We start from the raw sequence: 53,727 nt of genomic DNA, 5'->3' as shown, positions 1-53,727 counted from the left end.
GCCCAACATCGGTGAGGAATTCGATGACCTTGCGCCAGTCGGCCTGCGTAGGCCGCAACTCGCGGATGATCGCATGAAGATGCGCGACCGCCACCGCCAAGACTTGTGGCAGGATGTCGTCGTTCGATTGCAGAAGTCGCTGTGCGAAAATCTCAGACGAGGTAGTCTCGCTGAAATTCAGCGCCATCGGACCCGGCGTCATGCGTCTCCTCCCAAGGCATGGGTAATGGAGAAGAAGTTAGCGCAACATCGCGACGATGAGATGATTTTATTCTTGTTTAATATATCATATCGTTATGAAGATAGACGAACGCCACCTTATCCAACTCGCCGCGGTGGTTAAAACCGGCGGCGTCACCGAGGCAGCGGCGCTGCTAGGCCTCTCGCAGCCGGCCGTCTCGCGTACACTTTCCATGCTGGAAGCCAGGATCGGCGAGCCCCTCTTCATCAAGGGACGCCGTCCACTGCAGCCGACGCCGCTCGGACGGGCGCTCGCCGATCATGGACAGACGATGCTTTCGGCGTCACGCAAGGCATCGGATGTCATTGCGAGCTTTCGCGTCGGCAACAGTGGCGTCGTGCGGGTCGGCGGTACGCCCTTCTTCATGGATGCGCTGATCGCCGGCATGATCGCGGAGTTTCAAAATCTTCATCCGGACGTGCGCATCGACCAGTCCTATGGTTACTTCCCCGATCTGCGCGCAGCACTCAAGGCTGACCAAATCGACATCGCCATTTGCCCGATCGATATTCTGGACGAGGGATCGGGGCTGGAGTTCCAGCAGATCCTGCCCGGACGCAATGTCGTCGCCTGTCGCGTGACGCACCCATTGCTCCTGAAACGCCGGCTGCAGCCGGCGCATTTGCTCGAGTATCCTTGGGTAGCGCCACCACCAGGTAGTCCGCTTCTCGCGGACTTGCGCAGCATGCTGCTTTCTTTCGGCGCAACTGAAATCAAGATTCGTTATTCCGGCGGCTCACTCATGAGCGTCGTCAACTACATGAAGGCAGCGGATGCCCTGACCGTCCTGCCGCACAGCGTCGTCTTTGCACAGCGCAACGACAGATCCATCACCGCATTGCCTGTCTCCATCCCGCATCCCGAACGCGCACTCGGCCTATTGAAGCGCTCCGATGCTCCGCGGACACCCGCTCTCGATAACTTCGCACGCCATATTCGCATGGGCTTCGACAATCTGAAGCACCTTATCAAGCGGCATGAGCAGTCAGTCGTCTGGGGCGGTTAGCGTGTCAATGACGAGCCGACGCGGTTGAATGCGGGGAGATCGCTGCTCAATCGGTTGACTTCGAAAGCCTCGCTCTGCGTCGCTTCCATCATCGCCTAGACAGCGCCGAGGTCCTGATAGCTCGAATGAAGCGCCCAGTCGCCTTCGCTGAATCTGTCCTTGGCGAAGTTATGCTGGTGCCAATACGGATAAACATAGGCCGGCCTGCTGACCACGTTGAGCCTTTCGAGTTCCTCCGCAGAAAGCTTCAGATCGACCGCGGCGATATTGTCCTTGAACTGCTGTTCGGACAGCCCGCCCACCACGAGGGAAGAGACGCCTGGGCGCGTCAGCGTCCACGCAAGCGAAACCTGCGCAACGCTGACACCACGTGCCTTGGCGATATCGCCCAGCACATCGACGATTTGCCAGAGGCGCTCCTGGTCACGGATTGGCGGTTCCGTCCAGCCGGCCGCCTGGCGCGACTGTTCCGGAGCCCGGTCACGGTCGAAAGCCCCCGATAGCAGGCCTGCGGCGAGCGGGCTCCAGACCATGACACCCAATCCCTGATCGACCGATATCGGCAGCAGTTCGTATTCGGCTTCCCGCGCTTCCAAAGTGTAATGGATCTGCTGCGTCACGAAACGCGGAAGGTTCCTGGCATCCGCGACGGCCAGTGTTTTCATGATGTGCCAGCCGGAATAATTCGAGCATCCGATGTAACGGATCTTGCCTTGTCTCATCAGGATGTCGAGCGCCGAGAGCATTTCCTCCAGCGGCGTCAAACCGTCCCATTCGTGCATGAAGTAGATGTCGATATGATCCGTGCGGAGCCTCCTGAGGCTTCGCTCACATTCACGGATCAGATGATAGCGTGACACGCCTTCGTCATTTGGCCCGTCTCCGATACGCATGCGCGCCTTTGAAGAGATCAAGACCTGATCGTGCTTGCCTTCCAGCGCCTCTCCGAGAATCTCCTCCGAGCGCCCGAGCGAATACATATTGGCCGTGTCGAAGACATTGACGCCGCCGTCGATGCAGCAATCGATCAGCCGCCGCGCATCCTTGGCATCCTGGTTCGCAACCATCGCGAAAGGGCCGACGCCTCCGAAAGAAAATGTACCCATCGTAATGGCGGAAATCTTCAGGCCGGAACGGCCAAGGGTCCTGTATTCCATTGCGTAACTCCTGGATGAAAATGCTGAGTGAAATTTCCGGATCTGGTCTCAAAGCGCGGCGAGCAGGCCGGCGACATGGGCCATGCCCAGTTGCGGACTTGTCAAAACGGGAACATCCGGCGCCTCGTTGGCGGATGAAAGCGCCTGTGCCATCGAAGCCTGCGCCAGGACGACGAGTTCGACGGATACGGCAAGATCGCGATAGCCGTCGATGACAAGGCGATCGTGCCCTGCCCGATCACCCATCGCGAGCCGCTCAAATGCGCCTTCACACAGGCGGGACCTGATTTCGCAGTCTTTTCCTGCGGTCGCGGCCGTCTCTTCCAGGAGCGCCCTTGTCGGCTCCAGCGTCGTTGGCAACGTCGCAAGGACGCCGATCCGTTTTGCCTGACGGACAGCCTCGATCGCCATGCCTCGATCGATACGAAAGAGCGGAACTGACGATAGCGGTCGGATCAGGTCGACTGCACCGCCGAGCGAGGAACAGGTGACAACGATGGCATCCGCGCCGCCCTCCGTTGCCAGGAATATATACTGGCTGAGCCTTCGCATGGTCTTTACCGAAAGCGCGCCGTCCCGGATCGTGTTTTTCAGAAGGCTTTCATCGGCGATGTTGAAACTCGACCAGTCGGGCAGGACGGCTGCAGCAAGCGGGCGAAAAGTGGCTGCGAGATCGGGTACGGTATGGATGAAGGCAAGGGATGGCATTTAAAGCTCCTCCATTCGGATGCCAGCCAAAGACTTTGCGCCGGCTAGTTCGCCGACTGTTTTTTGCGCGTGCCCGACCTCTGGCTCCCCTGCCGGCGCTCCGCCTGCGGTTCAGAGCGGGAATCACTTGACCGGACAACGAGTTCGGCGCCGACAAGGACCTTGACCGGCGGCTGTGGATCGGCCGCATTGATCAGATCGTCAAGCACAGTTACTGCGAGATACCCGATCTTGCGCTTGGAGACCTCGATGGTGGTCAGCGGCGGCTCGATCGTCGCACTTTGAGGCAGGTTGTCGAAACCGATGATCGAAACCTCGTCGGGAACGCGAATACCGAACTCTTTCAATGCCTTGATAAAGCCGTAAGCAATGATGTCGTTCGTGCAAAAATAGCATTCAGCCAGGTCGATCCCGGTTTCCAGCAGCGCGCGCGTGTCGGTGTAGGCGCCCTCATGAGTCGACTCGATCGAGATGACGTCGCTTTCCCTGACCTTAAGTCCAAGCCGCGCCATGTTCTTGAAGAAGGCATCCCGGCGAAGCCGGAAATTGGTCGTGTCGACATGGCTGGCGACGAAGCCGATCCGGTTGAACCCGTTTGCCTGAAAACGCGACAAGACCTTGTAGACCGCGTCTTCGTTGTTCATGTCGACGAAATTGGCATCCACGATGTCGTAGAACGTATCGATGAAGACGGTGGGAAACCCCAGGCCCTGTATGAGGCGGATGTCGGCTTCGGAAAGTTCCGTCCCGAGTGCGATCACGCCGTTGATCGGCGCCCCGGCCAGGGATTCGGCCACGGTGCTGATAGGCTGCCCCTCGAAGCTGACGACCTCCAGCGTGTAGTTCCGCCGGGTCGCTTCCGCCGACATCCCGTCTATGTAATCCGAGATGAAGACGCTGTGATCGCGGTTTACCGTGTGACCGTGCTTGGAGATTTTCAAAAATCGAAGCGTGTCGGTCGGCTCGCTTCCGCCTTTGGCACTGCGCGGCACATAGTTGAGGCTGGCCACGGCTTCCAAGACGCGCGCGCGCGTAACTCCTGAGATATCGCCCTTGCCATTCAGCACCAGAGATACCGTGGCGGGAGAAACGCCCGCTACGGTCGCGATGTCGCGGATCGTCAGGGTCTTTTTCACGTTCATGCTGCTCTTAAAAAATACGAAAAATGCAATATCGGGCGGCTCTTGTTTAGTAAACAGATGTCGCTGCTTGCGCCCAGCGTTACGGTAAAATCGCGTGCCTTGCAATCCAAATCCGCCAAAACCCCCTTGCTAAGCGGTTTTTCCTTTGCTAACTCTTTTAGTAAAGCATAGCTAAGTTTACTAAACATGGGAGGAGACCATGCGCAGAACTGGCGGACAGCTGGTCATGCTCGTTGCCATCAATTGCCTGTTGCTCGTTCTGGGCGCGGCAATATCCGATGGGTCGTTCCTTTCGCTTTTTAATCTGCAGTCGATGGCAAGCCAGGTGCCTGAAATCGGACTGCTTGCCATTGGTGTGATGTTGGCGATGTGCGCCGGCAATGGCGGCATCGATCTCTCGGGTATCGCGCTTGCCAATATGTCGGGCGTGCTGTCGGCCGTCATCGTCGGGTCATTCCTGTCAAGCAGCGAAAGCCAGCTGATGTTCAGCCTCGCCTTCATGCTCGTCGCACTCGCAGCCGGTTTTGCCGGCGGAGTGATCAATGGCCTGCTGATTTCGCGTTTGAACATCACGCCGATCCTGTGCACGCTCGGCACCCAGATGGCTTTCACCGGGCTCGCGGTCGTCATCTCCGGCGGAAAGGCCGTGACCGTCGGAAGTCCCGACCTTTTGTCGCGCATCGGCAACGACATGTTTGCCGGCGTGCCGATCAGCTTTCTCATCTTTGCAGGCGTTGCCGCCCTGATCGCCGCAGCCCTGAAATTCACGCCCTACGGCCTGTGGCTGATGCTGATGGGCACCAATCCCAAAGCCGCCGTTTATGCCGGCTTCCCCCGCAACGCGGTGCTTGTCGCGACCTATGCCATGAGCGGCACGCTATCCGGGCTGGCGGGCATCATCATTGCTGCGCGCAATGTCAACGTGAAGTTCGACTACGGCAGCTCATATCTGCTGATCGCGATCCTGATTGCGGTCATGGCGGGCGTGAAGCCGGAGGGCGGCTATGGCCGTGTGATCTGCGTCGTGCTCAGCGCCATTGCCCTGCAGCTGATGTCCAGCCTCCTGAACTTCGGCGGACTTTCCAACTTCGTGCGCGATTTCGCCTGGGGCCTGCTGCTTCTGGCATTTCTTGCCATCGGTCGCCATGACCTGGTCGGCTTCCTGTTCCGCGGCAATCGCCAGCGGGTTGGTTCGGGTGCCAATCCCTCGAGCACCAGAACGTAAAATCTGAGGGAGTTCTAGCGTGGAGGAAATCATGAACATGAAATCGAAGCGGCGCTTGGCCGGATCCGTGTTCGCAGCGGCTCTTCTGGCCGGATCTGCGGGCACTCTGGTGGCGCAGGAAAAGCCGGTTATCGCAACCGTCGTCAAGATCAGCGGCATTCCGTGGTTCGACCGCATGAACACCGGCGTCGACGCGTTCGCCAAAGCCAACCCGGATGTCGTCGCGAGCCAAAGCGGCCCGGCAACCGCCGATTCCGCCCAGCAGTTGCAGATCATCCAGGACCTGATCGCCAAAGGCGTGAACGCGCTTGCCGTCGTGCCGATGGACCCGGCCGTTCTGGAGGGAACCCTCAAGCGCGCGATGGATCGCGGTGTCGTGGTCGTCACCCATGAGGCCGACAACCAGATGAACACCAACGCTGACGTCGAGGCCTTCGACAATGCCGATTATGGCAAGGCGCTTAACGCGCGTCTCGCCGAGTGCATGGGCAAGAAGGGCAAATGGACCACCTTCGTCGGTTCGCTCGGCAGCCGCACCCATATGCAATGGGTCGGCGCGGGTGAGGAAAACGCCAAGCAATATCCGGACATGGAGCTTGTCGATCCGAACAATGAGTCCTTCGACGATGCGAACGGCACTTACGAGAAGGCCAAGGAGATCCTGCGCAAGCACCCCGACATCAAGGGCTTCCAGACTTCCGCCGGCAACGACGTTCTCGGCGTCGGCCGGGCAATCGACGAGGCCGGCCTGACGGGCAAGGTGTGCCTTGTCGGCACGGGCCTGCCCAATCCCTCCGCCGATCTCCTCGAATCCGGCGCGATCACGGCGATCGGCTTCTGGGACCCGCAGAAGGCCGGCATGGCGATGAATGCCGTCGCCAAGCTGCTGCTGGCCAAGAAGGAAGTGACGGACGGCATGGACCTCGGCGTCGAGGGCTACAGCAAGGTGACGGTGAAGAAGGGGCCTGGGGCAGGCCTGCTCGTCATCGGCAATGGCATGGTTCTGGCCGATAAGGCCACCTATAAAGACCACCTCTTCTAATGGCACTCCCAAGCCAGCCGGGGATCTCGTTCACGAGGTCCCCGGTCGTCATGCATTGCCGCATCAATTGCGGCAGGAATTTCTGACAGAGGATTTCCACGTGTCGGCAAACCCGAACAGCGAACCGCGCTCGAGCCGCTTCCTGGAGCTGCGCAACATCCAGAAATGGTTCGGCGGCGTGCATGCCCTCCGCGGCATCAACCTCACGCTGGAACTCGGCCAGGCCTATCATCTTCTCGGTGAGAACGGCTGCGGCAAGAGCACGGTCATCAAGATCATGTCCGGCGCAATCGAGCCCAGCAGTGGCGAGATCGTGCTCGACGGCCAGACCTTCTCCTCGCTGACGCCGATTCAGTCGTTGAGTGCGGGCATCGAGACCGTCTATCAGGACCTGTCCCTGCTCCCCAACTTGACAGTGGCGGAGAATGTAGCCCTCAACGAGCAGCTCGTCCGAGCAAACGGCAGGCTTGCCAGGCTCTTCGACCGGACACGCTTGCGGCAGACGGCAGAGAAGGCGCTTGCAACTGTCGGGCTGCCGACCGATCGCGCATTTCTGAATACCATCGTCGCCGAGCTGCCGTTGGCAGCGCGCCAGCTGGTTGCCATCTCACGCGCAATAGCGACCCAGGCCAAACTGGTCATTATGGATGAACCGACGACCTCCCTGACAAGGCGAGAGGTCGACAATCTGATCCGCGTGGTCGACCGGCTGCGCTCCGAGAACGTGGCGGTGCTTTTCGTCACGCACAAGCTCGACGAATGCTACCGTATCGGCGGCCATGCCGTCGTCTTTCGCGATGGGCAATGCGTCGCTCAAGGTCCGATCGAGACCTATACCAAGACCCAGCTTTCCGAACTGATGACCGGGCGGCTCATCGACGCCGAGCGCTACCGCGCCGGTAAGCCTGGTGCTTCCGAGCTCTTCAAGACAAACGCGCTCCGCTCCACAGGCTTTGAAGACATCGATTTTACCCTCCGCAAGGGCGAGATCCTGGGCATTACCGGACTTGCCGATTCCGGCCGAAATGAGCTGGCTCTGGCGATCACCGGTGTCGCACCGGCGACGTCCGGTTCGCTGACGCTCGAGGGCAAAAGGGTTTCCATTCGTCGCCCAAGTGACGCCATTGCCCACGGCATCGGCTACGTTCCGGAAGATCGGCTGGCGGAAGGACTGTTTCTCGACAAGTCAATTTTCGAGAACGAAATCGCTCTGATCGTCACCAAGCTCAGCAACGGGTTGGGTGTCGTCGACAAGAGCGAGGGCCGCTCCATCGCAGCGCGGCTTTCGGAGGAAATGCGGCTCAATACCGAGGATCTCGATCTGCCGGTCGGAGCGCTTTCCGGTGGCAACCAGCAGCGCGTTCTGATCGGCAGGTGGCTCACCATCGCCCCGAAGCTGCTCGTGCTGCATGGACCGACCGTTGGTGTCGACGTCGGATCGAAGGACACGATTTATCGTGCCATCCAGTCTCTGGCGGAGGCCGGCATGGGTCTTATCATCGTCAGCGACGACCTGCCCGAACTCCTGCAGAACTGCGACCGTATCCTGGTGATGAACAGCGGACGCATCGTGGCGGAGTTCGGCGGCGAAGAGGCAAAAGAAGATCAGCTCTACAAAGCCATGCTGACTTCCAAGACGGAGGATGCCCAATGACAGCGTCACAGGTCGAGGAGCTTAAGGAAGGTTCCGCCACCAGCCGTTCCTTCAGCCTTGGAGAGCTCATCCGTAAGCGTCCGGAATCGATTACCTTCTTTCTGCTGGTGGCAATCTGCCTCATCGTTGCCGTGATCAACCCCGACTTCCTGCAGCCATCGACCTTGGTCGATATCGGTCGTGCCAGCGTGGTCATGGGGCTGTTTGCGCTCGGTGTATTCATCATTCTGGCCGCCGGTGGCATCGATGTTTCGTTTACCGCCATCGCCGCTTCCACCATGTATTCCATGACCGTGCTGGTCCTGAACCATTTCCCGGGCATGCCGATCGTTGCGATCCTGTTGATCGCGACGGCGGGCGGAGCAGTGCTCGGCATCGTCAACGGCCTGCTCGTCCATCATCTCAACGTGCCGTCTTTGATCGTCACCATCGGCACGCAATATCTGTTCCGAGGCTTTCTCCTGTCCTTCATCGGCACGGTCTGGATCATGTCGCTGCCACCGCAGATGGGCGCCTTCGGCCGCATGCCGCTCTTTCAGTTAGAGGCGGCCAACGGGGCGCTGATCACGCTGCCGGTCTACTTTCTGATCCTGCCTGTGGCGGCCGTCATTACCTGGTGGATCTTGAACCGAACCCTGATGGGCCGCGCAATCTTTGCGATGGGCGGCAATGCCAATATCGCAAGCCGTCTGGGCTACAACCTCAAAACCGTTCACATCTTCCTGTTCGGTTATGCCGGCGCGCTAGCCGGGCTCGCAGGCATCATCCATGTCTGCGCCAACCGCCAGGCAAATCCTTTCGATCTGGTCGGCACCGAAATCAACGTCATCGCCGCCGTCGTGCTTGGCGGGGCGCGCATTACCGGTGGCACCGGCACAGTGCTAGGCACCGTCCTTGGCGTTCTACTGGTCGTGGTCATCAACAGTGTACTCGTCATGGTCGGCATCCCAAGTACCTGGCAGCGGCTGGTGGTCGGAAGCTTCATCCTTCTGGCCGCGGCGTTCTTCGTGACCCGCCAGCGCAAACGATAAAATCCCAATCAAAGAGGAATCCATGAAGAAGTTTCTGAACGATCCGGTCAATTTCGTCGATGAAATGCTCGAGGGTATCTACAAGGCTCATCCCGACGTCACCTACGTCGCGGATGACAAGCGCTGCCTCGTGACCGCCAAGCCGAAGGCCGGCAAGGTCGGCATCGCCACGGGCGGCGGCTCCGGCCATCTGCCGCTGTTCCTCGGTTATGTCGGCGACGGCATGCTGGACGGAGCAGCCGTTGGTGGCGTCTTTCAGTCGCCGAGTGCCGAGCAGATGCTGCAGGTTACCAAGTCCATCGACCAAGGCGCCGGCGTTCTATACATCTACGGCAACTACACCGGCGACATCATAAACTTCGACATGGCCGCCGAACTCGCCGATCTCGACGGCATCCAGGTCAAACAGGTGGTGGGCAACGATGACGTCGCCTCCTCCGTGGTCGGCGAGGAGCACAAGCGCCGCGGCGTCGCCGGCATTTTCTTCGTCTACAAGGCCGCCGGCGCCGCTGCCGCAAAAGGCCTTTCGCTGGAGGAAGTAACCCGCATCGCCGATAAGGTGAGACTGCGCACCCGCACGATGGGGGTCGCCCTTTCCAGCTGCGTCGTGCCGGAGATCGGACATGCGACGTTTTCGATCGGCGATGACGAGATGGAAATCGGAATGGGCATTCACGGCGAGCCCGGCATCAGCCGCAAGAAGCTCGCTACCGCCGACGACGTGATCGATGAGATGATGGAACGCATTTTCGCCGAGCAGGACTACCAGCGCGGCGACGAGGTCGCGGTTCTGGTGAATGGCCTCGGCGGCACGCCGATGGAAGAGCTCTACATTCTGTACCGGCGCGTCTCCCAGCTTCTTGAGGAGCGCGGCGTGAAGGCCAAGCATGTCTGGGTCGGCGAGTTCGCAACCTCGATGGAAATGGCCGGCGCATCGATCTCCGTCCTGCATCTCGACGCCGAGCTGGATCCATTGATCGGCGCACCGGCCAACACTCCGTTCTTTAAGCACCATTCAGCCTGAGGACATGATAATGGACGCGATCAAAGCATCCGATCTGATCACGCTTTTCGAAGCGTGGAAGACGCTCTTTGCCGAACAGCGCGACTTTCTGATTTCCCTGGACGGCAAGGTCGGCGACAGCGATCTCGGCATCACGATGAGCAAGTCCTTTGCCGCAGCGGCCGAGACCGTCGCAGCCGAAGGCGAAGCAGCGGGCATCGCCAAGCTTCTTCGCAGCGCCGGAGCCATCATGGCAAGGACTGCACCATCGACCATGGGCACGCTCACCGCCACGGGTTTTCTGCGCGCCGGCAAAGCGTTGGAAGGGGCAGAGAGCCTTGGCACGGTTGAGATCGCGGCGTTCTGGCGCGCCTTTCGCGATGGCGTAGCCGAACGCGGCAAGGCCAAGGTCGGCGATAAGACGCTTCTTGACGTCCTCGATCCGATCGCATCGACTCTGGAAGCGGCCGCGGCCGCGGGCAAGCCGCTCAAGGAGAGTCTTGCTTCCGCGACCGCTGCGGCCGAAGCGGCTCTTGAGGGCACCAAGGCGATGGTAGCGCAGCACGGCAAGGCTGCGGCATTCCAGGAAAAGACCGTCGGCCTTCAGGATGCTGGCGCGACGGTCGGTTATCTCATCATCGAACGCATGTCCCGCTTCGTGGCGTGAGATCGCATGTGACAGATCGCCGGGCTGCTCGGGATCGCCGAGCGGCCCGGCCCACTTGCTTAATCGTATCTTAGCGGTTCGCGGCCACCGCGGTGAGCAGACCTGTCAGAGGCGACGGCTCCCGGGAAGATAGGTCATAGACGCAGGGCGCCGCAAAAACCGCCGCGACCAAAGCACAGATCATCATCCGTTTCATCTTACCCCCTCCTGGATCGGCAAACATCAGACAAACGCGAACTCGACGTGAATATTGCCGCGCGTCGCCTTCGAATAGGGGCAGGTCTGGTGCGCTTCGTCGACGATCGCACGGGCAACCTCGGGTTCGATGCCCGGCAGGCTGATGTTCAGCCGCGCCTGAAGGAAGTAGGCATCGTCGGTCGTTCCAAGATCGACTTCCGCGTCCACGGCCGTATCCGGCGGCAGTCTGAATTGGCGTCGGCCAGCGGCTTTTGTCATCGCACCGATGAAGCAGGCCGACCAGCCGGCGGCGAAGAGCTGCTCCGGATTGGTGCCGGGCTTTCCACTGCCGGGAGGCGAGAGCTTGACGTCGAGCTGCGCATCGTCGCTGCGCGCGAACCCGTCGCGTCCGCCGGTCGTCCGGGTCTTGCCAGTATAGAGAACTTTCTCGATCCTCGTCATGAAACACTCCTTTGTTTCGCCGCCACCTGGCGGCATCTGCTGACGGGAGTGATTTGCCGGACCGGCGTATCCGGCATGTTTCCGGAAGTGCCGAAAATGTATCAAAACGTAGCGCCTGCCGAGACGGATAGTTTTTGCCTGCAACGCGCAGACCACCGGACCGGCGCACTCGCGATTGCAGGCGCAGAAGTTCATGCCTACGCGGTCCAGGTCGCAAAGGCTCGCCGCCAGGCGAGCCTTTGCCGCTCTTACTCTGCGTCCTCGCAACACGGCCTTTCCCCGCCAATCGCGGACTTAAGCGGGGATCTTGGCCTAGGCGAACACTTCTCAGCTGGATTTGGCTATTTCGAAGGATCGCCGCGGGGTGTATAGCTGACCATGGGAACCCCTTCCGGTTTAGGGAATTGGGCGCCCGAAAAAGGGAGGCTTCGAATGACCCCCTCGAGACCCCTGAGAGTCACGCGTACTCACGCCAGCCGCGCCTACATCCTGGGCCTCATTGGCCTTGGACTTTCTTCCTGTTCGCCCGCCGTCTTGAATTCAGTCGGTCCCGTGGGCGCGGGTAATGCAACGATTCTGATAGATGCTACGGTGATCATGCTGGCCATCGTCGTTCCGACGATCCTCCTCGCCTTCTGGATGGCCTGGCGCTATCGGGCCTCGAACCCGGATGCCGAATACCTCCCGTACTGGTCCTACTCCGGCCGCATCGAGGCCGTTGTCTGGTCCATCCCGATCCTCACAATCATGTTCATCAGCGGCCTGATATGGATCGGTTCCTACAAGCTCGACCCGTTCAGGCCCTTGCCGTCGGAGGCCCCCCCGCTGGAGGTGCAGGTCGTGTCGCTCGACTGGAAATGGCTGTTCATCTACCCGCAACATGGGATCGCCACGGTCAACCAGTTGGTGGTGCCGACGGGCACGCCGGTCCGTTTCTCGATCACGTCCGCCAGTGTCTTCAACGTCTTCTTCGTACCGCGCCTGGGATCGATGATCTACGCCATGCCCGGCATGGTCTCGCAGTTGAACCTGCAGGCAGACAGCTCGGAGACGCTCCTGGGAATTTCGGCGCAGTTCTCCGGCGACGGCTTTTCTGACATGCAGTTCGAAGTGCGAAGCCTGCCGGCTGCCGAGTTCATGCCTTGGGTCGACGGCGTCAGGAACACGGGCCCGGTGCTGGACCAGGCCGCCTATGGCGAGTTGCTGCAGCAGAGCCAGCGCGTGCCGCCGTCCACCTACCGCGCTACGGATCCGCACCTGTTCGACGCCGTGGCGAGCCAGAAGATCCCGCCAGGCCCGGGACCACAGCCTGAGGCTCCGGAGCATGCCGGACGCGAAGTCTCCACCGGTGGAAAGGATTGATCATGTTCGGAAAGCTCAGCCTTTCAGCAATCCCATTTTCGCAACCGATCCCGTTGATCACGTCCGCCGTCATAATTCTCATCGGGCTTGGTGTGTTGGTCCTAATCACCATAAGAGGCTGGTGGCCGTACCTGTGGCGCGAGTGGATCACGAGCGTCGACCACAAGCGGATCGGCGTTATGTATTGCCTGCTTGGTGTCGTGATGTTGATCCGCGGCTTCGCCGACGCCATCATGATGCGAACGCAGCAGGCCGTGGCGATCGACGCTCCAGGCTATCTGCCCCCTGAGCACTACAACCAGATCTTCACCGCGCATGGCACGATCATGGTCCTGTTCGCGGCGATGCCGCTTGTACTCGGTTTCATGAACTTCCTGGTTCCGCTGCAACTTGGCGTCCGCGACGTGGCCTTCCCGACCTTTAACTCGGTCGGCTTCTGGTTGACCGCTAGCGGCGCCCTGCTCGTCAACGTCTCGCTTTTGGTCGGCGAGTTCGCCCGCACGGGCTGGCTGCCCTACCCGCCCCTCAGTGAGACCACGTATTCGCCGGGCGTTGGCGTCGATTACTATCTCTGGGCGGTCCAAATTTCAGGGATCGGCACCCTGATCACCGGGATCAACATCGTCACCACCGTGCTGAAGATGCGCTGCCGCGGCATGAGCTACCTGCGGATGCCAGTCTTCTGCTGGACGGCGCTCGCGTCGTGTCTGCTGATCGTCGCCACCTTCCCGATCCTGACCGCTACGCTTGCCATGCTCACTCTCGATCGCTACGTCGGCTGGCACTACTTCACGAACACCGCTGGCGGAAACCCAATGATGTTCGTGAACCTGATCTGGGCGTGGGGCCATCCGGAAGTATACATCCTCGTTCTACCGGCCTTCGGCATTTTCTCCGAGGTCTTCTCGACATTCTCGGGCAAGCCGTTGTTCGGCTACCGGTCCATGGTCGCGGCCACCTTGTTCATCTGCATCGTCTCCATGATGGTGTGGCTGCATCATTTCTTCACCATGGGCGCGGGCGCGGCGGTCAACACGTTCTTTGGCATCTCCTCGAGCATCATTGCCGTTGGGACCGGCGTAAAGATCTACAACTGGATCTTCACGATGTATGGCGGTCGAGTGCGCTTCGAGACCTCAATGCTGTGGTCCATGGGCTTCATCTTCACCTTTATCATTGGTGGTTTGACCGGTGTGCTGCTTGCCATCCCACCTGCCGATTTCATGACCCACAACTCGATGTTCCTGGTGGCGCACTTTCACAACGTCATCATAGGCGGTGTCGTGTTCGGCATCTTTGCAGGCGTGGAATTCTGGTTTCCCAAAGCCTTCGGGTTTCGATTGCACGCAGGCTGGGGCAAGGCCGGCTTCTGGCTCGCGTTCATCGGCTTCTGGGTGACGTTCACGCCCCTCTACGTGCTGGGCCTCGACGGCATGACGCGGCGCCTGCAACACATCAACATCGCCGAGTGGGGGCCATGGCTTTACGTCTCCGTGCTCGGTATCGCAATCCTCATCCTCGGCGTGATCTCGCAGATCGTGCAACTCGTCGTCAGCATCCGTGACCGTGACAAGCTGCGCGACGTGACCGGCGATCCTTGGGATGGACGCTCCCTCGAATGGGCCACCCCGTCGCCACCGCCCTTCTTTAACTTCGCCGTGATGCCGAATGTCGAAGGAGAGGAGGCCTATTGGGGAATAAAATTGCGCGCCGTGGAAACACAGCAACTGTCCCCGGAGCCGAACTATGTGCCGATCGAAATGCCGGTGAACAGCCCAGTAGGAATCTATACGGCATTCTTCTCCACAGTCTTCGGCTTTGCAATGATCTGGTACATCTGGTGGCTCGCCATCGTCGCTCTGGTGGCGGCCTTCGTGGGCTTCGTCGTCTTTTCCTGGCGTGACGTCCACGAGTTCGAGGTGCCGGCCGACGAGGTGGCGCGGGTGGACCGTGCCCGACGTGCGGCGCGCGAAGCTCTTCTCCATCGCCTGTCCCAGCAAGGGGCTCTGCCATGACCGACACCGGACTGCCCGCCAGCGTCGAGGCCATTCGCCGCGTTCGTGAAGATCCGCACAGGCTGGGCCATCGCGCCCACGGCCCAGCAGAATCCCTGGAAGGCACTGGACGGGGATCGACAGGCCCGGCCGGGAAAAGGATCCTCGTGGGCTACGGCTTCTGGATATACCTGCTGAGCGACATCGTCATCTTCTCCTGTTTCTTCGCGGCGTTTGCAGTTCAACGAGGAGCCACGGCGGGCGGCCCCACGATCGCGGAAATCGTCGACGTCCGCCGGGTGGCCTTCCAGACCGCGGCGCTGCTGCTCTCCAGCTATGCCTGCATGCTGTCCTTCGCGGCGACCAACGCGAGAAGCCGCCTCTGGACGCAGGTATTCCTCCTGATCACCGGCCTGCTGGGACTCGTATTCGTCCTGCTCGAACTGCAGGAGTTCATCGAACTGGCCAACCGGGGCATCACGCCGCAACGCAGCGGCATGCTGACGTCCTTTTTCGGCCTCGTCGGTCTGCACGGGCTGCATGTCACTGCCGGCGGGGTGTGGCTTGCGACCATGATGGCGCAGGTTCAGATTAAGGGCTTCCGGCGCGAGATCATCCACCGTCTGATCTGCTTCAATCTTTTCTGGCATGCGCTTGATATCGTCTGGATCGGCATCTTCACGATCGTCTACCTTATGGGGAGCGGCACATGAGCAATCTCGAATCCGACCCGCCTCTTCGCGCCGGCGCATCGAACGATCGGGAAGACCATTCGCCGGGAGACGAGCCTCCGGAGGACAGCGGCCATTGGGTGCTTAACGCGAACCTGGGGCTCGGCTTCTCCATCCTGCTTACCGCTGCGGCCTTTCTTCTGGCTGGCTCGAATATCATCTACACCCCGTCAATTCCTGTCGCTCTCATCGTGCTCGCCATCGCCCAGATGGGCGTCCATCTGGTGTTCTTCCTCCACATCACCACGGGCCCTGACAACACCAACAATGTCCTGGCGCTGGCGTTTGGAATCCTGGTGGTCTTCCTGATCGTGGTGGGATCGATCTGGATCATGGCCAACCTCAACCAGAATCTGATGCCGATGGATCATATGCTGCAAATGCAGCCGTAGGCATTGCGGGCAACCGGGGCCTTTGCAATGGTTCAACTGAATGGTGCCAGCTTGCCAACACTGGCAGCGGGGCATGGCGTTAAGACGCCAAGTTTAAAATTCAGTCTCGCCACTATGATGTCGCGAGACTGAATTTCCGGCCGATCAAGTAAAACGGCCAGAACTCATCGCTGGTTCAACAGCCAGTCACCTGGCAGTCTGACGGAGCGATGTGAACCCGTACCGCTTCGGCTGAGGGTTTTCCTGGCGCAGCGTCCGCAACATATCCTCGTACTCGCGTTCGACTTCCGGCGTTACGGACGGCCGGACTTCTTGAAGCGCCTTTGAGAAGTGCTCGTTGGTTACCTGCGACACATCCATTGATTCACGCAAGGCGATCAGCCCCGCGCGGCGCGTAAGGTCTTCAAGATCCGCACCGGTGAACCGCTCTGTTTTCTCCGCAAGATCATCGAGCTGAACGTCGTCGGCAAGCGGCATTTTCTTGGTATGGATGCCCAGAATTTTCCGCCGCGCCTTTGTGTCAGGAACAGGAACGTAGACCAGTTCGTCGAAGCGGCCAGGGCGCAAGAGTGCCGGATCGAGAAGGTTCGGACGGTTCGTCGCCGCCATAACCACGACACCCTGCATATCCTCCAAACCATCCATCTCAGCGAGCAGCGTATTGACGACGCGTTCGGTCACCGCTGGCTCACCGAGGCCACCGCCTCTGACCGGAGCCAGAGAGTCGATCTCGTCGATGAAAATGACCGTGGGAGCGACCTGTCTTGCTCGCTCGAACAATCTTGATACCTGCTGCTCAGACTCGCCATACCACTTCGAGAGAAGATCGGACGATTTAGTCGCCACAAAGTTAGCCTCTGCCTCGCGCGCGACCGCCTTGGCGAGAAGCGTTTTGCCCGTACCTGGAGGCCCGAAAAGCAGGAAGCCCTTGGCAGGCCGGATACCCAGCCGCTTGAACGATTGAGGAGAACGCAAGGGTAGCTCTACGCCCTCCTTGAGCTTGACCTGGGCCTCGTCGAGACCGCCAACGTCTTCCCAGCGAACATTGGGGGCTTGGATCATAATTTCACGCAGTGCCGACGGCTGTATTCTCTTCATTGCGGAAAGAAAGTCGTCCTGTCCGACCGCCAGGTTTTCAAGAACTTCGGAGGGGATTCCGTCTCGGAGATTGATGTTCGGCAGGACGCGCCGAAGAGCATCCATGGCCGCCTCTCGAACAAGCGCGCCAAGGTCTGCACCCACGAAGCCGTATGTCGTGCGCGCTATCTCATCGAGATCGGTGCCTTCTGCAAGCGGCATGCCTCTCGTATGAATGCCCAGCACTTCGCGGCGTCCGTTTTGGTCCGGAACACCAATGACGATTTCCCTGTCAAAGCGACCAGGACGGCGCAGTGCCTCATCGATCGCATCGCGCCGGTTGGTCGCTCCAATCACAACGATGTTCTGGCGCGGCTCCAGCCCATCCATCAGCGTCAACAGCTGGGCAACAATCCGTCGTTCGACCTCACCGGTGACTTGCTCGCGCTTGGGCGCAATGGAGTCGATCTCGTCTATGAAGATAATCGAAGGGGCATTTTGGGACGCTTCCTGGAAGACCTGCCGCAACCGTTCCTCCGACTCGCCATATCGGCTGCCCATGATTTCCGGTCCCGCGATGTGATAGAAGTTCGCCTCCGTTTCGTTAGCCACCGCTCTTGCCAGCAATGTCTTGCCAGTACCGGGCGGACCGTAAAGTAAAACGCCTTTGGGCGGATCGATGCCCAGACGCTGAAAAAGCTCCGGATGCCGAAGCGGCAGTTCCACCATCTCGCGCACCTGAGCCACCGAGGAGCCCAGGCCGCCGATGTCATCGTACGTCACATCCGCACGCCTGGCCTCCTTCGGTTCTTCGAACTGAGGACGAAGCTCTACGACCGTTCCCTCGTTCATCTGAACTATGCCGCGCGGCTGCGTGGACACGACGACAAGTCTGATCTCCTGAAGCCCGTAGGCAGGAAGATCGATGAGGCCACGAAGGATTTCGTCCGAACCTCGGTCCCTTCCGCCGATCCGCTGTTGCACAGAGGTCGACACGACATCGCCAGCCACCATCGGCCGACGAAGGAATGTTCTTTGAAGAGCCTCACCCGATCCCTGCAGCCGCAGATTCTTCTGTGCGGGTGCGAGCACCACCTTTGTGGCGGGCCGAGCTTCGGCTTTTCGAACTTCAATATGATCGCCGCTAGTCGCACCAGCATTCACTCGCTGGAGCCCGTCCAGTCGAACGATGTTCAATCCCTCGTCTTCGGGATATGGCCGCATTGCAATGGCGGCCGTGTGCCGCTTTCCGACCAGTTCTACAAGATCCCCTTCTTTGACGCCGATCTTACTCATCACCGCCGACGTCAGTCTCGCGACGCTGGCCCCAGCGTCTTGGGGCCGCATGTTTGCGACCTGCATTTGGATGCTCGATTCTTCGGACACGTTTAGCCTCTCTTATTCGTCGAGATCATTATCACTTAGAAGATGATTGATGCCTGGAAAGTGCTCGGGGCGAAGTTTAACGGGGCATCTTGGATGAGATGCAAAGGGGGCCGTCCAGCCGGGAGACCGATGGGGGTCAACTTCTGCTAAGATGGCCCCTGCTCAGCTCGCTGTCATCAGCATATCGGGCCGCCTACTGTATCGCCGCCATGCGCTCGGTGTCATTCCCGTGGCCCGCCGGAAGATACGCGACAGATGAGCTTGGTCTGCAAGGCCACAATCCAGGGCAATTTCGCTCAACGGAGCGTCGGTATGCGCCATCTTGTGCTTGGCGTGCTCCACCCTGCGACTCAAGATGAAGTTATGTGGGGAGGTGCCGAAACTGACTTTGAATGCGGCTGAAAAATAGCTCGTGCTTAACTTTACCAACTGAGCAAGATCGTCGAGCGATATCGAATTCGACAGATTTTCTTCGATAAACCGCTTAAGTCTGTTTACTTGCCAGGGAGCCAAGCCGCCTACGGCAATCCGCTGTCGTTCGTTGTCGGCATCATTCACCACCCCGTATGGGCGAAGGAGATTGGACGCTTTCTTGATCAGGTCGATCGCGATAGCCTCATCGCGTTCCACGCACGTTATGGCGTGCATGACAAGGCGGGATACTTCGTTCGATGTGTCCGTATTAATTTGACTGAAGTTCAGCGGAACGTCGTTCGTGAGAACAGCGGTGCTGGCAGGCATCATCGGTCTCTCCATAACTCGTAAAGTGATGTTTACGGGTTGATATTGAAGCGAATTCTGCCTTGAACAATCGTACGATCATTGTGTTTTGCTAGACATCAGTTCTAGCGGACCATACCTTTGTATGATTGCTGTCCCGTCGGCTGTCTCTGGGAATCGTTGAAATCCCCACCAAGCGTAGGACGATTTCGGAAGGTTGCTACTCTGTGGCATGAGACAGAGCCACAGAGAACTCAGGTTCAAGAAGATCAAGCTCCGAAGCGATTCCGAACTGCTGATCCGGCGGCGTAGATTTTTTGAGATAAAATCTCGTGCGATCGCGATCGCAAGGTGTTAGCGCGGCACTGGGACGAGCATCGGCCTGATCGAATTGCAGCTGCAGGGAAGTCCAAGGCAGTGTCCCACCTTCGTGCTTAACAGCGACAGCACTTCCAAAAACTCCTCCTTCTGCCCGCGACAGCTTTGCCAGCATGTTCGCCTTACAACCGATCCTCTTATAAGCTATCAGCGTTACGCCGCGAAAACTTGAACATATCGATTGCATGTTGAAACCTGACAGCAGGGGACTTGGAGCCCATCAAGACATGAACGGTTCGGAGAAAGAGACGAGCTTCTTTTCGGCCTCGCCACTGAGCTTAGTCAGGCTGGATATCCGTAAAACGCGGGCCCTGATCAGCCACCTCCGTATCATTGAGACGAGCGATCAGACCTCGTGCGATCAACCGACTATCTGCGGAATTACCAACAGTGCCACGATACTTGGCGCCAATCGCTCAGCGAAGACGCTTCTAACAGTCGCCGGAGAAGCCCTGCCTGAGCGGATTGCCGGTCTCCTTCCCGAGACCCTTCAAAGACAGTTTGCCGACGGTCTGATTTCCTTGGTGAAAGGCGCAAACCATTTTTCGTTCGAAGGCGTCCTGAAGGCCGCGAACGGCAACGATATTCCGGCTGTTCTCAACGCATGGCTCGATGGGTATGAACGGCCGGCGTCGGAGGTGTGTGTGAGCATCACTCAGGTCAACCAGTCCAACGACCAAGTGAAAACCGCTCTTCTTGGCGAACTGGCCCATGCCGCCAGAATTTCGTTATTGGGCGAGCTGACTGCTTCGATCTCGCATGAGGTCAATCAGCCTCTAAGTTCGATCGTCACAAGCGCCGAAGCAGGTTTGCGCTGGCTTAGCAACGATGAGCCCAATCTTGAGGAAGTGAAATCGCTGCTCGAGCGCATTGCAAGCAGCGGCAAGCGTGCCGGTGACGTAATTGCCGCATTGCGGGGAATGGCACGCAACACCAAACCCGCAAGAACTGCCGTATCATTGCCAATCCTGATCGACGAATGCGCATTAATCCTTCGCGCTGACCTTGCAAGACGGCAGGTGGGATTGCGGGTCGAGCTATCACCTAATCTTCCCGATGTCCTCGCCGATCGAACTCAGATTCTTCAGGTAATCGTTAATTTGGCCACGAATGCCGCTCAAGCCATGTCCGATGGTCACGCTTGGAACAGAAGCCTTGCTATTCGAGCGCAAGAGCAACGAAGCAATCGAGTTTTGATTGAGGTAGAGGACAGTGGCCCAGGCGTGGATCCCAAGGTCCGCGATAAGCTCTTTGAAAGCTTCTCCACCACGAAGGCCGCAGGAACCGGCCTGGGCCTGGCGATTTGCCGGTCAATCGTGGAGGCGCACGACAGCAAGATCGAGCTTCAGTCGTCCTTGTATCTCGGCGCGCGTTTCAGTTTCAGCCTTGAAACGGCTCAGGCTGCCTCCGCGTCGGCGGTGCGCCAGGGATGACCCCACGCTCGGCAGCCGCAAACGCAAAGACTTCATCTTCATAGAAATGGAGTCTCTGCTCGCGGCGTCGTGGCGATGCCTCGAGGAGCGAGCGGCCCCTTAGCCGCTCTGCAGGGATGACGATCTCTTGGAGCGCTACACGTTGGTATCGACTGGCGTTTTAGATGGCTTCTGGGCTGCCGGCAGGTGCCCAAACATGTGCGGCTTGATTTGATTTAGCCACGAGACCACCGCAGGCTCCTTGTTCCAGAGTGTCTTTGAGAATGGCAAAATCTGTTCGCCAACCAGAATCCCAAGCAGACCGACGAGCGCCACGACCGGTGGTGCTGGCGAGCGAACATTCAACAGGCTGTAAACGATGCCGACGATCAGACCGGCGCCCAACGATAAGAGATAGACCTTCACGAGAAAAACCCTCTTCAAGCAAAAGTGCCGCTCCGTCGAACGAGCGAGGAGCGGCAGACTTTTCCGATAACCTCAGTGGCCTTCAGAGACGTTGAACATCGTCTTGGCATAGATAATACCAAGGCCGTAGGCACCGCCGAACTTCCTGGCAATGCCGGTCGTCATGTCGTAGGTTTCGGTGCGAGCCCAGTCGCGCTGCAGTTCGAGCATGTACTGGAGCGAAGTCATCGGCTGAGCGCCGGCCTGAACCATACGATCCATGGCCCGGTCATGGGCCTCATCGGAAACATCACCGCAGGCATCCGCCAGAACATAGACCTCAAAGCCCTGCTCGATGGCCGAGAGAGCCGGGCCGACGATGCAGACGCCGGTCCAGAGTCCGCTCAGAACGATGCGCTTCTTGCCGATGCGGTTGACTTCGTCGATGACGGCCGCATCTTCCCAGGTGTTCATCGAGGTGCGGTCGAAGAGCTTCTGACCTGGAAACGCGTCGGTGATTTCCGAGAACATCGGACCGGAGAAGCTCTTTTCAGCAACCGTCGTAAGGATCGTCGAAACGCCAAACCCTTTGGCTGCGTGAGCCACGAGGGCCGCATTGTTCCGCAGATTGACAGCGTCGATGCTCTTGGTCGCGAAAGACATCTGCGACTGGAAGTCGATCATGATCAGAGTATGGTCTTTCGGCGTCAGGAGCTTGGAACCCGGCGTCGGCGTTGCTTTGTCACTCATCATGAATTCCCTCTCGTTATGCAGAATTGCAAGAGCGAATTTGCGACAAATCGATACTCGCTGCTTGTCGCATACAAAGGTCGTTTGGATTTTTCTATTTTGAACGTGAGCAGCGATGGCAAAAAGATTGAGGCGGGTGGCACCGTCAATCGCCTCACCGAAAGGAATCTCAGGCAAGCGCCTCTAATTTTTGGAACAAAAGTGCCGTGAATTGACGAATGCTCCCACTTTAAATTTGCGCCTATGGCGATTCCCGCGCGCTGGTGGTAAGCCCTCGGAATAGCTTCGAAAACGGCTTCGGAGGGTTTGCCATGCCAATGCTGACCGTACGTGACAACACCCGCCTTTATTACAAGGATTGGGGTAACGGACATAAGGACCGGCTGAATAGCGATTTGCTGGCATTCTGGCGCCAATGAGCGTTTCGCGCAACGATCAGGCGATTGTGTACATCGTCGAAGATGATGAGGAAGTAAGGCTGTCGCTGGGCAGCTTGTTTCGGTCTGTCGGATTGAGAGCGCAGCTCTTTGGAAGCGCCCGTGAGTTTCTTGATGCGAAACGAGTGGATGGAACCAGCTGCCTGGTCGTCGATGTCAGGCTCCCCGGGCTTAGCGGACTGGACTTTCACGAGCAGCTGATGCGAGGGGGATCATTCATCCCTACGATCTTCATCACCGGATACGGTGATATCCCGATGACGGTTCGTGCAATGAAGGCAGGCGCGGTCGATTTTCTTGCCAAGCCATTTCGCGACCAAGACATGTTGGACGCCGTCGCTTCGGCACTGGAAATCGACCGTCGGCGAAGATGCGAAGAAGGCGAATTGGCAGCCCTCAAAGCTCGGTTCGCGGAAATGAGCCAGCGTGAAAGGGAAGTCATGGCCCTCGTGACGAAAGGCCTGATGAACAAGCAGGTTGCTGGAAAGCTCTCTCTAAGCGAAGTCACGGTCAAGATCCATCGCGGCTCCGCGATGCGGAAGATGGAGGCGCGGACTTTGGCAGATCTGATCAAAATGGCGGAGCTGCTTAACCTGCCAAGCGACTACGGGCCTTTTAAAGCCGAAAGCGTGAGGCGATCGCCTCGTTTAGCTTCTGAAGGAGGCCGTTCGTAGTAAACGGCTTCGCGTCGAGCACTGCCGGTCACGACCCGCCCAGACCGTCTATCCGCGTACGGCTGCGATAACTTTTGAACTGTTTTGGAAAAAAACAGCGATTCTATCCAAGCCAAGCGGGAACATGAAAGTTAAGTGTTCGCTTCAATGCCACTGGAACTCTGGAGCGAATACATGACCGATCTTCCGCTGTTAGAACCCGGTCAACCTGTCCTTCTTATGGTCGACCAACAGGCTGGACTGGCATTTGGTGTCGGATCTGCGGATCGCCAGCTTCTGCTGAGCAATGCCGTTGCATTGGCTAAAACGGCCAAGGTTTTCAATATTCCAACGATCGTTTCGACGTCGGCTTCGAAGGTCTATAGCGGACCGCTCCTGCCTCCGATAAAAAACGTCATACCCGATGTCCCAGTTATCGAGCGGCGCAACATGAATGCGTGGGAAGATGACGCCGTCCGCAGCGAGATTGCCAAGACGGGCCGCCGTAAACTGCTTGTCTCGGGCCTTCTGACTGAGGCTTGCGTCTCATTCCCGGTTCTATCGGCGTTGTCGGAGGGTTACGAAGTTTTCGTCGTTGGCGACACCTGCGGCGGTCTTACGCTGGACAGCCACAACCTTGCGCTTCGCAGGTTAGAGGCGGCGGGGGCGACGATGACTTCATGGATCCAAGTCCTGCTGGAGCTTCAACGCGACTGGACGCGTAAGGAAACCTACGACGGTGCCCGGGCAATCGTGGAAGCGCACGCAGGGGGCTACGGCATCGGCCTCGCCTACGCGCGGGATATGATCCATCCGGTCTAAGCCGCCTGCCCGCATCAACTTCTCGACTGCAATTCTCTTGAAACCCGGGAGCTATCCATGACAGCCGACATCATCCTTCACCACGGCCTGATCACCACGCTCGATCGTTCCAACCCGGCAGCGAGCGCCGTCGCCGTCAAGGAGGGCAAGTTCCTCGCTGTCGGCGATGACCACGAGATCATGGCGCTCGCTGGCCCGAATACGAAGATCGTCGATCTCAAGGGCAAACGCGTGCTGCCGGGGCTGATCGACAACCATACCCACGTCGTCCGCGGTGGCCTGAACTTCAACATGGAGCTCAGATGGGACGGCGTGCGCTCGCTTGCCGACGCCATGAGCATGCTGAAGCGGCAGGTGGCGATCACCCCGCCGCCGCAATGGGTGCGCGTGGTCGGTGGCTTCACCGAACACCAGTTCGCCGAAAAGCGCCTGCCGACTATCGAGGAGATCAACGCGATCGCCCCCGATACCCCGGTCTTCATCCTCCATCTTTATGACCAGGCCCTGCTCAATGCCGCAGCCCTGCGCGCCGTTGGCTACACCAAGGAGACGCCGGAGCCGCCCGGCGGCGAGATCACCCGCGATGCCAATGGCAATCCAACCGGCCTGCTGCTCGCAAAACCCAATGCCGGCATCCTCTATGCGACGCTTGCCAAGGGACCGAAGCTGCCCTTCGACTACCAAGTCAACTCAACCCGGCACTTCATGCGCGAGCTGAACCGTCTCGGGGTCACCGGCGTTATCGACGCCGGGGGCGGCTTCCAGAACTATCCCGATGACTATGCCGTCATCCAGAAGCTCGCCGACGAGGGGCAGATGACGGTGCGGCTTGCCTACAACCTCTTCACACAGAAGCCGAAGGCCGAAAAAGAGGACTTCCTCAACTGGACTGCCTCGGTGAAGTACAAGCAGGGCGACGACTATTTCCGTCACAACGGTGCCGGCGAGATGCTGGTCTTCTCCGCCGCCGATTTTGAGGACTTCCGCCAGCCGCGCCCCGACATGCCGCCGGAAATGGAAGGCGAGCTGGAAGAGGTCGTGCGCGTGCTGGCCGAAAACCGCTGGCCCTGGCGGCTGCACGCCACCTATGACGAGACGATCAGCCGCGCGCTCGACGTCTTCGAGAAGGTCAATCAGGACATCCCGCTCGAGGGCCTCAACTGGTTCTTCGATCACGCCGAGACGATCTCCGAACAGTCGATCGATCGCATCGCGGCGCTTGGCGGCGGCATCGCCGTCCAGCACCGCATGGCCTATCAGGGCGAGTACTTCGTCGAGCGCTACGGCTTGGGCGCCGCCGAAGCCACCCCGCCGGTCGCCCGCATGCTGGAAAAAGGCATCAAGGTATCGGCCGGCACGGATGCCACCCGCGTCGCCTCCTACAATCCCTGGGTCTCGCTTGCCTGGATGATCACCGGCAGGACGGTTGCCGGCATGCAGATCTATCCGCGCCGCAACTGCCTCGATCGCGAGACGGCGCTGCGCATGTGGACGGAAAACGTCACCTGGTTCTCCAACGAGGAGGGCAAGAAGGGACGCATCGAGAAAGGCCAGTTCGCCGATCTGATCGTGCCGGACAAGGACTTCTTCGCCTGTGCCGAGGAGGAAATCTCCTTCCTCACCTCTGACTTCACTATGGTCGGTGGCAGGATCGTCTACGGCGCCGGCGACTTTGCCAAACTTGACGAGAACCCCGTTCCGCCCGCCATGCCCGACTGGTCGCCGGTCAAAACCTTCAAGGGCTACGCCGCCTGGGGCGAGCCTGAGGGTGCCGGAAAGAACTCGCTGCACCGCCGGATGATCGCCTCCTGCGGCTGCGCCAACGACTGCAACGTCCACGGCCACGCCCACGCCAATGCCTGGGGCTCAAAGCTGCCGGTCGCCGACCTCAAGAGTTTCTGGGGCGCACTCGGCTGTGCCTGCTGGGCTGTTTAAAGGGGACAACGATGCAAGCAAACACGAATTCTAAGCCTGAAGCCGAGGTGCTAAAGGCCTTTGGGGCATCCCGCAGCGTGGAGTTCATCGCTCTGCTCGGCCTTTGTTCAGCCTATATCCAGGGACCTCTCGTCAAGATTTTCGATTTCAACGGCGCGATGGCGGAAATGGATCATTTCGGCTTGAGGCCGACGATGTTCTTCGCGGTCGCGGTCATTGTCTTCGAACTTGCGATGTCGGCTCTGATCCTGGCCGGTGTCTTCCGTTGGGCAGCCGCCCTGGCGCTTGCGGGATTCACGCTGTTTGCGACTTTCCTCGCAGTTCGTTTCTGGGAACTTCCGCCGGGAATGGAACGCTCAATGGCCATGAACACCTTCTTCGAACACCTTGGTCTCGCCGGCGCATTCGTGCTGGTCGCCCTTTACGATCTTCGGGGAAAGGCCGCTCAGGATAAGCGACGCGTTCACAATACGCATTCAACGTGAGGTGTCTTATGACCACGAAGATCGACCCGAAGACAGACAGTCAAAATCCCAGTTCGTCCCGACAACCCACGGCCGAGGCACGCCGAGCAACCGAACAATCGCGTGACCGCGAACAGGAACGGCTCGATGAGGCATTGCTTGAGACGTTCCCCGCCAGCGATCCAGCCGCGTCCGGGCGGATGGAGTGATTTCAAAACTCTGAATACCCAGGAGAAGAGAATGGAAGCGCCTTTAAAGGCACGCCGTACGGCATCATTGCACACCCCCACTGGACTAAGCGAGCAGGCTGTTCGAGACATTTCGGCGGGAGCGACTACGTTGCTCGCAGACGTCTTCGCGCTCTACCTCAAGACCAAAAATTTCCACTGGCACATGTCCGGTTCGAATTTCCGTGACTATCATTTGCTGTTGGACGACCACGGCGATCAACTTTTCCAGATGACCAATCCGCTTGCTGAGCGTGCTCGAAAACTGGGTGGGACGACGTTGCGTTCGATTGGCGACATCGCACGTCGTCAGCGCATCGACGACAACGACGCTGACTTTGTGCATCCCCATGAGATGCTCGCTGAGCTCCGCGAAGACAATGGCTCACTGGTAGCCAGCATGCGCGCACTCCACGGCACGTGCGACGAGCACGGGGACGTTGCCACAGCAAGTCTGCTGGAGAATTGGATTGACGAGGGCGAACAGCGAGTCTGGTTCCTGTTTGAAATTCTTCGCGGTACCAACGCCTAGTCGCTGCCGACAAATCGCATCGTTAAGGGTCGCGGGTGCGGCGTTTTCCGCTGCAACGGCTGTTCCGGAGCTCGCATTCCCGAAATCAACCAGCACCTCCCCGAAAGGAAATTTCGAAATGACCGACGGTTTCGTGAAGACCAAGGACGGCGTGAATATCTACTACAAGGATTGGGGTCCGAAGGATGCGCAGCCGATCCATTTCCATCACGGCTGGCCGCTCTCGTCGGACGATTGGGACGCCCAGATGCTGTTCTTCGTGCAGAACGGCTACCGCGTCGTCGCGCATGACCGCCGCGGCCATGGCCGGTCGTCGCAGGTCGCAGATGGTCATGACATGGACCATTATGCCGCCGACGCCTCTGCCGTCGCCGAGCATCTCGACCTGAAGAACGCCGTTCATATCGGCCATTCCACCGGCGGCGGCGAAGTCGCACGCTATGTCGCGAAGTTCGGGGAGCCGCAGGGCCGCGTCGCCAAGGCCGTGCTCGTCAGCGCCGTGCCGCCGCTAATGCTTAAGACGGAATCTAATCCCGGCGGCCTGCCGATCGAAGTCTTCGACGGCTTCCGCAAGGCGCTTGCCGACAATCGTGCGCAGTTCTTCCTGGATGTGCCGACCGGTCCGTTCTACGGCTTCAACCGTCCCGAGGCGAAGGTCTATCCCGGCGCCATCCACAACTGGTGGCGGCAGGGCATGATGGGCAGCGCCAAGGCTCACTATGACGGGATCAAGGCGTTCTCAGAGACCGACCAGACGGAAGACCTGAAGAAGATCACCGTCCCCACCCTCGTCATGCATGGCGATGACGACCAGATCGTGCCGATCGCGGACTCCGCGGAGCTCTCCGTGAAGCTTCTCAAGAACGGCACGCTCAAGGTCTACAAGGGCTATCCCCATGGCATGTTGACCACGCATGCCGACGTGATCAATCCGGATCTGCTCGCCTTCATCAAGGGCTAGGCTGAAACCAGGCCCGCCTTCGCGAATTCGTAGGCGGGCCCTCTTCCATGGACGTCGAGGGGGCGTAATGAGACGGGTACCACTTTCTGTTCTTCTAAGCTTCAACGGCGGCTACGTTGACACCGCCGGCTTCCTTGCCCTGCAGGGATTGTTTCCGGCGCATGTCACTGGAAACTTCGTGACGCTTGGAGCGACTGTCGTGATGGGAGGCTCGGGCGCCCTACCGAAGCTCTTGGCCCTGCCCGTCTTCTGCGTGGTAGTGCTCCTCACCAGAATTGTCGGCCTATTGCTGGGCGCTGGAAAGCCGGTGCTCAAATGCCTGCTGGCCACAAAGGTCGTTCTGCTGTTCGCAGCAGCGGTCTTTGCCCTCCTATACGGACCATTTGGGAACGCCAACAGTGTCGCGAACCTGGTCATGGGCATGACGCTAGTCTCTGCGATGGCCGTGCAGAATGCTCTGCATCGCGTCTATCTGGCAAAGTCGCCGCCCTCGACGCTAATGACCGGCACAACGACCCAGATCATGCTCGATCTCGCGGAAATCGTCGCCGGCGAAAAGGGTGAGAGTGCAGCCCAGGCCTATAGCCGGGTCAAGAAGATGATCGTTGCGGTAATCGCCTTTGCGCTTGGTTGCGCGTGCGCCGCGCTGGCGACTGTGGTCTCGCCCGTGTGGTGCTTCTTCATTCCCGCCGTCTTCAGCATCTTCTCCTTTGTGGCGAGGATTGAGTCCCCCGAAGGCGGTTGAACGAAGCCGGAAGCTTGAATTGACGCTCTGTGCTCGGGCTTCCTGCGGATTGGGTCGATGACTGACTGCGGGTGCCAGCTAGCGCCTGTTCTGCCGGCTACAGATCGTCTTCTTGCTCGGTGCTCGTTGAAGAAACGGGCCGGTACTGCCGTCGCCACTTGCCCGGTGTTTCGCCAGTAACTCCCCGAAAAACCCGCGTCATATGGCTCTGATCGGCAAAACCGCACTGCGTGGCGATATCGAGCATCGAGGCATCCGAGAGCAAAAGATCTTTGACCTTTGCAATCCTGTACTCGATGACCCAGCGATACGGCGTTTTACCGAAAGTCTCCTTGAAGGCCCGGATGAAATAGCTCCGCGATAATCCGCAGATGCCCGCGAGTTCGACAACCGAAACCTGATTGAACGCGTGAGAGGTCAAGAATTCGAGCGCTCGCTTTTCCTGCCATGGCGCAAGAAGGCCGTTCTTTTTTGAAGGAAAGTATTGATTGCCATACGTCTGTGTTAAATGCGCCAGCAGGACAAGGCCAATTTGCTCAAGAAAGAGCGGATTGGGTTCATGCGCACTCACGAGATAAGGCAAGATCGCCTGGGCGAGACCCAATATAACCTCGTCCCTGGTACCCGGTAGACATTCAAACCCGTCGAATTGCGGCCTCCCAAGCTCGTCCAGGAACGAGCGAACACAGGACAAGGGGATATTGAAACGGACATTATCGAACGGAGACAAGTGATGGCACTGCCACTCTTCTCTCAGGTCCGTGATCGCGATCGCCGCCTTTGGATGTCCGCCCTCGAACAGAAGCTTACCGTTCCGCCAAAGACGATGCATCCTGAAATCCACGAGCTGTACGATAGCGGATACCGCCTCCTCACGCTTGCTGGGCGGCGCAATTGGGAGATCGTCTTCGTCGGAGCTGAGGCGTGTTACTGTGATGGCAGACGCCTTGACGGTCCATTTGTTCACTTTGGCGGCGAAGGTTGCCGAAGTACTTTCAGACTCTCTTTCCAACGTCACCATCCGCAAAGTGGTTTACGAGTGATGTCACCGTATGACAATCCTTTTGTAAAATGCAACGATTTCTCGGACGCAGACCAAAGCATCAAGAGAAAGATCAATTGACGCGTCTGTTTTTCCAAGCGGCCGGAGTGACGCCTACTTCCTTGGCGAAGACTTTCGTAAAGTGGCTTTGATCCACGAAACCGCATGCCTTGGCAATTTCCCGCAACGTCAATTGGTGCTCTGAAAGAAATTCTTTAGCAGCATCGACTCTCGCCCGGACGAGCCACTGGTGGGGAGTGAGCCCGGTGACTCTCCTGAAAGCTTGTGAAAAGTGGTTTGCCGAGAGGCCGGTTACCGCTGCGATATCGGAAACCGATAATTCGCGAGCGAGGTTCTCTCGTATGAACTCCTTGGCAACTGCCTGTCGGTGGTGCGACAGGACCGCGTCGCTCTTATTTGCCCTGACGTCAAGGCAATCCTGCAAGAGATGCGCGGCAACCGCGATCCCCAAGTGACCTAAAATCGCTTCCGGAGAAGCGGACTTCCGCTCAAAAAGGGAAAGCAGGACCGTCCCCAGGTTGCTGATGACGGGGTCGCGCTCGGCCCTTCTGCACCGAAGCTCTTTACCGACCAGCCCGGACGAAAGGGCCGCGACCTCTGCAATCAGCGATTTTGGCAGGGTGATCGCAATGGACGACAGCGTCCTTTGCAAGCTCACAGAGGCACCCCCCTCACATAGGTCGACGAGGCAAATGGAGCCTCGACCGCAAAACCGCGGCGGACCCAAACTTCCATCCGCTTTGATGTCGCAATGAACCGTGTCATCGAGATACAGCATCACGAGGTATGCATCGCAGCTTGGCAGTGTAATCCGTGGAAGCTCGCCAGGACCGGCTGTTCTGTATATTTTGGTGACCTCGATCGGCGACGATTTCAAAGGTACAGCCCGAAGCGAACACCCCTCCGGAACGCCGAAGAACGGCGCAAGAGATATGAAACCTGGATAGTCGAGATTCAATCTCTTTCCTCCCAGCGCGGAGCAGGTCACGAACGGCAAAATACAACCGATCGGCGATAACTTCACATCTCTGCTCTCGCTTGAGGAAATGTCAAGCCCGGGGGACCTGAATGCTGATTTAGTCGGTTGATAAAGATCCTCGCCGCAAAAAGCCGAAGCGCTGCGTCACAAAGAGGCAGTACTCCGAGGGTGCGATCGAGAGGTGACCATGACGGCGCCATGAGAGCTTCACAGGGAGATCCGCGTAGCTCTAGGTCAAGCGTCGTCGTCAAATCTGGAATCGACGATGGTCGAATATGGCAAAGAGGCACGATGTATCCGGCGAACGAAATCTCTGACGAAGGGGCCGAGGTTTTCATCATCGAGCGGTGACCGTTCCTCACTGCGCCGAACCAGATAGAGTGTGCGGTGTAAAGTTGGACGTACGATGCGGCGGATCGCGAATATCCCGCGGTTAACGCCGTCGGCAACGCTGCCATAGGGCAGAAAGCTGCTTCTGCCTTCGCTTACACGCGAGCGAATGGCGGAAACGGATTGTATGTCGGTCGTGATGCGGCACGGAAGCGACAGTCGCTGCGCGGTACGCATGACGAGCGAGCCGATGCCGCGCCCGCCTGCGAAACAGGGTTCCTCAGCCAGCGCTTCAGCGAAACTGATCGGGCCTTGGCCCCGGGCATGCCTAGCCGAGGTGACGAACACCAGCTCATCCTCGATGACGGCTTCGCGCACGAGGTTGGGGCGGCTCTCGACATCGTAGGCCAGCGCCAGATTCAACTCCTTACGCTCCAGCGCTTCAATCAAGGCAAAACTCAATTCCTCGACCAAGTGCACGGCCCTTGCCAGGCGTCGTTCGCCGGCATCAATCAGGATGTTTGCGCCAACCAGTCGCATTCGGCTGGGCGTGAGGCCGATAACAAACGGCTTGGTAGCCATATTGGCGGCAGAACGCACGTCCCGCACCGTCCGTTCGAGATGTTGCTCGAGCTCGTTGTAGCGTTCGAAAAGCAGCGCTCCAGCATCTGTCGGAACGACCCCGCGTGAATGGCGATCGAACAGCCGCACGCCCATTTCCCGTTCGAGCTCACGAATCTGGATGCTGATCGCCGTCTGCGCAAGTTCCAGTTGCGATGCCGCATGTGAGATATTGCCTGCCTTTATCACTTCGGCAAAATATCGGAGCTGTCTGAGATTAAGGTTCACCTCGCCGCCCGCCTCCGTAGAACGCGTTCTATTTCCGCAAATGATGCGATCAAAAGGAAAGATGACAGCTAATAAAACGTGCCTGCGATGAGGAACTCATCAACCTCCACCCCTAGCTGCAGCCTCCCAACCACATTCCGAACCACGACGTTATATGCATGCTAGCTCACGGCAAGAATGGAATTTTGCTATCTGCCAGATCAAGATTAGCTTGCTATCTCGCTGCATTGGATGGGAACCGCTGACAGCCTGTCACAGCGTTAAATTTATGGCTTGTGTAATATATCCATCTTAGACAGCACTAGGTGAGCGTGTGAAGATTTCCCCAGGCCAATCAAGAGACAATGAGGATATGAAAACCCAGGAAACGTCGCCGGAAACGCCGGGCATCAATCATAATTCCAAGAATCTGAGCAATGAAGAGAAGATTGCCGGCCTTTATCACTCGAAAAAGGACCGCGTCTTTGTTCGCCCCATCCAGGGCGCCTACAACCTGAAGGAAGAGCTGGATCGTTTGCGCTCGGTCCCGCGCGTCAAGAAGGCCAAGGAGACCGGTTTCGTCGACGGGCCGCAGGCGTTCAGCCGCCACTATGTCGAACCCAAGGACGGCATCACCCAGACCTTCCATCTGCATCTGGAAGAGTATGCGCCGGGCGCCGCATCCCAGAAGCACGGGCACGTCAACGAAGCGGCTTTCTATATTCTCGACGGCACCGGCTATGAAATCCATGACGGCGTACGCTATGACTGGGAAGCAGGCGACGTCGTCATCGTCCACAACAACTGCGTCCATCAGCATTTCAACGCCAGCAAGGAGAAGCCTGCCCGCGCCTTGGTCATCAAGACCAAGCCCATGTATCTCTTCCTCAACATGCTGTTCCAGAAACAGGTGGTCGCCCGCCAGGTCGAGGATACGCCTGAGAGCGCCGGTTTCGAGGTCCGCGAACTCGAAGACGACCTGAACCATCCGAAGGGAGGATACTGATTTGGCGTGGGATGAAACTTCGGTCTGGCTGAACGGCGCCGGCAACGAGCGGCTGTACCAGCGGCTTCTCGATGAGGCCCAGGACGCTCCTTCCCGCAACTCGCGTCGGAAAAAGATCGTCAAGCCAAAGGAAATGCCCTGGGAAATGTCCCGGCAGGGTCTGCTCAAGCATCTCATCAACGAGAACATGAACACCCGCATGGAAACCGTCGATGCCTATATGCAGATCATTCCGCCCGGCTCCCGCTCGGGCAAGCATCGGCATCTCGCCGAGGAATGCGTCTATGTTCTCGAGGGCCGCGGCTACGACATCCATCAGGACTGCGATGTCGAAATTACCGATTCCTTCGAGTGGGTTCCCCAGAAGGAAACCAAGCGCTTCGAGTGGGAGGCGGGTGACGTCATCTACATTCCCCCAAACACGATCCATCAGCACTTCAACCTGCAGCCGGATCGCCCGGTGCGATTGATCTCCGCAACGAACCGTATCTTCAAGCAGATCGGGCTGAACACCCTCGATCAGCTGGAGGACGCGCCGGAATTCGATCCGAAGGTCACGCTGACCGACGACATCGTGCGCGAATATCTGAGGGGCACACGTCAGCCTGCTGGGCATATTCCCGGACATCCGTGATGCAAGGGCATGATCTGCGACACGCAAAAATCACGCGATCGCGGATCATGCTTTAGGTGCCTTCGCGACCATGATCACGGTAGCGCTATTTTCGACCCTCAAGTCACGCAGCATTGCCTCATAAAAATGGCCCGGCCATCGGAATGGCCGGGCCATTTTGCTCTGCACTATACGGTGTCAGCCCGGATTTCCTTGCAGCACAATCTTGTCGTAGAGCGGCTCCCACTTGGAGGCGTTGTCGAGCTTGTCCGCCGGATCGGCGATCTTCAGCTCGATGGATTCGAGCGGTGATTTCACCTTGGTCGACGTCGGAATATAGTTGAGCGAGGTCAGGATCGGTTGACCCTGGCTGATCATGTAATCGGAAAAGAGCGCGGCCGCGTTGGGATGGGGAGCGGTCTTGACGACACCGATCCCGTTGGCGCGGGCAATTGCCGGCTCCAGTGCAAACCAGTCGATCGGCGCGCCATTGCTCTTTGCCTGTACCGGCATGTAGTTGTAGAGCGTCAGACCGAGCGGCACTTCGCCCGCGACAACCAGATTGTTCAGCAACGAATGTCCCTTGCGAACGGAAAGGCCATTGGTCTTCACCAGATCGCGGAAGTACTGCAGCCCCTTGTCCTCGCCCATCGTCTCGACGACCGACGTGAACCAGTCGATGTCCTCGGCTTCGAAGCCGAGCTTACCCTTCCATTTGGGGTCGAGCAGATCCGCATAGGTTTTGGGCAGATCCTCCTTCTTCACCTGGTCCGTGTTGTAGGCCTGAACCCATACGGAAAGCAGCGTGCTGACCCACTCCTTGTGCTCCGGCACCGCGCCCTTGAGCAGATCGGCGTAATATGGCGATTCCGTCTTCTGTAGGAGGCCTTCCCGGTGAAGCGCCTCCATCTCAGGCGCGCTGATGTGGATGCTGTCGACGGTTGCGCGCCCCGCCTTCTGCTCCTGCACGACGCGCTGAAGAACGTCGTCGCCGCTCGCGCGCCAAGTGGTGACCTTGATGCCGTATTTGTCCTCGAACGGCTTGATCAGCGGCTCGAGGTCGTTCTGGGCAATCGACGTATAGAGCGTCAGCTCGCCTTCGGCCTTGGCGGCCGCCTCCAGCTTCGCCTCGCGGTCGGGGGCTGTCGACGTCAGCAGCGAGTCGTCGGCCTGTGATGGTATGGCGAAACTTGCGGCCAGCAGCGAAGACGCGGTCGCAAGCATGAAAAGACGCCTCTGCAATTTCATTCTGTTCTCCTCTTCTTTCTTCTTTGAACCCGCCTTCACTCCATTGCAGGCGGGTTTGTCGTGATTGACCGTCTCCAAACAGGTCATCGACCCCACGAATGGCCGAGGCCGCGATCAGTTGTGGATCAGCGTGCAGTGCTCAGGATGGATATCGACGAAGATCCGGTCTCCGATCGGCGTGCGCAGCGAAGGATGGGCGCGGGCGAGCAGCAGGGTGCCGCCCAGATCGATCTGGAAGTCGATGAACTCGCCGAGGAACAGCTTGGTGCTCACGGTGCCCTCGAGCAGACGGTCCGAGGGGACGCTGTTGTCCGCGGTTTCGAGAAGGCGGACGTTTTCGGGGCGGATCGATACCGTGATCTTGTCGCCGGGCTGCAGGCCCTCATTGCCGGCCATCCGGATCGTACCGATTTCGCTGTCGATCACCCATTCGTTGCTGCGCGTGTCGCGGCTTTTGACCGTCGCCTGCAGGAAGCTCGTCGTGCCGACGAAATCGGCCACGAAACGGGAGGCGGGCTTTTCGTAGATATCCCGCGGCGTTCCCAGCTGGACGATCCGGCCGTTCTGCATCAATGCGATCTGATGGGAAAGCGCGAGCGCCTCCTGCTGGTCGTGGGTGACGTAGATCGTCGTTATGTTCAGCTCGCGCTGCAGGCGCTTGAGCTCGTACCGCATCTTCTCGCGCAGCTTCGCATCGAGGTTGGAAAGCGGCTCGTCGAGCAAGAGCAGCTTCGGCTCCATGACCAGCGCCCGCGCCAGTGCCAGTCGTTGCTGCTGGCCGCCGGAGAGCTTGGTTGCCTCGCGCTCTGCGAAATTTTCGAGCGCCACGACCGAGAGGACGCGATTCACCTTGTCCTCGATCTCCTGCTTCGTGAAACGCTTGCGGCTGACGCGGAGAGGAAAGGCCGCATTCTCGAAAACACTCATATGCGGCCAGATGGCGTAGCTCTGGAACACCATGCCGAAATTGCGCTGGTTCGGCGCAACGAAGACGTTGCTGCTGGAGGAGAAGACCACCGTATTGTTGACAGAGATTATTCCCGTCTTCGGCCGTTCGAGACCGGCGATCGACCGCAGCGTCGTAGTCTTTCCGCAGCCGCTCGGTCCAAGCAGCGTGAAGAGCTTGCCCTCCGGGATCTCGAAGCCGACATCCTGTGCGGCCTTGACGACGTTCCCCTTCTTGTCGGGATATTCGGTGTAAAGCTCCCTGACGGAAAGCATGACGGTTTTCTCCTCATTGCGGGATTGCAGAGACGACATCCACACCCGCCGATCGGGATGTCCGGCCAAAAGCAATTGATCTCCCGCAGCGGCGATCCGCTGCGGGAGCGAGTCTTCACTTCTTCTGAAGAACGATCTGATCGAAGAGGTCCTGCCACTTCTTGCCTTCGTCGAGCACGATCTTGGAATCGATCACATCCAGGCGGACACCTTCAGGCAGCGGGAAAAGCGCAACGTTCGTGGGCGTGAAACCTCGCTTGGCGAGGATCGCTTGCGCATCGGTCAATTCGAACTCATAGAAAAGCAGGGCCGCATTCGGATGAGTTGCATGGCTCGAAATGCCGATGCCGTTCACGCGGGACGGAATGGGCGATATGCCGAAGGAATCCACCGGCGCGCCGTCCTGCTTCAACTGCTCGGCCTTGTATTGGTAGACCGTCATCGACAGCGGCACTTCGCCCGATGCGACGAGATTGGTCAGCAGCGTATGGCCGGAACGGACGGAAAGACCGTTCGTCTCGCTGAGCTTGCGGAAGAAGTCGATCCCTTCCTGCTCGGAGGGAAACCGTTTGATGACGGCCGCCATCCAGTCGGAATCCGAGGCCTCGACGCCGAGCTTGCCCTTCCACTGCGGATCGAGGAAATCGGTCCACTTCTTCGGCGCGGAAGCAGCGTCGACGAGGTTGGTGTTGAAGGCTGACGTAATCACGTTCAGGCGCGTGCCGACCCAACCGTGATGTGGTGACACGGCCTCCGGCAGCATCTGCTTGAAGGTCGGCGAAGAAATGGGCTGCAGGACGTTTTCGCGCGTCAGCGCTTCGAGCTCCGGCCCGTTCGTCTCGAAAACGTCGGCGGTGTAGCGGCCGGCCTTGGTTTCGGTCACGCCGCGCTGAAGCACGTCTTCAGAGCTGCCGCGCCATATCTCGACCTTGATACCGTATTTTGCGGTGAAAGCATCCGTCAGCGCGGTCATGTCGTCGACTGGTGCGGAAGTGTAGACCGTAAGCGTACCTTCCTGCTTGGCGCCGGCAACCAGTTTCTCCATACGATCCGCCCCTTCATACTTGGCGAGATCGGCAATGGTCGACTGGGCAAAGGACGGCGCCGCGGCGAGCAGCGAGCCGGCCGCTACGGCGGCCATTCCAAGGCAGTGGAGCCAGGCGGACCGGCCGCCCTTGCTCCGGGTTGAATCCATGCTCATTTCTTTCCTCCTCCATTGTGGCCGGGACAGCAGCCGGCTCTCTGATGTTTTTGGCTGTCTATTTCGACGGCAGGTCCGCAAGTTCCGCCTCGTAGGCGGCATCCATGCGGGGGGTCAGGCCGTTCTTGGCCAGCGCGTCGGCGAATGTCGTTCGCACGATCGCGCTCTCGTCGGCATAGTCGATCTGGTCGCCCCCGAGGCGCCGGCTGATCCAGGCTTTCGGCACACCCTGCGCATTTCGGATCGAGACGACCTCATGCTTGAAGGCGAGGTAGCGGGCGGGCGTCGTGCCGGTGTTGAAGTGCTGATGGAACCACATGTTCGGCGGCACGATCAACGTCCCGACTTCCCAGTCGTAGCGCTTGGGCTCCTCGCCTTCCGGCCACATCAGCGAATAGCCTTCGCCGCTGAGGATGATGACGTAGGCGCCCGGCCCGTGGGCATGTCCCTTCTTGTAGGTGCCGACCGGGAACTGCGAAATATGGCTGTTCATCGAGCCCTTCGCCATGTTGAAGCGGATATGGCCGCCGCCCGCACCGCGCTCCTTGGCACTGATCAAAGGCAGGCTGACCGCATCCGCGACGAAATTGGTCTGAAGCAGAAGACCCTTCTGCTCGCCCTTGTTGCTGAAGTAATCGGGCTCGCCGGCAAAACGGTTCGGGAAGTCGTGCTTGCTATTGAAAACGAAATCGAGATCTTCGTAGAGATTGATGATCGGCGGCGCGTTGGTGACGCCGATGTAACGCGCCGGCTGCTGGCCGGATCCGTTGAAATGCTGGTGCCAGGTATTGAGCGGGATGGCGAAGAGCGATCCGGCCTGCCACTCGAAGGTGATCCTCTGGCCGGCGTCGTTCCAGACCGTCGTCGAGCCGCGCCCCTCGAGCACGAGGACCATTTCCTCGTAGAGCTGGCGATGCGGCGCAAGCTTCCCGCCCGCGGGAATTTCCATGACATAGCTGTCATTGGACGTGCGGGAGGCGTCGTGGTTGACGAACACGGCATTGCCGCCGCGCCGCGCCCAGGGCTTCAGAGGCACGGTCCTCAGATTGCGCACGTAAAGGGCGGGGATGATGTCCAGCCCCTCGTCCCGAATCCAGCGTGTGTAAGGCGTTTCCTTCTCGGTCGCGAACTTCTTCGCCAAATCTTCCGAAACGAGTGCGTCTTTCGCCATTGGGCCTTCCTTTCAATGCGTTAGGTAAATGAAATGGCTCAGCTCTCGCTGACGCCGAAACGGCGGCCGACGAGCTGTGCGATGATGACGATTACAAAGAGTGCGGCGATCAGCATGACGCCGAAGGCCGAGAGTTCGACATATTGGCCGTTCTGCCAGAGCTCCCAGATCACGATCGAGACAACTTCCGAACCGGAGCTGTAGAGAAGCACGGAACTGGACAGTTCGCGGACGGAAACCACGACCACGTAGATCCAGCCGGCGAGCAGGCCGGGTTTCAGGAGTGGCAGCAGGATGCGCCAGAAGGTGGTGAGCCAACCGGCTCCGCTCATCGCCGCGGATTCCTCGAGCTCCTTATGGATCTGCAGCATCGAGGTCATGTTGTAGCGCATGCCATAGGGCATGAAGCGCGTGACGTAGGCGATCAGCATGATCCAGAGCGTGCCGTAGATGCCGATGTCGAGGTAGAGGTAGCAGATCATCACCGACAGGCCGAGGACGAGGCCGGGGAAGACCATCGGCAGCGAGGCGAGATTGTCGAGCAGCCAGCGGCCGGGCAGCTTGGTGCGCACGACGATCCAGCAGATCACCGAGGTCATCAGCATGACCAGCGCCGCCGATCCGAGCGACAGGATGAGGCTGTTGATGACGGCGCGGTCGACCGTCGGGTAATTGATCATCTTGATATAGGCGGCGAAGGAAATGTTCTTCAGCGCCGCATAGCTCGGCACGCTGTAGTATTTCTGCAGCGACGACCACAGCAGCACGAGGAACGGCAGCACGACGACCAGCAGGGTGTAGAAGACCAGGACGATGGCGGCCGGAACGCGCCAGGCGCCGAGATCCATCGGCCGCGGGCGAAAGCCCTTGCCCGTCACCGTCGAATAGCGGCTGCCGCGGGCAACCAGCCGGGACTGGAAATAGATGCCGAAGGAGGCGATCGCCAGCAGCGTGATGGCATAGGCAGAAGCGAGGCCGACATTGCTCGGGTATTCGTGGATCGCCTTGTAGATCGACGAGGTGAAGACCTGGATACCGACAGGCAATCCTAGAAGCGCAGGCACTTCGAAGGATTCAAGCGAGCGGACGAACAGGATCAGGAACGAGCCCAGAACTGCCGGCCAGGCCAGCTTGAAGGTGATCCGCATCGCAATCTGCGGGATGGAGGCCCCGCTCATCATCGCCGACTCTTCCAGCGACGGATCCATGGCGCGGAAGGCGGCCGACATCAGCAGGAATGCGACCGGGGAGTAGTGCAGGCCGTCGACCCAGATCATTCCTCCCATGGTGTAGATGTCGAAAATCGGGTCCTGAATGCCAAAAATGTTGCGCGCGAGCAGGTTGAAGATGCCGATCTTCGGGCTCGCCAGCATGATCCAGGCGACCGTGAAGAGGATGCCTGGGATAACGAGCGGCACAATCGCCGCCGCGTAGAAGAGCATTTTGAACGGCGTGTTGGTCCGCTCATTCAGCCAGGCCAGAAAGCCGCCCACGACGAGCGCGAGAGAGGCAGTGCCGAAAGCGAAGACGACCGAGTTGACGAAGAGGCTGAAAGTCTCGGGATTGGTATAGGCCTCGATATAATTGCCGAAGGTCGCAACGGCAGGCGACGCGGCGGTGCCAGGCGTCAAGAAGCTCTGCCAGACCAGAAAAACAAGCGGCACGAGCGCCAGCCAGGCAACGGCCGCCACGACAATACCGATGACAATCCATTTGGCATCGAAGCGTGGAGTTCTCAGCGAAGCCGACTGCCCCGCATACTCCTGTTCGATCGTCATTCATATCCTCCCGATTATTTCTGCCTAGTGGAACCCGCCTCCGGCTGCGGCTTACCGTTGACGTAGACCGCTTTTTTCCGTGGCGACGCCATGCGAATGTGCCTCGCCGCCATGATGGTGATGGTGGTGACCATGGTCGTGATCATGACCATGATGATGATGGTGGTCATGGTGGTGACGATGCCCGCCGGCGGCGGAGCCTCTTTCACTCCATTCGCGGTGATGAATGCGCTGCGGCCGGTCGACCGTCGCTTCCGCCTCGCTGAAAACCAGGGACTTTACAGTCACCGGGACCGTTCGCGACGGCAGCCGGACACGCCCGAGGTCAAGGAAATCGAAATCGTGCAGCGACAGTCCATCGAGGACGAGAACATCCTCCGTCACAGCGAGCTCTTCCTTGAGGATCGAACCCAACGTCATCGCGACATCCCCGTCGAGCATGACAAGGATGGGTCGACCGATAACGGCCGACTTCAGTGCTTCTGCTAGCGCCCGGATGCGGCCATATTCAGGTTCGCCGGCCCATTCAAAGGCCAGCGCAAACTCGACACCGCTGCTGTCTATGTCGAAAAGCTGCAGGTGGCGTGCAATTGCCGCGGCAACGGCCTGCGCATCGATTTCGCCCGAGAGATCGACGGGCGGGCGCAGCACCTGAAGATTGCGGCGCGGCAGCAGCCTGCCGGGATCGGAAATGAAGGACGTGCTGCCGCTCAGCTGCACACTGTATTCCGATGCGCCCAGCGCCGTGGCACGGATGCACTCGCCGCCATCGAGCAGAGGCCAGGGCAAGGCACCTTGATCGAGCCTCGCGCGCAAGGCTCTTCCGAGCCGGCGGCCGAGATCGCCGAAGTCGCGCTCTTCCCGCCCGTAGAGATATTCGCCGACGCCGCCCGAGAAGATCAGGCCGTCGATCTTGCCAAGCACCGGCAAGCGTTCGGTCAGGAAGAGATGCATGACCGACACCTGAGGCTGCGGATCGGCAATCGCCGAGAGCAAGGTATCGGCCATGACGGCGGCGACATGATCGAGATCGGAGGATGAAACGGTGTCGCCCTCGCTCCAGTCGAAGCCCGCCTGGCGCGCGTGATGGCGGCCCGCAGGATCCAGCCGGACGATGCGATTGTTCTCGTCGACGACGATGAGGCGTCCGCCGACATGGACGGCCGCCGTGGCAACGACCTTACCGTGCTCGATCAGGCCGAGTTTTGCCGTGCCGCCGCCGATATCGACATTAAGGAGGCGCGTCTGGTCGTCATAGGATCGGCGGGCAGCGCCCGAACCATACGCTGCGAGCATCGACTCCATGTGATGACCGGCCGTGGCGCAGACGAACTGTCCGCCCTTGGAGGCGAGAACCGCAGCGATGGCGCCGGCGTTCTCGCGGCGCAGAGCCTCGCCGGTCAGGATCACCGCACCCGTATCGATCTCATCCGGCGAGAGACCGGCGGCTGCATAGGCTTGGTCGATGATCTCGCCGAGCGCCCGCGCGTCGATCAGTGTTTCGTTTTCATAGGGCGTGAACTGCACGGTCGACTGGAAAAGCGTGTCGCGCGCGACGATGATATAGCGGCTGGTAAGATCCTCGCCGCTGCGGCGCAGGTGAATGGCCGAGAAAATAACTTGCGTGCCGGAGGACCCGATATCGATCCCCACACTTTTCAGAAAGACGTTGTCCTGCAGCCAGATCGGATTGTCTTCGAGCGCTCCGATCGGGCCTAAATCGTCATGGTCGTGATCGGAATCCGGCCCGTGCTCATGACTGAATGAATCCTCGTAACGATGGTCGTCCAGCGTATGGCTTTTCGTCTCACTCGTCATGCCACCTCCCTTTCCATCGCCGAAACCGACACAAACGCCGGCACACACGGCCTTTGCGGCCGTTGCTCGCGACAATCGATTCTTTAAATTGCGGCCCGCGGCCCCATCGGGCCGCAAAGCGCTTATCTCAAAGGCCACCGCATCTATCGAACGACCGCCTCACTGCGCCTCCTCCAAAACGCATTCCCGGCCTTATTAAGTTTCGAGTGAAAGCGCGGACAATCGCGCCTGCCATTTTCAGCGCCGCCGTTCCTGCCTGTCCATGAAGGCCTCGATGACAAAAGCCTATAGAGATGCTGAACGGCTGTCCAAGATCGTTCAGCAATGCAAGACATAATTTTTTCGCCGTAGCGATCAGGTCTAGTCGCGTCCTTCGAACCGAAGCCTGCGAAAGTTAGTGCGGGCGCAAGCGATGTCTATTTCGAGAGGCGAAACAATATGACCTGTCACCAAGTCACCTCTTTGGCCATTGCATAAAACTTATACCTTGCCACGCTTATCACTATTAGACACGCACCTCTGACCTTGTGACAATTGCCTCATGCCCAGGGAGACTGGGGCTAGAGGAGGAACATCATGTTTAGAGCCATATTGGGGCCGGCGGCGGCTGGCCTGCTGATCACTGCTGCCTTTTCACCGGCGCTTGCCGATTCCGGCGCGGATTTTTTCGACGGCAAAACTGTCAATTATATTGTCGCGACCGGCCCCGGCGGCGGCTTCGACAGCTATGGCCGTCTCGTGGCCGAATACATGCAGAAATACTTACCGGGCACCACCTTCGTCGTCCAGAACATGCCGGGCGCAGGGCATATGCTCGGCGCCAACTATATCGCCGGCTCGAAGCCGGACGGCCTGACGATCGGTACCTTCAATACTGGTCTCGTCTACAGCCAGCTCGCCGGCGTCAGCGGCGCCCGCTTCGACCTCGGCAAGATGTCCTGGATCGGCAAGGCCGCTTCCGATCCGCGCGCAATCATCGTTTCCAAAGATTCGGGTATCACTGATATCAAGAGCTTCATGACGGGCAGCAGCAAGGTGAAGTTCGCAGCCGCCGGCGTCGGCAGCGGTTCCTATGTGGAGACGCTGATGCTGGCGCAAGCAGCCGGGCTGCCGGTGGATATCGTCAGCGGTTATAATGGCAACGAGGACGAGCTCGCCATGATGCGCGGCGAGATCCAGGGCGTCGTCGCCTTCCGTTCCAGCTACGAAGACTTTGTGAAGGAGGGCCGCGGCAAGTTCATCGCTCAGATCGGCGGCTCCAGCAAGGATCTGCCGCAGCTTGCCGATCTCACCACATCCGAACAGGCCAAACAGGTGATTGCGCTGATTGCCTCCCAGGGCACGATTGCGCGGCTGACCGTCGGGCCGGAAGGCATTCCGGAAGATCGGTTGGCCGCGCTCCGCGATGCCTACAAAAAGGCTGTCGCCGATCCGGAATTCGTTGCCAAGGCAAACAAAATGGGCCTTCCCGTCGATGCCATGGTTGGCGACGATGTCAGCGATGCCATCAAGGCGGCGCTCAACCAGTCGCCGGATACGGTGGCGCTGATCAAGCAATCGCTATCCAAGAGCCAGTGAGAGGCTGCCCCCCTGGCCCGACAATTGCGGCGGCAGACATGCCGCCGCCTTTCTCGCCGGATTTCCCGGCCGCGTAATTTTAAGGCATATTGGAGAAAAGCATGAGTTTCAGCAGCTGGCGCGGTACGATCGGATGCATCAAACCAACGATGCGTCCCGGCTCACTCGAGGAGCTTATCCGGATCCTGCCCGACGGGATCGGTGTCATTCCCCTGTTTCTCGACATTAAGAAAGGGGCGAAGGACGAACTCGACCGCGCCGTGCAGGGCTACGAGCCGCTGATCGCCCGGCTGGTGGAAGAGAAGGTCGACCTGATCCATCCGGAAGGCGCGCCTCCCTTTATGCTGCTCGGGCACAAGGGAGAGGCGGAGCTGATCGCCGGCTGGGAGAAGACCTACAACACGCAGATCTTTACCTCCGGGACCAATCATATCCGGGCGCTGAACGCGCTCGGCATCAAGCGATTCGTCGGCGCCTCCTATTTCGGCGGCAAGATCAACGAGGTCTTTGCGCGCTACTTCACTGATGCCGGTTTCGACGTGCTGGCGATGGAGGGCATCGACGTGCCGTTCACCGAGGTTGGGGCACTCTCGCCGGAGACGGTCTACGCCCATATCAAACGCATCTTCCTACCCCATAAGGGAAAAGCCGAGGGTATCTATCTGCTTGGCTCCGGTTGGCGGGTCCTCCCGATCATCGACATGCTCGAACAGGATCTTGGCGTGCCGGTGCTGCATCCCGTGCCGGCGCGCTGCTGGGAAATCCAGCATCGGCTTTCAATCCGCCAGCCCGTGCGCGGCTATGGCCGACTTCTCGCCGAAATGCTGCCCGGATGAACCCGGGCCGCAGCAAGCGTCTGCCCGTCTTCGGAAAGGGTTGGCGGAGGGACTATTCGCTTAGAGTAGATTGGGTTTTGCCCGGGTCCGCGGAAGCCCCGTCTCAGCTGGGAGGGCTGCGGCGTAGGACTTCATAGATTGATCGATTTTGGAGGAGGAAAACATGAATCTCATCGTTGATAGGCTCGCCGCCGCGGGCGTCGCCCTCGTCCTTCTGGCGGCGCCTGTCGCCGCGCAGGAGGGGGCGGAATTCTTCGACGGCAAAACCGTCAACTATATCGTCACCATCGGTCCGGGCGGTGGCTTCGACACCTATGGGCGGCTTGTGGCGCAATACATGCAAAAATATCTGCCCGGCTCCACCTTTGTCGTCCGCAACATGCCCGGCGCCGGCCATGTCCTCGGCACCAATTTCATCGCCGCCTCGAAGCCGAACGGATTGACCTTCGGGACGTTCAACACCGGCCTCATCTACAGCCAGCTCGCCGGCGTTTCCGGCGTCCGTTTCGATCTGGGCAACATGAGCTGGATCGGCAAGGCGGCGTCCGATCCTCGCGTCGTGGTCGTCTCCACCAAATCCGGCATCGACAGCATCGAGGAACTGATGGCTGGGAAAGGCGAGATCAAATTCGCCGCCGATGGGGTCGGCAGCGGCTCCTATGTCGAAACCATCATGCTGCAACAGGCCGTCGGCCTGCCGGTCAAGATCATCAGCGGCTATAACGGCAACGAGGCTCAGCTCGGCATGATCCGCGGCGAAATCCAGGGCGTCGTCGCCTTCCGCTCAAGCTACGAGCAGTTCGTCAGCGAGGGTAACGGCAAGTTCCTGGCTCAGATCGGCGGCAGCGACAAGACGCTGCCCCAGATGGCCGATTTCGCCTCCACCGCCGAGGCGAGACAAGTGATCGCGCTGATCGCCTCTCAAGGCACCATCGCCCGCCTGACCGCCGGCCCCGCCGGCATGCCGGACGAGCGGCTGGCTACTCTTCGCGAGGCCTACCGCAGAGCGATTACCGATCCGGAGCTCATCGCCAAGGCCGACGGCCTCGGCTTGCCGGTCGATGCGATGATCGGCGAGGATGTCGCCACTGCGATCAAATCGGCGCTCGCCCAATCGCCCGAAACCGTCGCGCTCATCAAGCAGTCGCTGTCTTCGGGGCAATAGGAGGTGCCTTGAGCCCCTGTGCTGGCCGATATGCTGCCAGGCTGAAGCGGTGACCGACAATTCACAATTCCGAAAGCAGAAAGGACCTGGATCATATGGACCAGAAAAAAGACCGGGAGGAGACACCCGGAATCTCCCACAATTCCAAACACCTGACCCGCGATGAGAAGATCGCGGGGCTCTATCAATCAAAGAAAGACCGCGTCTTCGTTCGTCCTATCCAAGGCGCCTACAACCTGAAGGAAGAGCTGGATCGTTTACGCTCGGTCCCGCGTGTCAAGAAGGCGAAAGAAACGGCCTTCGTCGACGGGCCGCAGGCCTTCACTCGCCACTATGTCGAACCGAAGGACGGCATCACCCAGACCTTCCACCTACACTTGGAAGAATACGCGCCCGGCGCCGCCTCGCAGAAGCATGCGCATGTCAACGAGGCCGCCTTCTACATTCTCGACGGCACCGGCTACGAAATCCATGACGGCGTTCGTTACGACTGGGAAGCCGGCGACGTCGTCATCGTTCACAACAACTGCGTCCACCAGCACTTCAATGCCAGCAAGGAACGGCCGGCGCGCGCTATCGTGATCAAGACCAAGCCGATGTACATGTTCCTCAACATGCTCTTCCAGAAGACGGTTATCGACCGCTCCGTCGACGACACCGAGGAAAGTTTTGGCTTCGAGGTACGCGAAGCGGAAGAAGATCTGAACCATCCGAAGGGAGGCTATTGATATGGCTTGGGATGAAACCTCCGTATGGCTGAACGGCGCAGCCAATGAGCGCCTCTATCAGCGTTTGCTCGACGATGCGCAGGACGCGCCCTCGCGCAATTCCCGCCGCAAGAAAATCCTGAAGCCGGGCGAACTGCCATGGGAAATGTCCCGCCAGGGGCTTTTGAAGCACCTGATCAACGAGAACATGAATACCCGCATGGAGACCGTTGACGCCTATATGCAGATCATTCCGCCGGGCTCCCGCTCCGGCCGGCATCGGCACCTCGCCGAGGAGTGCATCTATGTCATCGAGGGCAAGGGCTACGATATCCATCAGGACTGCGACGTCGAGGTCGTGGATGCCTTCGAATGGGTGCCGCAGGAGGAAAAGAAGCGTTATGAATGGGAAGCGGGCGATGTGATCTACATCCCGCCGAACACCATCCATCAGCATTTCAACCTCGATCCGGATCGTCCTGCCCGACTGATCGCGGCAACCAACCGCATCTTCAAGCAGATCGGTCTCAATACGCTCGACCAGCTCGATGATGCGCCGGAATATGATCCGCGTGTCGTCTTGACCGATGAGATCATCAGGGACTACGTCCGGGGTAACCGGCGCTGAGCGATCATCCTCGGCGCCGATGACGGAGTATTGCTCGTGGCGGACAGACCTCACTCGATCAACGACCACGCCCTCGGTGCCGATTACGACCACGATCATGGTTCCGGTATGGTCGACCACGACCATGATCACGACTTTCCCGAAGAGTCCGACATCCTGAAGCCGGTGACGTTCCTGAGCGCCGGCATCGATATCGGCTCTTCGAGCACGCAGGTCGCCTTCTCCAGGCTGTCGATGGCGTACACCGGTACGGATAGCCCGGGTTATCGGCGCGAGACGCTTTTCCTCTCCCCCATCGCGCCGACGCCGTTCGACGAAAACGGCTTGATCGACGAGAGCCGGCTCTTCGCCATCCTCGGCAATGCATTCGAGGCTGCGGAACTAACACCAGACGATATCGAGACGGGCGTTGTCATTCTGACCGGCGAGGCGGCCTTGCGGCGCAACGCCGATGCGATCGCCGACCTCGTCTCCGAAACGGTCGGCGAACTGGTCTGCGCGGCGGCCGGTGATCATATGGAGGTAAGGCTCTCCGCCCATGGTTCCGGCGCGGTCGAGTGCTCGCGGCAGGAGGGCGGGCGGCGCATCCTCCTGGTCGATATCGGCGGCGCTACCACGAAGCTCGCGGTCGTGGAAAACGGATGCATCATCGAAACAGCCGCGCTTGCTGCCGGCGGACGCCTTGCCGTCATCGACAAAGAAAACCGCATCCGCCGCCTCGATGCGGCCGGCGCTGCCTACGCCCGTCGCGCCGGTTTTGATTGGGAGGTCGGCAGCTTGATCGATCCCGCCGCGCGTCGCGCCGTCGCGTCGACGATGGCAGATACGATCCTCGACGCCATCACCGGGCGCATGTCGGAAACGCTCCAGCAAACCTTGCTGACTGCGCCTTTGCAGCAGGCTGCCGTCGATGGTGTCATGTTTGCCGGTGGAGTTGGGGAATATGTGTACGACAGGGAGAAACGCGATTTCAGCGATCTCGGCCGCACACTCGGGACCACACTGCGCGAGCGCATCCATACGGGGCTCTTGCCCTATCCTCTGCTTCCGCCCGGTGAATGCATCCGCGCAACCGTGCTTGGCGCTTCCGAGCACAGCGTCAGGCTGAGCGGCGACACGATTTTCATCTCGTCGCCGGCAACGCTCCTGCCCCGCCGCAACCTCCAAGTCTTCCGCCCGCTTATCAACCTCGAAGCCGATACGCTTGTCGCGTCCGAGATTGGTACCTCGATCGAAGGGCATGTCGCCGCCTTCGATATCGATCCATCCCGCCCCATCGCAATCTCACTCGGGTTCGGTGGGATGCCCGCCTATCCTCGGCTGAGAGCATTGGCAGAAGGGATTACCTTTGGCTTGGCAGCCCAGATTTCGCGAAACGTGCCGCTTTATATCCTCGTTTCAGGCGATATCGCCCGCAGCCTCGGCGCCATCCTCAAGGAGGAACTGCAAGTTGCGAGCGAAGTGATGGTGCTTGACGGCATCGAAGCAAGCGACTTCGATTTTGTCGATGTCGGTCGTGTCCGGCTGCCATCCTTCATGGTGCCGGTGACGATCAAGACACTGCTTTTCGGTACGCGATAGAATGAGGCGGGAGGTGCCGCGGCCCTCCCGCCTCGCAAGCTCAGCGCTCGGCGGTGACGATCTGCTCGTAGAGATCGCTCCATTTCTTGCCCTGGTCGAGCAGGAAGGCGGGGCTGATGATCTTGATCTTCGTGTCGGCCGGCAGCGGAACGCGCTTGATATTCGTCGTCGTCACATTGCGCTTGGCAAGCACCTGCTGTCCCTCGCTGATCATGTATTCGTGGAACAGGATGGCGGCATTGGGATGCGGCGCATATTTCGAGACAGCAACACCGTTGAGCCGCGCCGGGATCGCTCCGATGGTAAAGAGATCAAGCGGCGCGCCGTCATTCTTTACCTGCTTGGCAGTGAAGTCGAAGACGGTAAAGGCGAGCGGAACTTCGCCGGACGCAGTGAGATTGGTGAGCAGCGTATGACCCTTGCGCACCGAAACGCCGTTGGTGGCCATAAGCTTCTTGAAGAAATTGATGCCCTGCTCTTCCGTCGGAAATTCCTGGGCAATGGCGGAGAACCAATCGTAATCCTCGTATTCGATGGCCAGCTTGCCCTTCCATTGCGGGTCGAGGAAGCCGTCCCAGGATTTCGGCAGCTGGCTCTTCTGCACCAGGTTGGTGTTATAGACGCCGACGACGAGGTTCATACGTGAGCCGACCCACATATGATGCGCAGGAACGGCATCGGGCAGGATCTCCGGCAGGGTCGGCGAATTGATCGGCTCCAGCACGCCTTCGCGGGCCAGCGCCTCCAGCTCGCGGCCGCTGTTTTCGAAGACATCGACGCTGTAGCGGCCGGCCTTGATCTCAGTGAGGCCGCGCTGCAGGACGTCTTCGGACGAGCCGCGCCATACCTCGACAGGAATGCCGTATTTGGCGGTAAAGGCATCGGTGACGGCCTTCATGTCATCGACCGTGAAGGAGGTATAGACGGTGAGCGCGCCTTCCTTTTTGGCCCCCGCCGCAAGTTTTTCGAGGCGGTCCGCCCCATCATATTTGGCAATGGCGTCGACCGAGGCCGATTGCGCGGATGCCGTGGCTGCCAGGCCGACGGCGGCAATCGCCGCAGCGGCGAAGCCAAGCACGGATCTGCGTAAAGCGCGATGAATATTCTGTCGCATATCTCTCTCCCTTTTTATGCGAACAACGTGTCTCTCCCTGGCCGAAGCCACTCGCACGGCCCAGGCCGGCGGCATCGATAGTTCTGCGATGGCATGTCTTGTGATCGGCGGACCGCTCCTCTGCGGCCCGCCTCACATAAGCGCCCGCACATCATGCGCGGGCGCCTCGACTTTTTTACTCCGAACCCGGCATCAAGGCCGAAACACCGCCGTCGACGAAGAGCGTCGTGCCGTCGATGAAGTCGGAATCCGGTGAAACCAGGAACAGGATGGCACGGGCCAGATCCTCCGGCACGCCGGGCCGATCGCGCAGGTTCACGACCGGGCGCGTCGGATCGAAGGTGTCCTTGCCGACCGGCGAGCCGATCTTGTTCGGCACCACGCAGTTGACGCGGATCTTGTGCTTGGCGAGCTGGACGGCAAGCGAGCGGCTGAGATTGGCGACGCCCGCCTTCGCCGCTGTATAGGCGATCGCGCGAGGGCGGCCGTAGAAGCCGGAAGTCGAGCCGATGTTGACGATCGCTCCGCCATGTCCCTGGGCGACCATCTGGGTCGCGACATATTTCGACATCAGGAAGGTGCCGGTCAGCGTCACCGCGATCACCCGATCCCATTCCTCCTTGGTGACGTCGAGAATATGCTTGTTGTCGCTGATGGCGACATTGTTCACCAGGATATCGACCTTGCCGAAGTGGGCGGTCACGTCGGCCACGAGTTTCGTGACATCGGCTTCCAGGGCAATATTGGCCGTGAAGACTTCCGCCGCGCCACCTTCTTCGCGGATTGCCCTCGCAACGCCAGATGCGAGATCGCTGTTGACGTCGACAAGCGCCACGGAAGCGCCGCTGGCCGCCAGCAGCTTCACCGTCGCCTCGCCGATATTGCGGCCGGCACCGGTAACAATGGCAACCTGACCTTCAAGCTTCTTTTCCAACTCTCATCCTCCTTGATCCATGCTCATGCGAGCAGGCTCTGCATCTTCTCGCGGTTCATCGTTTTCATGAGCTGGTCGACAAGACCGTTCAGCGGCAGCGGCAGCTTGGCCGACTGGGCGAGGTCGAGGGCGACATCCAGATCCTTCTCCGCCCATTTGCCAGTGCTCTTGCCCCAACGTGACAGCGACCAATTGGCACCGCTGGAATGGCTCAAGGCCGCAACCAGCGTCGGAACATCGGCCCCTAGCGCGCGGGCGAGGCTGAGGGCCTCGTAATTGGCGCAGATGCAGGCCCAGAGCAGCATGTTGTTGGCCGTCTTGGCGATCTGGCCAGTGCCACTCGGGCCGATATGCAGGATGTTGCGGCCGAAGGCGGAAAGTACCGGCCGGGCCTTGTCCAGCCACTTCGCCTCGCCGCCGACGAAGACGGTGAGCGTGCCGTTGTCGGCCGCTTCCTGACCAAGCACGACCGGTGTGTCGAGCACGCCGATGTTGCGCTCCGCGGCCTGACGTTCGAGCTCACGGCAGGTTTCCGGGGCAATCGAGCTGGCGATGCAGATGACGGATCCAGGCGTCATCGAGGCCAGGAGACCGCCGGGGCCAATGACGTCGACCACCTGCTTGTCGGTCTGCACCATGACGATGACGACATCCGAGCGGCTGCCGACGGCGGCGATATCACTGCCGACCGTGATGCCGATGTCGGTCGATTTCTTCACCGCGTCGGCAGAGACATCATAGCCGGTGATCGAGAAGTTCTTTTCCTTCAGATGCCGGGCCATCTGATAGCCCATGGCGCCGAGGCCGATAACGCCGGCCGTGGGGTTCTTGGTTGCATTCACATCCATCTCTGTCATTCCTCCCAATCAGGCCGAAGCGGCCCGTTTTTCATTCAAGGCTCTGAGTGTTGCCGTCGCCTTCTCGTCGATGGCAAACCCTTCGCTGCCGACGACTATGGCGACGCTGTAGAATTCACGCGCTCTCTCCAGCGAGACGTAGCCTTCGCGGACATCGGCAAGCACCATGCCGGCATCGCGCGTCAGCGGGTCGCCGTAGCCGCCGCCGCCGGGCGTCTCCAGTTCGAAGACATCGCCGGCCATCAGCGGGTAGTCGGCGCAGCGCGTCGGCAACCGCTTCCGGTCCTCGCGGTCCGGATTGACCTGGATATCCCCCGTGCGCCCCGGCAATCCGTCGGAATAACCTTCAGCCGGGATGACGTGCTTGGTCGAACGGATCGAGAAGCGCGCATCAGCCAGGTTCAGGTATTTCCGCCGGATGCCGAGGCCTCCCCGGAACTTGCCGGCGCCGCCGGAATCCTTGATTAGTTCGAAGGCGATGAGCCGGGTCGGGAATTCGCTCTCGATGATCTCGACGGGTGCGATCTTGGCATTGCTCTGGTTGACCGTCGTTCCCGACGCACCGTCGCGGCTTGCCCTTGCCCCGGCGCCGCCGCCGACGATCTCGTATTGCACGTAGCCCTTGCCGGTATTGGTGCTGCGCCCGCCGAGGATGATCGAGCGGCTGCCGCAGCCATCCGCCCGCGAGCGCTCCGGCACGACATGGCCAAGGGCCGCGAAGATCGCATCGACGACCGCGTGTACCGTCGGGTTATAGGTGTTGACGGGTGCGGGATAGCGCGGGTCGACGACGCTCCCCGGCCGAGCCGTCACCGCGTAGGACTTCAGGATGCCGCTGGTGATGAAGATGTTCGGGTCGACCAGCGAGATCAAAGCATAGGCGCAGGCCGCCTGCAGAAGCGGCGGACGGATATTGGCCGGCCCGCGCGTCTGGTCCGCCGAACCGCTGAAATCAAAATGCATCGCGTCACCGGTCTTTTCGACGCGCACATGGATGCGGACCGGTTTCGCAAGCTCGATGCCGTCGTCATCGACGAAGCGCTCGGCTTCGAAGGTACCGTCCTTCCAGGTCTCGATCACCGCCCGCATGCGACGCTCGGCGATATGGCCGAGCTCGTCGAAGGCGGCCAGGCATTTGTCGAGGCCGAACTTGCCAAACAGCGCCTCCATCCGGCGCTCGCCAAGGCGCGCCGAACCGAGCTGACCGCGGATATCGCCGAGCACCAAGGCCGGCGTGCGGCTGTTAGCGGCGATGATGCGCTCGATGTCTCCCCAAGGTTGGAAATTGCGCTGATAACGCACCGGCGGCAGTTGGAGACCTTCGTTGAAGACTTCGCGCGCCTGGCCCGAGCAACTACCCGGCACCGGACCGCCGATATCGCCCTTATGCGCGATGCTGGCGCAGAAGCCCGAGAGCGTGCCCTCGAAGAAAATCGGCGTGATGACGGCCATATCAGGTGCATGCGGACTGCCTCCCTCATAGGGGTCGTTGATGAGGAAGGCATCGCCCGGCGCAATGTCGTCGCCGAAGGCGCGCAGCACGGCTGCGGTGCAGGCGGGAAAGGCGCCGAGATGCAAGGGCAGCACAACGTGCTGGGCAATGACGGCGGCATTGGCGTCGAGCAGTGCGCAAGAGGCATCCTGGGATTCGCGGATGATCGTGGAAAAGCCTGTGCGGAACAGTGAGTTCTGCATTTCCAAAACGATGCCGCCAAGGCTTGCCCGGATCACCTCCAGCTCGATTGCCGTCGGTTTTGCTGAAAGATCACGCTGCAGCATTCTTGGCTCCCATAACTACCAGATTCTTGAATTGATCAACGCGGACCGTCTGCTCCGGCATCACCACGGTCGTGCAATCGAATTGCTCGATCACCGCAGGCCCGTCGAAGGTGATGCCGACATCGAGACGCTCGCGCTGATAGACGGCGCATTCGATATCGCGACCATCCATCCGTACCCGCCGGCGGCCGAGGAGGGCATCATCAGCCGTGCCGCCCTGAGGCTGGTATTGCTTGGCATTCACAGGCGGCACGAGCCCGACCGCCTTGACGCGGTAGGAGATGATCTCCACGGATTCGCCGGAGGCCTTGTGACCAAACATCAGTTCATGCTCATCGTCGAAGCGCTTCCGCACTTCATCGAGCGCCGCGCGGCTGCCCACATCCTCGACAGC

The 53,727-nt window shown here is 59.6% G+C and carries 51 protein-coding genes and 1 pseudogene; 28 read left to right on the top strand and 24 right to left on the bottom strand.

Annotation, left to right across the window (positions count from 1 at the left end; translation table 11 throughout):
• Positions 1–202: dioxygenase (locus tag ACPYOJ_RS18880; protein WP_481417622.1), on the bottom strand; the 202-nt coding region annotated here is incomplete at its 3' end.
• Positions 203–296: 94 nt separating this feature from the next.
• Between ACPYOJ_RS18880 and ACPYOJ_RS18875 the strand changes: the two genes are divergently transcribed.
• Positions 297–1,247, top strand: a complete 951-nt coding sequence (locus ACPYOJ_RS18875; protein WP_481417621.1) for a LysR family transcriptional regulator — start codon at positions 297–299, stop codon at positions 1,245–1,247.
• A gap of 95 nt (positions 1,248–1,342) precedes the next feature.
• Here the strand turns inward: ACPYOJ_RS18875 and ACPYOJ_RS18870 are convergent, their stop codons facing one another.
• From ACPYOJ_RS18870 to ACPYOJ_RS18860, 3 genes are read right to left on the bottom strand one after another with little or no spacing between them, the layout of a single operon-like run.
• Entirely contained in the window at positions 1,343–2,404 is a 1,062-nt protein-coding gene (locus tag ACPYOJ_RS18870) for an aldo/keto reductase (protein WP_481417620.1), read from the bottom strand.
• Positions 2,405–2,452: 48 nt separating this feature from the next.
• Entirely contained in the window at positions 2,453–3,112 is a 660-nt protein-coding gene (locus ACPYOJ_RS18865) for an aspartate/glutamate racemase family protein (RefSeq protein WP_481417619.1), read from the bottom strand.
• A gap of 44 nt (positions 3,113–3,156) precedes the next feature.
• Entirely contained in the window at positions 3,157–4,254 is a 1,098-nt protein-coding gene (locus ACPYOJ_RS18860; protein WP_481417618.1) for a LacI family DNA-binding transcriptional regulator, read from the bottom strand.
• Between the two features lie 199 nt (positions 4,255–4,453).
• Between ACPYOJ_RS18860 and ACPYOJ_RS18855 the strand changes: the two genes are divergently transcribed.
• The 6 genes from ACPYOJ_RS18855 (at position 4,454) to ACPYOJ_RS18830 (ending at position 10,876) form a co-directional block, all read left to right on the top strand.
• A complete protein-coding gene (locus ACPYOJ_RS18855) occupies positions 4,454–5,479 on the top strand; it encodes an ABC transporter permease (RefSeq protein ID WP_481417617.1) in 1,026 nt (341 codons plus the stop codon).
• A 37-nt stretch (positions 5,480–5,516) separates the two neighbouring features.
• Positions 5,517–6,521, top strand: coding sequence for a substrate-binding domain-containing protein (locus ACPYOJ_RS18850; protein ID WP_481417624.1), 1,005 nt, complete (start codon positions 5,517–5,519; stop codon positions 6,519–6,521).
• A 100-nt stretch (positions 6,522–6,621) separates the two neighbouring features.
• A complete protein-coding gene (locus ACPYOJ_RS18845; protein ID WP_481417616.1) occupies positions 6,622–8,175 on the top strand; it encodes a sugar ABC transporter ATP-binding protein in 1,554 nt (517 codons plus the stop codon).
• Positions 8,172–9,206 (top strand): ABC transporter permease, encoded by a 1,035-nt coding sequence (locus ACPYOJ_RS18840; protein ID WP_481417615.1) that lies wholly within the window; start codon positions 8,172–8,174, stop codon positions 9,204–9,206. The genes ACPYOJ_RS18845 and ACPYOJ_RS18840 overlap by 4 nt, the downstream gene beginning before the upstream one ends.
• Positions 9,207–9,228: 22 nt before the next feature.
• Positions 9,229–10,230 (top strand): dihydroxyacetone kinase subunit DhaK, encoded by a 1,002-nt coding sequence (locus ACPYOJ_RS18835; RefSeq protein ID WP_481417614.1) that lies wholly within the window; start codon positions 9,229–9,231, stop codon positions 10,228–10,230.
• A 10-nt stretch (positions 10,231–10,240) separates the two neighbouring features.
• A complete protein-coding gene (locus ACPYOJ_RS18830; protein ID WP_481417613.1) occupies positions 10,241–10,876 on the top strand; it encodes a dihydroxyacetone kinase family protein in 636 nt (211 codons plus the stop codon).
• A gap of 70 nt (positions 10,877–10,946) precedes the next feature.
• Here ACPYOJ_RS18830 and ACPYOJ_RS18825 read toward each other — a convergent pair whose 3' ends face one another.
• The gene (locus ACPYOJ_RS18825; protein WP_481417612.1) at positions 10,947–11,072 is read right to left on the bottom strand and encodes a hypothetical protein; all 126 of its coding nucleotides are present in this window, start codon (positions 11,070–11,072) and stop codon (positions 10,947–10,949) included.
• Between the two features lie 26 nt (positions 11,073–11,098).
• A complete protein-coding gene (locus ACPYOJ_RS18820) occupies positions 11,099–11,515 on the bottom strand; it encodes an organic hydroperoxide resistance protein (protein WP_481417611.1) in 417 nt (138 codons plus the stop codon).
• A gap of 432 nt (positions 11,516–11,947) precedes the next feature.
• On the opposite strand from ACPYOJ_RS18820, the gene cyoA reads away from it, so the two are divergent.
• Genes cyoA through cyoD form a run of 4 tightly spaced genes read left to right on the top strand, consistent with a single transcriptional unit; the run spans position 11,948 to position 15,994 of the window.
• Positions 11,948–12,877, top strand: a complete 930-nt coding sequence (cyoA, locus tag ACPYOJ_RS18815; protein WP_481417610.1) for a ubiquinol oxidase subunit II — start codon at positions 11,948–11,950, stop codon at positions 12,875–12,877.
• Between the two features lie 2 nt (positions 12,878–12,879).
• The gene (locus ACPYOJ_RS18810) at positions 12,880–14,892 is read left to right on the top strand and encodes a cbb3-type cytochrome c oxidase subunit I (RefSeq protein ID WP_481417609.1); all 2,013 of its coding nucleotides are present in this window, start codon (positions 12,880–12,882) and stop codon (positions 14,890–14,892) included.
• A complete protein-coding gene (locus tag ACPYOJ_RS18805; protein WP_481417608.1) occupies positions 14,889–15,584 on the top strand; it encodes a cytochrome c oxidase subunit 3 in 696 nt (231 codons plus the stop codon). Before ACPYOJ_RS18810 ends, ACPYOJ_RS18805 begins: the two co-directional genes overlap by 4 nt.
• Complete coding sequence (cyoD, locus tag ACPYOJ_RS18800; RefSeq protein WP_481417607.1) at positions 15,581–15,994, top strand: cytochrome o ubiquinol oxidase subunit IV; 414 nt, start codon at positions 15,581–15,583, stop codon at positions 15,992–15,994. The genes ACPYOJ_RS18805 and cyoD overlap by 4 nt, the downstream gene beginning before the upstream one ends.
• Positions 15,995–16,180: 186 nt before the next feature.
• Here the strand turns inward: cyoD and ACPYOJ_RS18795 are convergent, their stop codons facing one another.
• Entirely contained in the window at positions 16,181–18,433 is a 2,253-nt protein-coding gene (locus ACPYOJ_RS18795; protein WP_481417623.1) for a CDC48 family AAA ATPase, read from the bottom strand.
• A 186-nt stretch (positions 18,434–18,619) separates the two neighbouring features.
• Positions 18,620–19,201 (bottom strand): helix-turn-helix domain-containing protein, encoded by a 582-nt coding sequence (locus ACPYOJ_RS18790; RefSeq protein WP_481417606.1) that lies wholly within the window; start codon positions 19,199–19,201, stop codon positions 18,620–18,622.
• A gap of 581 nt (positions 19,202–19,782) precedes the next feature.
• On the opposite strand from ACPYOJ_RS18790, the gene ACPYOJ_RS18785 reads away from it, so the two are divergent.
• Complete coding sequence (locus ACPYOJ_RS18785) at positions 19,783–20,988, top strand: sensor histidine kinase (RefSeq protein ID WP_481417605.1); 1,206 nt, start codon at positions 19,783–19,785, stop codon at positions 20,986–20,988.
• A gap of 135 nt (positions 20,989–21,123) precedes the next feature.
• Here the strand turns inward: ACPYOJ_RS18785 and ACPYOJ_RS18780 are convergent, their stop codons facing one another.
• Together ACPYOJ_RS18780 and ACPYOJ_RS18775 are read right to left on the bottom strand one after the other, a co-directional pair.
• The gene (locus ACPYOJ_RS18780; RefSeq protein ID WP_481417604.1) at positions 21,124–21,393 is read right to left on the bottom strand and encodes a XapX domain-containing protein; all 270 of its coding nucleotides are present in this window, start codon (positions 21,391–21,393) and stop codon (positions 21,124–21,126) included.
• A 72-nt stretch (positions 21,394–21,465) separates the two neighbouring features.
• Positions 21,466–22,122 carry a hydrolase gene (locus ACPYOJ_RS18775; RefSeq protein WP_481417603.1) on the bottom strand — a complete coding sequence of 219 codons (657 nt, stop codon included), beginning with the start codon at positions 22,120–22,122 and terminating at the stop codon, positions 21,466–21,468.
• A gap of 415 nt (positions 22,123–22,537) precedes the next feature.
• On the opposite strand from ACPYOJ_RS18775, the gene ACPYOJ_RS18770 reads away from it, so the two are divergent.
• The 8 genes from ACPYOJ_RS18770 (at position 22,538) to ACPYOJ_RS18735 (ending at position 28,898) form a co-directional block, all read left to right on the top strand.
• A complete protein-coding gene (locus ACPYOJ_RS18770) occupies positions 22,538–23,233 on the top strand; it encodes a response regulator transcription factor (RefSeq protein ID WP_481417602.1) in 696 nt (231 codons plus the stop codon).
• A gap of 174 nt (positions 23,234–23,407) precedes the next feature.
• Entirely contained in the window at positions 23,408–24,034 is a 627-nt protein-coding gene (locus ACPYOJ_RS18765) for a hydrolase (RefSeq protein WP_481417601.1), read from the top strand.
• Positions 24,035–24,091: 57 nt separating this feature from the next.
• Positions 24,092–25,969, top strand: coding sequence for an amidohydrolase (locus tag ACPYOJ_RS18760; protein WP_481417600.1), 1,878 nt, complete (start codon positions 24,092–24,094; stop codon positions 25,967–25,969).
• Between the two features lie 11 nt (positions 25,970–25,980).
• Positions 25,981–26,454: a DoxX family protein gene (locus ACPYOJ_RS18755; RefSeq protein WP_481417599.1), complete on the top strand. Its 474-nt coding sequence runs from the start codon at positions 25,981–25,983 to the stop codon at positions 26,452–26,454.
• Positions 26,455–26,462: 8 nt separating this feature from the next.
• Positions 26,463–26,642, top strand: a complete 180-nt coding sequence (locus ACPYOJ_RS18750) for a hypothetical protein (RefSeq protein WP_481417598.1) — start codon at positions 26,463–26,465, stop codon at positions 26,640–26,642.
• Between the two features lie 31 nt (positions 26,643–26,673).
• Positions 26,674–27,192, top strand: coding sequence for a Dps family protein (locus tag ACPYOJ_RS18745; protein WP_481417597.1), 519 nt, complete (start codon positions 26,674–26,676; stop codon positions 27,190–27,192).
• A 118-nt stretch (positions 27,193–27,310) separates the two neighbouring features.
• The gene (locus tag ACPYOJ_RS18740; RefSeq protein WP_481417596.1) at positions 27,311–28,153 is read left to right on the top strand and encodes an alpha/beta fold hydrolase; all 843 of its coding nucleotides are present in this window, start codon (positions 27,311–27,313) and stop codon (positions 28,151–28,153) included.
• Positions 28,154–28,220: 67 nt separating this feature from the next.
• Positions 28,221–28,898, top strand: coding sequence for a YoaK family protein (locus tag ACPYOJ_RS18735; protein WP_481417595.1), 678 nt, complete (start codon positions 28,221–28,223; stop codon positions 28,896–28,898).
• A gap of 97 nt (positions 28,899–28,995) precedes the next feature.
• Here the strand turns inward: ACPYOJ_RS18735 and ACPYOJ_RS18730 are convergent, their stop codons facing one another.
• The 3 genes from ACPYOJ_RS18730 to ACPYOJ_RS18720 all read right to left on the bottom strand — a co-directional run bounded on the left by ACPYOJ_RS18730 (position 28,996) and on the right by ACPYOJ_RS18720 (position 32,119).
• Positions 28,996–29,910 carry a helix-turn-helix domain-containing protein gene (locus tag ACPYOJ_RS18730; protein WP_481417594.1) on the bottom strand — a complete coding sequence of 305 codons (915 nt, stop codon included), beginning with the start codon at positions 29,908–29,910 and terminating at the stop codon, positions 28,996–28,998.
• Positions 29,911–30,013: 103 nt separating this feature from the next.
• Positions 30,014–30,919 carry a helix-turn-helix domain-containing protein gene (locus tag ACPYOJ_RS18725; protein ID WP_481417593.1) on the bottom strand — a complete coding sequence of 302 codons (906 nt, stop codon included), beginning with the start codon at positions 30,917–30,919 and terminating at the stop codon, positions 30,014–30,016.
• Positions 30,920–31,174: 255 nt separating this feature from the next.
• Positions 31,175–32,119 carry a LysR family transcriptional regulator gene (locus ACPYOJ_RS18720; protein WP_168833018.1) on the bottom strand — a complete coding sequence of 315 codons (945 nt, stop codon included), beginning with the start codon at positions 32,117–32,119 and terminating at the stop codon, positions 31,175–31,177.
• Positions 32,120–32,471: 352 nt separating this feature from the next.
• On the opposite strand from ACPYOJ_RS18720, the gene ACPYOJ_RS18715 reads away from it, so the two are divergent.
• Entirely contained in the window at positions 32,472–33,104 is a 633-nt protein-coding gene (locus tag ACPYOJ_RS18715; RefSeq protein WP_481417592.1) for a cupin domain-containing protein, read from the top strand.
• A 1-nt stretch (position 33,105) separates the two neighbouring features.
• The gene (locus ACPYOJ_RS18710) at positions 33,106–33,738 is read left to right on the top strand and encodes a cupin domain-containing protein (RefSeq protein WP_481417591.1); all 633 of its coding nucleotides are present in this window, start codon (positions 33,106–33,108) and stop codon (positions 33,736–33,738) included.
• A 177-nt stretch (positions 33,739–33,915) separates the two neighbouring features.
• On the opposite strand, the gene ACPYOJ_RS18705 is transcribed toward ACPYOJ_RS18710, so the two are convergent.
• The 6 genes from ACPYOJ_RS18705 to ACPYOJ_RS18680 all read right to left on the bottom strand — a co-directional run bounded on the left by ACPYOJ_RS18705 (position 33,916) and on the right by ACPYOJ_RS18680 (position 42,154).
• Positions 33,916–34,965 (bottom strand): ABC transporter substrate-binding protein, encoded by a 1,050-nt coding sequence (locus ACPYOJ_RS18705; protein WP_481417590.1) that lies wholly within the window; start codon positions 34,963–34,965, stop codon positions 33,916–33,918.
• Between the two features lie 114 nt (positions 34,966–35,079).
• Positions 35,080–36,186, bottom strand: a complete 1,107-nt coding sequence (locus ACPYOJ_RS18700; protein WP_481417589.1) for an ABC transporter ATP-binding protein — start codon at positions 36,184–36,186, stop codon at positions 35,080–35,082.
• A 115-nt stretch (positions 36,187–36,301) separates the two neighbouring features.
• Positions 36,302–37,387 (bottom strand): ABC transporter substrate-binding protein, encoded by a 1,086-nt coding sequence (locus ACPYOJ_RS18695; protein ID WP_246704606.1) that lies wholly within the window; start codon positions 37,385–37,387, stop codon positions 36,302–36,304.
• A 58-nt stretch (positions 37,388–37,445) separates the two neighbouring features.
• Positions 37,446–38,558 carry a cupin domain-containing protein gene (locus tag ACPYOJ_RS18690; RefSeq protein WP_481417588.1) on the bottom strand — a complete coding sequence of 371 codons (1,113 nt, stop codon included), beginning with the start codon at positions 38,556–38,558 and terminating at the stop codon, positions 37,446–37,448.
• A gap of 38 nt (positions 38,559–38,596) precedes the next feature.
• Complete coding sequence (locus ACPYOJ_RS18685) at positions 38,597–40,336, bottom strand: ABC transporter permease (RefSeq protein WP_481417587.1); 1,740 nt, start codon at positions 40,334–40,336, stop codon at positions 38,597–38,599.
• A gap of 51 nt (positions 40,337–40,387) precedes the next feature.
• On the bottom strand, positions 40,388–42,154 hold the full coding sequence (locus ACPYOJ_RS18680; protein ID WP_481417586.1) for an ethanolamine ammonia-lyase reactivating factor EutA: 1,767 nt from the start codon (positions 42,152–42,154) through the stop codon (positions 40,388–40,390).
• Positions 42,155–42,730: 576 nt separating this feature from the next.
• On the opposite strand from ACPYOJ_RS18680, the gene ACPYOJ_RS18675 reads away from it, so the two are divergent.
• The 6 genes from ACPYOJ_RS18675 (at position 42,731) to ACPYOJ_RS18650 (ending at position 48,649) form a co-directional block, all read left to right on the top strand.
• Positions 42,731–43,732 (top strand): Bug family tripartite tricarboxylate transporter substrate binding protein, encoded by a 1,002-nt coding sequence (locus ACPYOJ_RS18675; protein ID WP_481417585.1) that lies wholly within the window; start codon positions 42,731–42,733, stop codon positions 43,730–43,732.
• A gap of 101 nt (positions 43,733–43,833) precedes the next feature.
• Positions 43,834–44,568: a maleate cis-trans isomerase family protein gene (locus tag ACPYOJ_RS18670; protein ID WP_481417584.1), complete on the top strand. Its 735-nt coding sequence runs from the start codon at positions 43,834–43,836 to the stop codon at positions 44,566–44,568.
• Positions 44,569–44,731: 163 nt separating this feature from the next.
• A complete protein-coding gene (locus tag ACPYOJ_RS18665) occupies positions 44,732–45,733 on the top strand; it encodes a Bug family tripartite tricarboxylate transporter substrate binding protein (protein ID WP_481417583.1) in 1,002 nt (333 codons plus the stop codon).
• 95 nt (positions 45,734–45,828) lie between these two features.
• Complete coding sequence (locus ACPYOJ_RS18660; protein ID WP_168833028.1) at positions 45,829–46,461, top strand: cupin domain-containing protein; 633 nt, start codon at positions 45,829–45,831, stop codon at positions 46,459–46,461.
• Between the two features lies 1 nt (position 46,462).
• On the top strand, positions 46,463–47,068 hold the full coding sequence (locus tag ACPYOJ_RS18655) for a cupin domain-containing protein (protein ID WP_168833029.1): 606 nt from the start codon (positions 46,463–46,465) through the stop codon (positions 47,066–47,068).
• 36 nt (positions 47,069–47,104) lie between these two features.
• Positions 47,105–48,649, top strand: a complete 1,545-nt coding sequence (locus ACPYOJ_RS18650) for an ethanolamine ammonia-lyase reactivating factor EutA (protein ID WP_481417582.1) — start codon at positions 47,105–47,107, stop codon at positions 48,647–48,649.
• Positions 48,650–48,689: 40 nt separating this feature from the next.
• Here the strand turns inward: ACPYOJ_RS18650 and ACPYOJ_RS18645 are convergent, their stop codons facing one another.
• The 5 genes and pseudogenes from ACPYOJ_RS18645 to ACPYOJ_RS18625 form a co-directional block, all read right to left on the bottom strand.
• Positions 48,690–49,763: an ABC transporter substrate-binding protein gene (locus tag ACPYOJ_RS18645; protein ID WP_481417581.1), complete on the bottom strand. Its 1,074-nt coding sequence runs from the start codon at positions 49,761–49,763 to the stop codon at positions 48,690–48,692.
• A gap of 175 nt (positions 49,764–49,938) precedes the next feature.
• Positions 49,939–50,697 carry an SDR family NAD(P)-dependent oxidoreductase gene (locus tag ACPYOJ_RS18640; RefSeq protein ID WP_205927367.1) on the bottom strand — a complete coding sequence of 253 codons (759 nt, stop codon included), beginning with the start codon at positions 50,695–50,697 and terminating at the stop codon, positions 49,939–49,941.
• A gap of 23 nt (positions 50,698–50,720) precedes the next feature.
• Positions 50,721–51,545, bottom strand: coding sequence for an NAD(P)-dependent oxidoreductase (locus tag ACPYOJ_RS18635; protein WP_481417580.1), 825 nt, complete (start codon positions 51,543–51,545; stop codon positions 50,721–50,723).
• An 18-nt stretch (positions 51,546–51,563) separates the two neighbouring features.
• Positions 51,564–53,333 (bottom strand): hydantoinase B/oxoprolinase family protein, encoded by a 1,770-nt coding sequence (locus ACPYOJ_RS18630; RefSeq protein ID WP_481417579.1) that lies wholly within the window; start codon positions 53,331–53,333, stop codon positions 51,564–51,566.
• A pseudogene (locus ACPYOJ_RS18625) lies at positions 53,320–53,727 on the bottom strand (hypothetical protein); the annotation flags it as partial. The pseudogene ACPYOJ_RS18625 and the gene ACPYOJ_RS18630, both read right to left, overlap by 14 nt.

Source organism: Rhizobium sp. SVR5-9E (assembly GCF_056755095.1).
This window is presented reverse-complemented; position numbering and strand designations above follow the sequence as displayed.

Bases quoted from the DNA above. Each gene is read 5' to 3' on its own strand.
- ACPYOJ_RS18875 (WP_481417621.1), top strand. From the start codon at position 297: ATGAAGATAGACGAACGCCACCTTATCCAACTCGCCGCGGTGGTTAAA.
- ACPYOJ_RS18870 (WP_481417620.1), bottom strand. From the start codon at position 2,404: ATGGAATACAGGACCCTTGGCCGTTCCGGCCTGAAGATTTCCGCCATT.
- ACPYOJ_RS18865 (WP_481417619.1), bottom strand. From the start codon at position 3,112: ATGCCATCCCTTGCCTTCATCCATACCGTACCCGATCTCGCAGCCACT.
- ACPYOJ_RS18860 (WP_481417618.1), bottom strand. From the start codon at position 4,254: ATGAACGTGAAAAAGACCCTGACGATCCGCGACATCGCGACCGTAGCG.
- ACPYOJ_RS18855 (WP_481417617.1), top strand. From the start codon at position 4,454: ATGCGCAGAACTGGCGGACAGCTGGTCATGCTCGTTGCCATCAATTGC.
- ACPYOJ_RS18850 (WP_481417624.1), top strand. From the start codon at position 5,517: ATGAAATCGAAGCGGCGCTTGGCCGGATCCGTGTTCGCAGCGGCTCTT.
- ACPYOJ_RS18840 (WP_481417615.1), top strand. From the start codon at position 8,172: ATGACAGCGTCACAGGTCGAGGAGCTTAAGGAAGGTTCCGCCACCAGC.
- ACPYOJ_RS18835 (WP_481417614.1), top strand. From the start codon at position 9,229: ATGAAGAAGTTTCTGAACGATCCGGTCAATTTCGTCGATGAAATGCTC.
- ACPYOJ_RS18830 (WP_481417613.1), top strand. From the start codon at position 10,241: ATGGACGCGATCAAAGCATCCGATCTGATCACGCTTTTCGAAGCGTGG.
- ACPYOJ_RS18825 (WP_481417612.1), bottom strand. From the start codon at position 11,072: ATGAAACGGATGATGATCTGTGCTTTGGTCGCGGCGGTTTTTGCGGCG.
- ACPYOJ_RS18820 (WP_481417611.1), bottom strand. From the start codon at position 11,515: ATGACGAGGATCGAGAAAGTTCTCTATACTGGCAAGACCCGGACGACC.
- cyoA (WP_481417610.1), top strand. From the start codon at position 11,948: ATGACCCCCTCGAGACCCCTGAGAGTCACGCGTACTCACGCCAGCCGC.
- ACPYOJ_RS18810 (WP_481417609.1), top strand. From the start codon at position 12,880: ATGTTCGGAAAGCTCAGCCTTTCAGCAATCCCATTTTCGCAACCGATC.
- ACPYOJ_RS18805 (WP_481417608.1), top strand. From the start codon at position 14,889: ATGACCGACACCGGACTGCCCGCCAGCGTCGAGGCCATTCGCCGCGTT.
- cyoD (WP_481417607.1), top strand. From the start codon at position 15,581: ATGAGCAATCTCGAATCCGACCCGCCTCTTCGCGCCGGCGCATCGAAC.
- ACPYOJ_RS18795 (WP_481417623.1), bottom strand. From the start codon at position 18,433: ATGCAGGTCGCAAACATGCGGCCCCAAGACGCTGGGGCCAGCGTCGCG.
- ACPYOJ_RS18790 (WP_481417606.1), bottom strand. From the start codon at position 19,201: ATGATGCCTGCCAGCACCGCTGTTCTCACGAACGACGTTCCGCTGAAC.
- ACPYOJ_RS18785 (WP_481417605.1), top strand. From the start codon at position 19,783: ATGAACGGTTCGGAGAAAGAGACGAGCTTCTTTTCGGCCTCGCCACTG.
- ACPYOJ_RS18775 (WP_481417603.1), bottom strand. From the start codon at position 22,122: ATGAGTGACAAAGCAACGCCGACGCCGGGTTCCAAGCTCCTGACGCCG.
- ACPYOJ_RS18770 (WP_481417602.1), top strand. From the start codon at position 22,538: ATGAGCGTTTCGCGCAACGATCAGGCGATTGTGTACATCGTCGAAGAT.
- ACPYOJ_RS18765 (WP_481417601.1), top strand. From the start codon at position 23,408: ATGACCGATCTTCCGCTGTTAGAACCCGGTCAACCTGTCCTTCTTATG.
- ACPYOJ_RS18760 (WP_481417600.1), top strand. From the start codon at position 24,092: ATGACAGCCGACATCATCCTTCACCACGGCCTGATCACCACGCTCGAT.
- ACPYOJ_RS18755 (WP_481417599.1), top strand. From the start codon at position 25,981: ATGCAAGCAAACACGAATTCTAAGCCTGAAGCCGAGGTGCTAAAGGCC.
- ACPYOJ_RS18750 (WP_481417598.1), top strand. From the start codon at position 26,463: ATGACCACGAAGATCGACCCGAAGACAGACAGTCAAAATCCCAGTTCG.
- ACPYOJ_RS18745 (WP_481417597.1), top strand. From the start codon at position 26,674: ATGGAAGCGCCTTTAAAGGCACGCCGTACGGCATCATTGCACACCCCC.
- ACPYOJ_RS18740 (WP_481417596.1), top strand. From the start codon at position 27,311: ATGACCGACGGTTTCGTGAAGACCAAGGACGGCGTGAATATCTACTAC.
- ACPYOJ_RS18735 (WP_481417595.1), top strand. From the start codon at position 28,221: ATGAGACGGGTACCACTTTCTGTTCTTCTAAGCTTCAACGGCGGCTAC.
- ACPYOJ_RS18715 (WP_481417592.1), top strand. From the start codon at position 32,472: ATGAAAACCCAGGAAACGTCGCCGGAAACGCCGGGCATCAATCATAAT.
- ACPYOJ_RS18705 (WP_481417590.1), bottom strand. From the start codon at position 34,965: ATGAAATTGCAGAGGCGTCTTTTCATGCTTGCGACCGCGTCTTCGCTG.
- ACPYOJ_RS18700 (WP_481417589.1), bottom strand. From the start codon at position 36,186: ATGCTTTCCGTCAGGGAGCTTTACACCGAATATCCCGACAAGAAGGGG.
- ACPYOJ_RS18695 (WP_246704606.1), bottom strand. From the start codon at position 37,387: ATGAGCATGGATTCAACCCGGAGCAAGGGCGGCCGGTCCGCCTGGCTC.
- ACPYOJ_RS18690 (WP_481417588.1), bottom strand. From the start codon at position 38,558: ATGGCGAAAGACGCACTCGTTTCGGAAGATTTGGCGAAGAAGTTCGCG.
- ACPYOJ_RS18685 (WP_481417587.1), bottom strand. From the start codon at position 40,336: ATGACGATCGAACAGGAGTATGCGGGGCAGTCGGCTTCGCTGAGAACT.
- ACPYOJ_RS18680 (WP_481417586.1), bottom strand. From the start codon at position 42,154: ATGACGAGTGAGACGAAAAGCCATACGCTGGACGACCATCGTTACGAG.
- ACPYOJ_RS18675 (WP_481417585.1), top strand. From the start codon at position 42,731: ATGTTTAGAGCCATATTGGGGCCGGCGGCGGCTGGCCTGCTGATCACT.
- ACPYOJ_RS18670 (WP_481417584.1), top strand. From the start codon at position 43,834: ATGAGTTTCAGCAGCTGGCGCGGTACGATCGGATGCATCAAACCAACG.
- ACPYOJ_RS18665 (WP_481417583.1), top strand. From the start codon at position 44,732: ATGAATCTCATCGTTGATAGGCTCGCCGCCGCGGGCGTCGCCCTCGTC.
- ACPYOJ_RS18660 (WP_168833028.1), top strand. From the start codon at position 45,829: ATGGACCAGAAAAAAGACCGGGAGGAGACACCCGGAATCTCCCACAAT.
- ACPYOJ_RS18655 (WP_168833029.1), top strand. From the start codon at position 46,463: ATGGCTTGGGATGAAACCTCCGTATGGCTGAACGGCGCAGCCAATGAG.
- ACPYOJ_RS18645 (WP_481417581.1), bottom strand. From the start codon at position 49,763: ATGCGACAGAATATTCATCGCGCTTTACGCAGATCCGTGCTTGGCTTC.
- ACPYOJ_RS18635 (WP_481417580.1), bottom strand. From the start codon at position 51,545: ATGGATGTGAATGCAACCAAGAACCCCACGGCCGGCGTTATCGGCCTC.
- ACPYOJ_RS18630 (WP_481417579.1), bottom strand. From the start codon at position 53,333: ATGCTGCAGCGTGATCTTTCAGCAAAACCGACGGCAATCGAGCTGGAG.